Here is a 55,544-nt window from a genome sequence, read left to right as displayed (position 1 = left end):
ACCGCGTGCTCAGTCGGCGAGGTCGACGACCACGGGCGCGTGGTCCGAGGGGGCGCCGGCGAAGACCGAGGGGTCGCGCTCCTCGCGGTCGACGAACGCGCCGGTGACGCGGGCAGCGAGGCTGGGGGAGGAGACGACGAAGTCGATCTTCAGGCCGCGGTCGCGCTCGAAACGCTGGCGGTAGTAGTCCCAGTAGGTGTAGCCCGGCGCGTGGGCGCGGGTGACCTCCTGCCAGCCGTCGTCCGCGAAGGCGGCGAACGCCGCGCGCTCGGCCGGGGTGACGTGGGTGGAGTTCTTGAACTGCGCCGGGTCGAAGACGTCGTCGTCGGTGGGGCAGATGTTCCAGTCGCCGACGAGGGCCGTGGGGGTGTCGAGCCAGGAGCCGGCGGCCTGACGCAGCGCCTCGAGCCAGCGCAGCTTGTAGGCGTAGTGCGGGTCGTCGGGCTTGCGGCCGTTGGGGATGTAGAGGCTCCACACCCGCACGCCGCCGCAGGTGGCTCCCAGGGCTCGGGCCTCGACCACCTCGTTCTCGCCCCAGCCGGGCTGGCCGGGGAAGCCGACCTCGACGTCCTCGATGCCGACGCGGCTGATGAGGGCGACGCCGTTCCACTGGTCGAGGCCGTGGGCGACGACGTCGTAGCCGCGGGCCTGCAGGCCCATCAGCGGCAGCTGCTCCTCGCGCGCCTTCGTCTCCTGGAGGGCGAGGACGTCGACGTCGTGGCGCTCGAGGAAGGCCTCCACGCGGTCGATGCGCGTGCGCAGTGAGTTGACGTTCCAGGTCGCGATCCGCACGCAGCGAGGCTAGGCCATGAGGCCGACGCCCCTCGGCGGGGGCGGGGAGGTGGACGACGGCGCATGAGCACGCGGGCTCACATTCCTGCAGCGAGCAGAGTCTGCGCCTTTCTGAGGCGCGCGATCTCTTGTCGGCACGGGGGTCGAGCGACTTGCATGAGCACACCTACTCGGAGGAAAGGTCTCACCCCATGTCGACTTCCCGGTTCAAGAGGTTCTCGCTCGGCGCTGCCTGCCTGTCGGCCGCCTTCACCGCCGCCGCCGTCAGCGCGTCGGCGGAGACGGCGCCCAGCACGACGTCGTCCGTGCCCAGCTACAGCCAGTTCGAGGCCTCCACCTACCGCGACGTCGACGGTGCCTACGTGGTCAACGGCGACGAGGCGATCGCCAACAAGACCAAGCTGAAGCTCTACTACCAGTCGATGCTCGGCACCACGAAGCAGAAGTCGGGCACCACCGACCTCATCGTCAACCGCGTGAACGGCGTGGACGACAAGTGGTCCTCCACCCAGGTGCGCAACCTGACCTACTGCGTCAGCACCAAGTTCGGCACCCGCCAGGCCGACATCGTCAACGCCATGGCGCAGGGCGCTGCCCTGTGGGAGTCGGCCTCCTCGGCGGTGAACTTCGTCTACGTGTCGTCGCAGAACTCCAACTGCACCGTGTCGAACAGCAACGTGGTCTTCTCCGTCGAGCCGGTGCAGACCACCCAGTACATCGCCCGCGCCTTCTTCCCGAGCTCGCCGAAGAGCCAGCGCAACGTGCTGGTCGACGACTCGATCTGGACCTCGGGCAGCTGGACCCCGGGCAACGTGCTGGGCCACGAGCTGGGCCACGTGCTCGGCTTCCGCCACGAGCACACCCGTCCCGAGTCCGGCACCTGCTTCGAGGACAACAACTGGCGTCCGCTCACCGCCTACGACAGCGCCTCGATCATGCACTACCCCCAGTGCAACGGCACGTCGAGCAACCTGAGCTTCCAGGCCTCCGACGCCACCGGTGTGCGCGCCCTCTACGGCAGCTGATCCACCGCACCAACCACGAGCGCCGTCCGGCTCCCTGCCGGGCGGCGCTCGTTCGTCGTCCACGTGCTGTGTGGGGCGTGGGCGGGGCGGGCCCGGCGGTGATGCGGAGACGCCGCGCCGCCGGGCCTAGACTCGCCCCCCGTGGCACTCACCATCGGCATCGTCGGTCTCCCCAACGCGGGCAAGTCGACGCTCTTCAACGCACTGACCAAGAACGACGTCCTCGCGGCGAACTACCCGTTCGCCACCATCGAGCCGAACGTCGGCGTGGTGGGCGTGCCCGACTCGCGACTGCCGGTGCTCGCCGAGATCTTCGGCTCCGAGCGCGTGCTGCCCGCCACCGTGGAGTTCGTCGACATCGCTGGCATCGTGCGCGGCGCCTCGCAGGGTGAGGGTCTGGGCAACAAGTTCCTCGCCCACATCCGCGAGTCGGCTGCGATCTGCCAGGTCACCCGCGTCTTCCGCGACGACGACGTCACCCACGTGGACGGCGAGGTCAACCCCGCCAACGACATCTCCACCATCCAGACCGAGCTGATCCTCGCCGACCTCGAGACGGTCGAGCGGGCCGTCGTCCGGCTCGAGAAGGAGTCGCGCAAGGTCAAGGAGCTCACTGCCAACCTGGAGGCCGCGAAGGCCGCCAAGGAGGCGCTCGAGGCCGGTACGCCGATCATCGCCACCTCGATCGACCGCTCGCTGCTGCGCGAGCTCTCGCTGCTCACCGCCAAGCCCTTCATCTACGTCTTCAACTGCGACGCCGACGAGCTCGCCGACGAGGAGCTCAAGGCGAAGATGCGCGAGATCGTCGCGCCCGCCGAGGCGATCTTCCTCGACGCCAAGTTCGAGTCCGAGCTGATCGAGCTCGACGAGGAGGAGGCGGTGGAGTTCCTCGCCGAGGCCGGCGTGACCGAGCCCGGCCTCGAGGTGCTCGCCCGGGTCGGCTTCGCGACCCTCGGCCTGCAGACCTACCTCACCGCCGGCCCCAAGGAGACCCGCGCCTGGACGATCCCGCAGGGCGCGACCGCCCCCGAGGCCGCCGGCGTGATCCACACCGACTTCCAGAAGGGGTTCATCAAGGCCGAGATCGTCGGCTTCGACGACCTCGTCGCCGCGGGCTCCATGGCCAAGGCCAAGGAGGCCGGCAAGGTGCGCATGGAGGGCAAGGACTACGTGATGGCCGACGGCGACGTGGTGGAGTTCCGCTTCAACGTCTGACTCCGGTCCAACATATGAGGCCGGTCGCCACGCGACTCGGCCTCGATCTGGCCAGTCCTGATGAGCCGCTCTGATGTGATGGCGGCGTGCGCTCACTCTTCGTCCTTCCCGCTCTGGAACGTCGCGAGGCACTACGGAGGTTGGCAGTCGCCAACGTGAGAACGAAACATCCCGTCGGAGTCAGCGAGCCCGACCAGCACATCATCATCTGGGCCGAGGTCGTCGAGGATCTTCAAGCGTCCGACTTCACCCCCGAAAGACATCGTCGAGATAGAGCGCGTTGCGGGCTTCCGTCCAGGCTGGGGGATCGAGATCGCGATCTCAGGGAGCTTCGAGGACTGGCGCCAGCGTGACCTGAGAACCCTCACGACCTGGCTTCTCTCGGATGGCGGGTGCGCAACCTCCATCGAAGTGGACGAGTTCAAGACGGCAGAACAGTGCCAGGCTCCTATGCCGCGCGGCGCGGGGAGTTCCGCGTGATCTACACGATCCACGAGGACCGGATCGCCGTCCGGGTCATCAGCATCCGTCACCGGCGAGACGCCTACGCGTGACGCGACGCGGTGGGAGCTCAGGGGTTCAAGGTCTGAGCAGCCGGGGCCGGCGTCCTGCGACGCCAGCCCCGGTTGCGATCAGGCGGGCGCGCCGAAGAAGCGCCGCAGTCGCGGCGTCCTGCGGATCACGAACTTGTCGACGCCGAGCACGATCAGCGCGGTGACGCCCCACAGCGGGTAGATCACCATGAGCGCCACGGAGACACCGATGATCGACGCCGTGAAGGCTGGCGTGGCGGGTCGCTTCGGCAGGCCGAGGCCCCCGCTCGGCCGGCGCTTCCACCACATGACGAACGACGAGTAGATCGCGAACAGCAGCAGCACGCAGCTGGCGGTGATCCAGATCTTGTTGATCAGGCCGAACTGGGTGCCCATGTGGGTGACGATGCCCGCCTCGGTGGCGCCCTGCAGCGCGCCGTAGTCGTCCGACGTGCTCACCACGAGGGTCTTCGCGCTGAACTGGTCGAGCACCAGGGTGCGCTCGTTCGAGAGCGTCGAGGGCCAGTAGTTCATCAGCGTGTAGCTGCCGTAGGTGGTCGTGCCGTCCTCGGCGGTCTCGTTGCTGGGCAGGTAGACGGTGTAGCCGGCGTCCATCCCCTCCTCCCTCGCCGCCTTCTCGACGACGTCGAGCCCGGCCGGGGCCGCCATGCGGCCGTCGGCGTCCATCGCGCCCGGCGCCATGCCGTCCATGCCCTCCATCGAGGAGTCGCCCTCGCTGTGGCCCTCGTGGCCGCTGCCGCTGGAAGGCACGGGGGCCTCCTGCATCGCCCACGGGATGAGGGTGCCGTAGCGGTCGAGCTCACCCACGGTGGCGGGCGTGGACGACGCGCCGGCGGCGAACGGGCCGGCGCCCTCGGTGATCTTGCCGGCCGCAGCGCTCCACGTGGGACCCCAGTAGCCCGACCAGGGCAGGCCGGTCACGAGGAACAGCAGGAGTGCACCGACGGCGAGGATGCCGCTCGCAGCGTGCAGGTCGCGCCAGCGAAGCAGCCCCTTCTTGCCCTTGCGGGGCACCAGCAGCGCCTTGCCCTTCTGGGTCTTGCGCGGCCACCACAGGAACAGGCCGGCGATGGTCAGCGCGAGCGTCCAACCGGCGGCGATCTCGAGCACGAGGTCGCCCACCACGTAGTCCTGGATGAACTCACCCGAGTCGGGATCGATCAGGTGCGCCAGCGACGGGAGCTTGATGGTGACGTTCTCGGCGTTGAGGTAGCCGTGCAGACGGTTGGCCAGGCCGACGAGGTCCTGACCGTTGACGTGCGTGCCGGTGACCTCGCCGGTGTAGGGATTCACGAAGACGTCGAGCGTCTTCCCGTCGGCCCGGGGGTACTGGAATGCCGTGGCGTCGCCGCGCTCGAGCGGGGTGACGACGGAGGCCAGCGTGCTGCCCTCGGGTGCGGCTGCATCGGCCGCCTCGCGCTGAGCCTGCAGCGACACGGTCGCCCCCTGCGCGTCGACGCGCATCACGTCGCCATGCATCACGCTCTGGATGGGGTGGCCGTACATGATGACCAGGCCGGTGAGGATCTGCAGCAGCAGGAACGGCACGGCGATGAAGGCCGCGTAGAAGTGGATGCGCCACACGGTGCGCAGCACGCGGGCCGAGCGGGCCCGATCCGACTTCTCGGTGGTGGTGGCGCCGTCGGGTGCGGCGTCGGGTGCATCGATGGGTGCGTCGAGGTTGTCCTCGGGCACGGTGGACGTGCTCATGGGTGGTCTTCTCCTGACAGGCGAGTCACGCGCCGCCGGTCGGCGACGCGGTGAGAGGCGCTCGCCGAGGGCCGTCGCGGCCATCGGCCGCGACGGGGTCAGCGAGTCAGGAGGACGACGGGTGGTCCGCGACGGACCGGGCCGCGGGACCAGATCGGCCGCTGGGGCAGCGGCCGGAGAGCAGTGTCCGCCGGGCGTGGACGACGCACTGGCACCGCGATCGCCCCCGCGGCGCCGAGGCCGAGAAGGGCTGCGGCCGTCAGGCGCTGCACCTGGCTGCCGGCGATGGAGAGCAGGCTCCACAGCGCCTGCTCGCCCACGGCCAGCCAGCAGCCGACGGCCACCGCGGCCACGAGGTGGGCCACGGCCATGCCTGGGCGCTCGAGGAACTCCCCAGGGCCGTGGGTCCACCAGGCCGGGGCGGCGCCCGAGGGCATGGCGGGCATCGACGACGACATCGGTGGGACGGAGGCGGACAACGCGTGACCCGCATGACCCGCGGGGCCGTGACCGGCCAACGTGCCCATCGCCGTGTGCACAGCCAGCTGCCCGCCGACGGTGAGCGCGACCACGCCGCCGCCCGTTCGCTGGACCCCGAGCAGGGCGGCGCAGGCCACCACGCAGACCAGGCCGACGCTGGCGATCTCGAAGGCTCCGGGCAGGGCGCCTCCGGCAGTGCGGTGGGCGAGGGCTCCGGCGGTCAGGACGACGCCGGCGAGCACGAGGGCGCGCGACCAGCGCAGCGCTCCGGTGGCTCGTCGTCCTCGCACGGGAGAATTGTCGCGGATCCCGACTCCCGCCGTGCACATGACCGGTGGCTTCGGGACGTCGATCGCGTCACGTGGGGTCCGCTCCGAGCGTCCGGCCGGGGTCAGTTGATGATCTCCGCGTTGCTCGCGCTGAGCGCGTCGAGTCGGGCGCGCCACGCGTCCAGCTCCTCCGGGGTCAGCCTGGTCCACTCATCGATCTCCTCGAGCACGACGAGGGGATCCCTCGTGCGGTACGACCGCGTCGGATTGCCCGGGAACTTCTTGTCGGTCACGTTCGGGTCGTCCTCGAAGGGGCCTGTCGGGGCCACCCGATAGACGTGTGGGTGCCATCCGCCCCCCGCGAGCAGGACGGCGAGCTCGGCCGCCAGCCCGGCCCCGTCCTTCCGCGAGGTGAAGTAGACGTGGTTCATGAGCACCTCGGGCTGGTAGTTCGACGGCCTCCCTGCGGTGATCTCGTCTCCCGCCGCCAGGGCCGCTTTCGTGCCGTGGAAGAACGGGCCCCGGTCAGCCGGTGGCGACTGCGTCATCAGCGGATCGTCTCATGCGGTGCGGAGTCGACCGGGTCGGCGCGGGCTGTCGGCCAGATGCACGACCTCGCCACCAAGAGCAAAATTGCTTCTCATTCCATACACATGACCACGCATGTCTATAATGAGAAACATGCCAGCCGCCAGTCCCGCTACAGCATCCGAGCAGCAGGCAGATCTCCAGCAGCTCGGTGCGCGATTGCGGGACCGCCGGAAGGCCCTCGGTGTCACGGCGGTCGCCTGTGCCGAGGCCGCCGGGGTCTCCCGCGTCACCCTGCACCGGATCGAGATGGGCAACCCCTCGGTCACGATCGGCGCCTACGTCAATGTGGCTGCCGCACTCGGGCTCCACCTGGTCGTTCCGGTCCTCGATCTGCCGGCGGCGGAGCCCGTGACCATCGCTGTCGGCGACTACCCCGGTCTGCGCTCACTGGCGTGGCAGACCGACGCGGGCACCACGATCACCGAGACCGAGGCCCTGAACCTCTACGAACGCGGCTGGCGACACCTCGACCACGAGACGTTGACCGATCACGAGAAGGCGTTCATCCAGCACCTGGCCGACGCCTACAGCAACGGGCGACTGCTTGTTTAGGCGAGCCCATCACCAGCGGGTCGCTGAGGTGTTGTCGATGCTCGATGCGGCGCAGCTCGCGGAGCACGACTGCTGGTTCGGAGGCGGCACCGCGATCGTCCTGGCGAACGGCGAGTACAGGGAGTCGGTCGACATCGACTTCCTGGTCTCCGATCGGCAGTCCTATCGGAGGTTGCGCGAGATCGTCAGGGATCGGGGGCTCGACGCCCTGGCCACCCGTACCTTGACGGTGGGCCGGGAGCCGTCGATCGACGGGTACGGCATCAGGGCGGCATTGCTCGTCGCAGGGGTCGCCATCAAGTTCGAGATCATCCACGAGGGGCGGATCGATCTCGACGTACCTTCGCCCGGCGATGCAATCTGTGGTCTGCGCACGCTGACGCAAGCCGACCAGGTCGCCACGAAGCTGCTGGCCAACGACGACCGCTGGGCGGACACCTCGACCTTCAGCCGTGACCTGATCGACCTGGCGATGATGAGGCCCGACCCGACCACCCTGCGCGTCGGCGCGCGCAAGGCGGTCGACGCCTACGGGACGACGGTCGGCGAGAGCCTTGAGAAAGCGACGGACCTTCTCCGAGGCCGTCCGCAGCGCCTCGACGAGTGCCTGCGAGCGCTCAAGATCGAGGAGCCCCGCGCCGTCGTGTGGCAGCGCATCCGTGATCTCTCCGCTCGCTGCGCCAAGGTCGAGGATCTGGGTCGGCAGCGCTCGCCCTAGCCTCATCGTTCAGCTGTCCGCGCGCGACGATCGACATGCCTGCCCGTCAGGCTCGCGGCTCGTCGATGACGTCCTCGAAGGTGACGCCGCCGAGTCTCGCGCCTTCCCACCTCGCGCCGGTGAGATCGGTCCTGCCGACGTCGGCCCGGTGGGTGAGGACGCGGGTGAACCTCGCCCCTCGCAGATCGGCCCAGCGGAAGTCGGCGCCTCGGAGGTCGCACCCGGCGAAGTGGGCGTTGCGGAGCGAGGCGCTCTGGAAGTTCGCGCCCCCGAGGTCGCACCTCGTGAAGGAATGGTCGTCGAGCGACCCGTGCCGGAAGTCGGCGCCCGTCAGGTCCAGCCGCTTCGTCATGGCCGGAGCCTAACGACGGCCTCCTCGTCGGGGCAGGCGCTTTCGCGTCAGACCTCTCGCCCGCTGGCCCAACTCGGGATCGGGGGGGGCGATGATCGCGACGTCCAGCACGGCGGGGTGGAGGGGCGAGGGCGTTCTCGATCTCCTGCGGGGAGATGTTCACGCCGTCGACGGTGACGCTGGGCTGCTCAACACGCCAGGCGATGCGGACGACGGATCCTGGCGTGGTGCGTCAGCGCTTCCCGGCGCGCACCAGCCGCTCGAGCAGGTCGACGCCGAGCGGCAGCGCGGCCTCGTCGATGTCGAAGGCGCGGGTGTGGTGGCCGGACGCCAGCGTCGAACCCAGCCCGACGTAGGTGGCCACGCCGCCGTGCGCCTGAACGCGGCGCATGAGCGCGGTCGCGTCGTCGCTCGCGACCGAGGAGCCGGCGCTGGCGGCGATGGTCAGCCCACTCGCCTCCGCGGCCGCGACGACCGCAGCGACGGCGGCGGGGTCCGCCGTGGCCGTGGTGACCGATCCGATGCGCTCGATGTCGACCTCGAGGCCGTGCATCCGCGCCGCCCCCTCGAGCATCGCCCGGGCGCGCTGCTCGAGATCGGCGTTCACCTCACCGTCGTCGGCGCGCACCTCGAGGAGCATCTCAGCCGTGTCGGGCACGATGTTGCTCGACGTCCCGCCGCTGATGCGCCCCACCGACACCCGGGTGGCGTGCCCGGCCACCCTGGTCAGTCCCTGCAGGGCGAGCGTCGCCGACGCCGCGCCCAGCAGCGCGTTGCGCCCCTCCTGCGGGTCGAGGGCGGCATGCGCGGCCCGGCCCCGGAAGACCGCACGGATCTTGGAGTTGGCCAGCAGTCCGTCGTTGGCCGGTAGCACCGCGCCCGTGGGCAGGTCCAGGCCGAGGTGGAGGGCCACGAGGAGGTCGACGTCGTCCAACAGCCCGGACGCAGCCACGGCCGCGCCGCCGCGACCTCCCTCCTCGGCGGGCTGGAACACCAGCGACACCCGGCCCGCGGGCGGGTCGGCGCTGAGGCGTTCGGCCAGCTCCATCGCGATGCCCACGTGCCCGTCGTGACCGCAGGCGTGCATCACGCCCGGACGACGTGAGGCGAACCCGGCGGCGACGGGAGGATGCGCGGCGTCCTCGGTCTCGGCGATCGGCAGCGCGTCGATGTCGGCGCGCACCGCCACGTGCCGTCCGCCCGACCCGAGCGTGGCGACCACGGCCGTGTGCCCGCCCCGCATGGCGGGGAGGAATCGCGGGTCGCCTCCGTCGTCCACGGCTCGGGCGTAGGTGGCCTCGAGCTCGTCGGCGTCGGGCACGCCGAGACGTGCCTGCGGCGGCATCGCGGCCGGGCCGGTGACCACCTGCCAGCCGAGGTCGGTGAGCCGACCGGCGATGCGACTGGCCGTGCGGAACTCGGTGAACCCGACCTCCGGGTGGGCATGCAGGTCGCGGCGCCAGGTGACGGCCGTCGAGGGCACACGCTGCTCGGGGGCGCTCACAGGCGCACCGGGGCGCCGGGGCCGGTCGGGATGCCGAGGGCGTAGAACACGATCAGGATGATCACCCAGAACACCGCGACGGGCAGCACGAACAGCGACATGCGGGCGAAGACCTTGCCGATGTCGAAGTCGGGGTCGTAGCGGCGCGCGTTGTCCTGCAGCACGTAGAGGTAAGGGTTGAGCGGCGACACGGGGTTCGCGATGGAGTCGCCGATGCGATACGTGGCCTGGATGGTGGCCGGGTGCAGGCCGAGGCCGACGAAGATCGGCACGAACACCGGCGAGAGCACCGCCCACAGCGACGATCCGGAGAACACGACCAGCCCGAGCAGCGAGGTCACCAGCAGCGCGAGGAGCAGCGCTCCGAGACCGCCCACGTCGGCGTCGCGGAGCACGCCCGCGCCCTCGACGGCGATCCAGTCGCCCACCCCACTCCAGGCGAACATCGCGATGAACTGGCCGGCCGAGAAGGCGACGACGATGAAGAAGCGCATGTCGAGCACCGACTCGGCCATCAGCCGAGGCACGTCGTCGGCGGTGGTGATGGTGCCGGCCGCCCGGCCGTAGGCGATGCCGGCCACGAGGAAGGCGATCGTCACCAGCGGCACGATGCCGTCGAAGAAGGGCGAGTCGATGAGGGCGCCGCCCTCGCCCTGGAGGGGGCCGCCCGGCACCAGCCAGGCCGCCACGACGACCGCGAGGTACGCCAGCAGGGCGATGCCCGCGAGGCGGAGGGCCCGGCGCTGCTGCGCGGAGACGGCGGCGAGGTCCTCGGTGTCCTCGCCGTCGTCGACGCCGGGGCGCGCGTCGGGGTCGTAGGGGGCCAGCCCCGGCTCGACCCAGCGCACGAGCACCGCGGCGACCACGACCGGCAGGACGAGCCCCGCGGCGGCCTGGAACCAGTAGTTCATCAGCACCGAGGTGCTTGCGTCGGTGCCCGCGGGCACCGCGGCCGTCGTGAGCGCCGAGAGGTTGGCGTCGAGCGCGCCGATGAGCAGCCCCGAACCGTAGCCCGCCGAGAGACCCGCGAACGCGCCGAGCATGCCCGCCACCGGGTGGCGTCCGACGGCGCGGAACGCCAGCGCGGCCAGCGGCGGCAGCACGATGAATCCGGCATCGCCCATCACGTGCCCCTGGCCGGCGACGAAGCACACGGCGAGCGGCATCCAGCGGGCCGGCACCCGCGACAGGGAGGCCGCCACGGCCGTGCGGAGCAGGCCGGTGCGCTCGGCCACGCCGACGCCGAGCAGCACCGTGAGCACGACCCCGAGCGGCGGGAAGCCGATGAAGTTGGGCACCAGCGTGGTGAGCAGGTGCTGGAGGCCCTCGATCGAGAGGATGTTGCGCACGACGGTGGGTTTCTCGGCGCCCGGCAGCTGCACGGTGACGTCGTTGGCCGCGAGCACGGCCGACAGCACGCCCGTCGCGAGCAGGAGGTACCAGAAGAGGTAGAAGGGGTGCGGCACGAGCCGCCCCACCCGCTCGATCGTGCCGAAGACCCGGCCGGGTGCTCGGGTCTGGCGCGTGTGCGTCATCGCGCGCCCGGTCCGCCGAGGTCGCCGCCCCCCGCGCGCGGCGGCGGGATGGCGCCGTCCTTCGCCAGCACGGGGATGTCGACGGAGACGGTGTCGGGGTAGATCAACCCGCTCCCGGTGTTGAGGACGACGACCTCCTCCTCGCCGCTCAACCAACCGGCCTCCCGCAGCCGCCCCACGGCGGCGAAGCAGGCCGCCCCCTCGGGGCAGATCCAGGTGCCCTCCTCGCGGGCCAGCGTGTGCTCCGCGGCGAGCAGCTCGTCGTCGTCCACGGCGACGGCGGTGCCGCCGGTGTCGTAGACGGCGTCGAGCACGAGGAAGTCGCCCAGAGCCTTGGGCACCGTGATCCCGAACGCGACGGTGCGCGGTTCGGCGGGCGCCACGCTCTCGCGAGCGCCCCGCTCGAAGGCGTCGACGATGGGGGCGCACCCCGAGGACTGCACGGCCACCAGGCGCGGCAGGTCGCCGGTAACCCAGCCGAGCTGCTGGAGCTCGCGCATGGCCTTGTGGATCGCGATGATCCCGACGCCGCCGCCGGTGGGGTAGAGCAGCACGTCGGGGAAGCGCCAGCCGAGCTGCTCGGCGATCTCGTAGCCCATCGTCTTCTTGCCCTCGATGCGATAGGGCTCCTTGAGGGTGGAGGTCTCCTGGTAGCCGGGCCGGTCGGCCACGGCCGCGGCGACCAGGCGGCCGGCGTCCCCGATGAGACCGTCGACGAGGAACAGCTCCGCGCCCGCGACCACGCACTCGCGGCGGGTTATCTCCGGCGCATCGACCGGCATGGCCACGAGGGCGCCGAGACCGGCCCGGGCGGCGTAGGCGGCCCACGCGGCACCGGCGTTGCCATTGGTGGGCATCGCGACCCCGCGCACGCCGAGCTCGGCCGCGCGCGAGACGCCGACGGCAGCACCGCGGGCCTTGAAGGCTCCGGTGGGCACGAGGCCCTCGTCCTTCATCAGCAGGCGGGGGACGCCGAGACGGGCGCCCGCGCGCGGCATCGGCAGCAGCGGGGTCATGCCCTCGCCGAGGGTGACGACGTGCGCGGGGTCCCGCACCGGCAGCACCTCGTGGTAGCGCCACAGGTCGGGCGGCCGGGAGGCGATGTCGGCCGGCGTGACCGCCTCGGCGACCCGTTCGAGGTCGTAGCGCGCCAGCAACGGCGCGCCGACCGGCGAGGTGACCTGGACGACGTCCGCGTCGTGCCGGGTGCCCTCGCGCGAGCACTCGAGGTGGCTGAGGTGGGAGAAGGGCGAGTGGGTCGTCGGCGGCAAGGAGGTTCCCGAGATAGACATCCTTTCCTTACTAGCATTGTCGTGTTCGTCGGCGGGCCGGTGGGTCGGTCGGGTTCGGTGACTCCGGGGGCGTGCGCGCTCGGAGGGCGAGGCCCTAGCCTGAGCGGTCAGCGCTCCGCACCCTGGGAGGACCCCCGTGCTGACCCTCGACGCCTTCGACCTGGACGAGCTGGCCTCCGCGCTCGCCGAGCAGGACTCCTTCGACCACCACTGGCTGCTCAACACGGCCACCGGTGCACTCGAGTACTGGTCGCTCGACGACGGTGGCGACACCGAGGACGAGATCGCCGGGCCGGACCTGGTCGAGATCGAGCCGATCCCCTCCCGCGAGTGGCACGCCGACATGGCCGACTACGCCGATCGGGTGAGCGACGTCGGCATGCGGCGACTGCTCGCCGCCGCGCTCGAGAGCCCGGGACCCTTCCGCCGCTTCCGCGACGCACTCTGGGGCACGCCCCACGAGACGGCCTGGAATGACTGGCGCGACGTCCGCTCGCGTCGGCGGGCGGTGCAGTGGCTGATCGATGAGGAGCTCGTGGACGCCGAGTCGGCGCGCGCCTACATCGCCCAGCACCCTGATCCGGCTGTGCCCTGATCCGGCTGCGCCCTGATCCGGCCGTTCCTGATCCGGCCGTGCCCGACTGGGCGTACGAAACTGGCGCTGGTCGGCTGAAACTTCATACGACCAGCGCCAGTTTCACCGGCCGGCCGGTGAAACTGCCCCCGGCGGCCGTCAGGCGGCGATGCGCGCGTGCATCTCCCAGACGAGGATCTCGGCGGCCTCGGTGGCGGTGACCTTCTGGCCACCGGTGGCGGTGAAGCGCACGGCGTCGCCGGTGGCGAGCGGGCCGGCGCCCTCGAGGGTGACCGAGCCGACGGGGACGAACAGGTGCAGGAACGGCGCCTCGGGCAGCTCGACGCTCTGGCCGGCCTCGAGGCGGGCGACCTTCAGAGCGGCGTACTTGTTCTTGATGCGGATGGCGGTGTCGTCGGCATGCTCGGCCATGCCGGAGGCGACCGGCACCAGGCCCTCGCTGAGGCGCGCGTGATCGATCTCGAGCTGCTCGTAGCCGGGCGTGATGCCCTGCTCGTCGGGCACGACCCACATCTGCACGAAGTGCACGGGCTCCTCGTGGGGCTGGCCCGAGAGGCGCCAGGAGTCGTTCTTCTCCGAGTGCAGGATGCCGGTGCCGGCGCTCATCCGCTGGGCCAGGCCGGGGTAGATGATCCCGTTGTGGCCCTCGGAGTCCTGGTGCACGAGCGAGCCGCGCAGCACCCAGGTGACGATCTCCATGTCGCGGTGCGGGTGGGTGTCGAAGCCGGTGCCGGCGTCGACGATGTCGTCGTTGTTCACGAGCAGCAGGCCGTGGTGGGTGTTGCGGGGGTCGTGGTGGCCGCCGAAGGAGAAGGAGTGCTTGGAGTCGAGCCAGCCGTAGTTCGAGGCGAAGCGGTCGGCGCTGCGGCGGATGTCGATGGTCGGGCTCATGGCGTTCATCGTGACTCCCTGCTGGTGAGGTGCCGGGTGCTCGCGGTGGCGGGCCCGGCGCGGCGCCGGTCGGCGTGGCGTCGTCCTCAATGTAGTTGACGTGTCATCTATTCCGCAAGCAGCTGCTCGCGCAGGATGTCGCCGTGGCCGGCGTGACGCGCCAGCTCCGCGATGAGGTGCACGTGGATCTCGCGCAGGGTGATGGTGGCGCCGTTCCAGGTGAAGACCTCGTCGAGGTCGGGGTGCTCGGCCGCGATCGCGCGGGAGCGCTCGCAGGCAGCCAGGTGGGCGGTGCGCACGGAGTCGACGGTCGCGGCGTCGTCCAGGGTGAAGGACTCCTCGACCGTCGCCGGGATGCTGAGGGCCGAGCGGCGCACGCCCGCCACGCGGTGGTGGAACCACACCCGCTCGACGAAGGTCGCGTGGGCGACGAGGCCGAGCAGGGTGGTCAGCGAGGGGACGAGCCGGGCCCGCGCCTGGGCCTCGCCGAGGTCGTCGAGGAGGGCGGTGATCTCCGCGCGCTGGATGTCGAGCCACCGCTCGAGGGCGGCGCGTTCGGCGGGGCGTTCGGCTTGGCGGCCGCTTGGTTCGGGGTGCGTCACCCGCCCGAGGCTAGGCGCTGCGCACGGTCGTGGACGACGCCCGCTCGGCGTGGTTGAGCCACAGCACGAGGCTCAGCGCGCCGATCGAGCCCGTGGCGAGCAGCAGCACCAGCCAGGGCCAGCGGGTGGCGCCGAGGGCGCGCAGCCGCCGCTGTGCCAGCGCCCAGACGAGGGTGGCCATGATGAGCAGGTCGAGCCAGATCTGGGTCTCCCAGGGGGTGCCGACGTGCTCCTGCCAGAGGTCGAGCGGCCCGTCGACGACGGCGTAGATCGACCAGGCGGTGAAGGCGGCGAGGGGGAGGGCCGGCAGCCACCAGGCGCCGACGCGCTCGCCCGGGGCGAGCAGGATCGCGACGCAGGCGCCGACGGCCACGACGGCGCCGGCGAGGGAGACGATCTCGGTGAACTCTGCGGTGGTCATGGCCCCAGCCTGCGAGAGCCAGGTCGTCGTCTCAACTACCTGTCAGGTAGTTGTCACCGCGCCCCGGAGGCGCTTCGATCGCCGGGTGAGCCTGACGACGACGACCCCGTCCGACCCGGTCAGGGGTGTCGGTGAGCTCGTCGCGCTCCTGCGCGAGGCCCGTGCCCGGCGGCGGATCAGCCAGCTCGACCTGTCCCTCGAGCTCGGGATCAGCCAGCGCCACCTGTCCTTCGTCGAGCTGGGCCGTGCTCGGCCGAGTCGTGACCTGCTGCTGCGCTGGCTCGGCCAGCTCGACGTGCCACTGCCGGAGCGCAACCGCGCCCTCGTGGCCGCCGGTCACGCGCCGGCCTACGACGACAGTCCGCTCGGGGCGCCGGAGCTCGCCGAGCAGCGGGCGGCCCTCGCCCATCTGCTCGCCTCCCACGACCCCTGGCCGGCGTTCGTCATCGATGCCGCGTGGAACCTGGTGGCGGCGAACGCGGGCGCGGCGCGGCTGTTCGCCGTCCTCGGGGTGGAGGTGGCGGAGGAGGCGAACCTGCTCGACCTCGCGCTCGGCCCGTTGGCCGGGCTGATCGTGAACCTCCCGGAGGTCGCGGCCTCGCTGCTCGAGCAGCTGCGGGCCGAAGCCGTGCACGAGCCGAGCCTGCGCGAGCGGCTGGCGCTGGTGGAGGCCGCGGTGGCCGATCTTCCTGCGCCGACCGGGCCTCGTTTCCCGCCCACGCTCGTGACCCGTTACGCGAGCACGGCGGGTGAGCTGGCGTTCCTCAGCATGTTCACCACGTTCGGCACCCCGCACAGCGTCACGCTGGCCTCGCTGCGCGCCGAGCTGATGTTCCCCGCGGACGACGCCACGCGCGCCGTCCTCGCGGCCGAACCCTCGCCTCAGTCGAGCGGTTCGTAGTCGGACCCGCTGGCCCACTGGCTGCGGTCGATCGCGGTGAGCATGTGGTCGATGATGGCCGTGGCGACCTCGTCGGGGACCTTCTGCAGCGGGCCCTCGAGCAGCAGCATCGACATGCCGTGCACCGCGGCCCAGCACGCGAACTCCGCGCCCGCTCGGGCATCGGGGGAGAGGTAGCCGACGCGCACGAGGTCGTCGAGGCAGTCGTTGAGCTGGCCGAACGGGCCCGCGTGCTCGCTGTCGGCCAGGTCCATCGCCGGCGCCGACTCGAGGGAGGGGTAGCCGGCGAACGCGACGCGGAACAGGCCGCGCTCGCGGCGAGCGAAGTCGATGTAGCCGCGGCCGAGCTCGCGCAGCCGCAGGCGGGCGCGCCGGACGGGGTCCGGGTCGCTCACGGCGGCCAGCCGGGCGGCCCCGGACTCGGTGAGCGCGGTCATGCCGACGTCCGCGATGGCGGCGAGCAGCTCGTCGCGGTCGCTGAAGTGGCGGTAGGCGGCGTTGTGGCTCACGCCCACGCGGCGGGCGAGATCGCGCAGCGCGACGCCGTCGGGTCCGAGCTCGCGCACGGCGTCCACGCCCGCCTCGACGAGGGCGGTGCGCAGGTTGCCGTGGTGGTAGCTCGTGCCGGCCGACGCGGTGCTCACGGAAGGAACCCTAACCCGTTCGGGCGGGAATGTTGACACCGGTAACGCGCATCGGCCATGCTCGTGCCCTCGGATGTTGACACCGCCAACACTTGGAATCGCATCCCACCGCGGTCCGCCCGCCGACCGCAGTCCTCCCGATGACCCTGCACGCCCCGAACGGAGTCCGCCGATGTCCCGTCCCGCCAGCCCGAGGGTGGTCCGCAAGCCGCTCGTGCTCCTCACCGTCTGCCTCGCGGCGCTCAGCATCAACCTCGACACCACGATCGTGAACGTCGCGATCCCCGAGCTCGGCACCGAGCTCGAGGCCGGAACCCGCCAGTTGCTGTGGATCGTCGACGGCTACAACCTCGCCTTCGCCGCGCTCGTGCTAGCGATGGGCAGCCTCTCCGACCGCTTCGGACGACGCCCGGCGCTCGTGCTGGGCCTCGTCGGCTTCGCCGCGGCGAGCGGCATCGCCGCACTGGCCACCTCGGCCGGCCAGCTGGTGCTGCTGCGCTTCGTGATGGGCTTCTTCGCTGCGCTGATCTTCCCGACGACGCTGTCGATCATCTCCAACACCTTCACCGAGCGCCGCGAGCGCGCTGCGGCCCTGGGGGCCTGGGGTGCGGCCACCGGCCTCGGCGTCGCGCTCGGCCCGGTCACCGGGGGCTGGCTGCTCGAGCACTTCACCTGGCACGCGGTGTTCTGGGCGCTCACCCCCGTCGCCCTGCTCGCCACCGCGATGACGCTGGCCTTCGTGCCGGAGTCGCGCGACCCCTCGGTGCCGCGCCTCGACTTCGCCGGCCTCGGCATCTCGGTCGCCGCCCTCGGTCTGCTGACCTACACCATCATCGAGGGCCCCGAGCACGGCTGGTCGAGCCCGGAGACGCTGCTCGGCTTCGCCGGTGCCGCCGCCCTGATCGCGGTGTTCGTGGTGGTCGAGCGCCGTGTGGCCCACCCCATGCTCGACGTCACCCTCTTCGCCGACCCCCGATTCAGTGCCGCATCGGGCGCCGTCACCGTGGCCTTCTTCGCGCTCTTCGGCTTCATCTTCCTCATCACGCAGTTCTTCCAGTTCGTGCGCGAGTACTCGCCGCTCGACGCCGGCGCCCGCACGATCCCGGTGGCGCTCTCGATCGCCATCGCCTCGGTCGTGGGCGGGTTCATCGCCCCGAAGCTCGGCAGCAAGATCGTCGTGACGGCCGGGCTGACGCTGCTCGGCTCGTCGTTCCTGTGGATCTCGACCAGCGGCGTCGACGTCGACTACCCCAGCACGATCGTGCCCCAGATGGTGCTCATGGGTCTGGGCCTCGGTCTGGTCAGCACCACGGCGACGGAGTCGATCCTCCAGGTGCTGCCGCCGGCCCGCGCCGGCGTCGGCGCGGCGGTCAACGACGCCACCCGCGAGCTGGGCGGCACGCTGGGTGTCGCCGTGATCGGCTCGGTGTTCTCCAGCGTCTACGCCGACCGCCTCGCCGAGCTGCTCTCCGGCCGGCTCCCTGCCGAGCAGCTGGCCTCGGCGCAGGAGAGCGTCGCCGTCGCCTCCGGCATCGGGCGCCAGGTCGCCGAGGTGCAGGACGCCGTGGGTCTGGCCTTCATGGACGGCCTCTCCGTGGGCTGCATCGTCATCGGCTCGCTGTGCCTGCTCGGTGCGCTCGGAGCGCTGCTGGCGCTGCCGGGCCGGGGCTACGCGGCGCCGGCGTCCGTCGTCCACGAGGACGACGGGGAGGCCGCGCTCGCGACCGCCTGACCGCCGTCCTCGGCCCACCGGTCCGGGCCGACTGCTTCAGTAGGCGGTGCGGTCGTCGTCGGCGAGCCAGGTGTCGAAGGGGGTGGGGGCGGTGGGGAGGGGGAGGTGGTCGATGCGGACCTCCCACTGCTCGCGCGGGGTGGCGAAGAGGTCGTAGAAGGCGAGGTCGTCGAAGCCGCCGCGGGCGGCGTCGTGGCGGTCGGCGGCGAAGACGACCCGGTCGACACGGGCCCAGAGCGCGGCCGAGAGGCACAGCGGGCACGGCTCGCAACTGGTGTAGAGCACGCAGCCCGCGAGGCTGAAGTCGCCGACCGCCTGGCAGGCGCCGCGGATCGCCATCACCTCGGCGTGGGCGGTGGGGTCGAGGTCGCGGGTGACGCGGTTCTGGCCCTCGGCGAGCAGCTCGTCGCCGCGCACGATCACGGCACCGAAGGGGCCGCCGCCGGCCCCGACGTTGGCGGTGGCGAGGTCGACGGCGTGCTGCAACCAGCGGGCATCGACACCGGCGGAGTGGTGGGCGGGGGCGGATGCGGTCATTCGACTTCTCCCAGTCGTTCGTAGGTCTCGCTGATCGCCCGCACGCGAGCGGTGCCGCGGCGCCGTGCGGCCGACAGCACGGCGTCGGCGAGCACGCTCACCAGCGCCATGGGGGCGGCGTAGCTGTCGAAGGCGAGCTCGTGGGTGAGCGGGCACTCGAGCCAGTGCTCGGCCCCCGCCGCGTGGACGACGGCCGTCGGGTCGCCCACCAGCACGACCCGCGCGCCGGTGGCGCGGGCGGCGTCCAGGAAGTCTCCGAGGTGCGCGGGGCGGCGGCGGAAGCCGATCACGACCACCGCGTCGCCGCGGCCCAGGCCGACGAGCTCCTCGCCGGTGGTCTGGCCCGGCACCGGCGCCAGGCGGACGTCGTCGCGGGCCTGGGCGAGCTGCTCGCGCAGGTGCAGCGCCACGGGATAGCTGTTGCGCCAGCCGACCACCAGCACCCGCGAGGCGCGGGCCAGGAGGGTGGCGACCTCGGCCACGGCCGGGTGCTCGACGGCGCGCAGGATCGCCGCCTGCTCGTGAGCGGCGAGCGCCGCGGGGTCGGGGCGGCCGTCGCTGCGCCGCGGCTCGCCGCTGCCGCCAGGGCCGCGCAGGCCGCGCAGGTGGTCGCGCACCTGGTCGAAGTCCTCGAAGCCGAGGCTGCGGAACAGTCGGCTCATGGTGGCCCGCGAGACGCCCGCCATCGCCGCCAGCTCGGCGGCACGGTAGGTGGCGAGGTCGTCGAGGTGCTCGAGCAGGGTCGCCGCAGCACGACGCTCCTGCGGCGTGAGGTCGGCGTGCCGGGCCGCGATGCGCTGGTCGATGCGCTGCTCGCCCTCGGACGGGGCCGCCGGCGGCCCGACCCGTGCCACGGCCTCGCTCATCGCCGGGCTCCGGCGTGGGCCTCGGCCACCGCCAGCACGGCGTGCTCGAAGGCGTCGAGGCCGAGCGCCACGTCGTCCTCGCGCACGCCCTCGTCGGGGTGGTGGCTGATGCCGTCGTGGCAGCGCAGGAAGAGCATGCCGATGTCGGTGATGTCGGCGATCGCCATGGCGTCGTGGCCGGCGGGGCTCCACAGCCCGAGCGGGTCGGGGTGGTCGGTGGCGCGGATGCCGGCGACCACGGCGTCCTGCAGCCAGGGCGCGCAGGGGGCGGCGGGAGCGACATGGGTGTCGACGACGTCGAGGCGCAGGCGGCGGGCGTCGCAGATCGCGCGCATCTCGGTGAGGATCTTCTGCCAGGCGCCGTCGCGTGCGGCGTCGGTGGTGGCACGCAGGTCGAGGCTGAGGTCGGCGCGCCCGGGCACGATGTTCACCCCGCCCGGCTGCACCGCGATGCGCCCCACCGTGCCCAATGCACCGGCGTCGCGGGCGATCCGCTCGACGGCCACGACGATCTCACTCGCCCCGACCAGCGCGTCTCGGCGTCGCTCGTAGGGGGTGCCGCCGGCGTGGCGGGCCTCGCCCGTGATGGAGATGCGGAAGCGGCGGGCGGCCGCGATCGTGGTGACGAAGCCCAGCGCGTGGTCGGCCGCCTCGAGCCGTGGGCCCTGCTCGATGTGGGCCTCGAGGTAGCCCACCAGCTCGTCCGGACGACGCGCCGCATCGCCGACGCGGCGCGGGTCGAGCCCGAAGTCGAGGAAGGCCTGGTGCAGGCTGACGCCCTCCCGGTCGCGCAGGTCCCACCAGTCGTCGTTCCAGCTGCCGGCGACCGCACGACTGCCCATGAGAGCCGTGCCGAAGCGCGCCCCCTCCTCGTCGCTGAAGCCGATCACCTCGAGCGCGAAGGGGAGGGGGGCGAGCTCGCCGGCGTCGATGCGCGCTCCCAGGCGCTCGGCGACGGCCACGGCCATCACCACGCCGAGCATGCCGTCGAAGCTGCCGGCGTCCGGCACGGTGTCGAGGTGGGAGCCCAGCAGCAGCGCCGGCAGTCCGGGGGCGGCGCCCTCGCGTCGTCCGCAGATGTTGCCGGCGGCGTCCTGCCACACGCGCAGTCCGGCGCGGCGCATCCAGCCGGCCACGGGGGCGTTGGCGGCGCGGTGCTGCGGGGTGAGGTGGGTGCGCTCGAGATGGGTGGGGGAGGCGGTGAAGGCGTCGAGCTCGCTGCAGCGCAGCATCACCTCGGCGGCGCTCGTCATGCGGCCGCTCGTGCGTAGACGGCGAGCGCGGCCGCCGTGCCCTCGCCCGAGGGCACGGGCACTCCGGCGGTGCGCAGGGCCTGCTCGAGCGCGGCCAGGGTGACGAGGACGGCGTCCTTGCGGGCGTTGTAGCCCATCGTGCCGACGCGCCACACCCGCCCGTGGAGCGGGCCGAAGGACGTGCCGATCTCGATGCCGTAGTCCTCCAGCAGCCGGGTGCGCACGGCGTCGCCTCCGGCCGCGCCGAGCCGCTCGGGGATCTCGACGGCCACGACGTTGGTCATCTTGTGGGTCTGGTCGCCGAAGAGCGCGAGGCCGGTGGCGGCCAGGCCCGCGGCCATCGCGTCGCCGTGCAGCCGGTGCCGGGCGACGACGTTCTCGACGCCCTCCTCCAGCAGCAGGCGCGCGCACTCGCGGGCCGCGTAGAGCATCGAGGTGGCCTCGGTGTGGTGGTTGAGACGCCGCGGGCCCCAGTAGTCCATGACCATCGCGAGGTCGAAGTAGTTGCTGGCGATCACCGAGCCGGTGCGCACGTCGTCCTCGTCGTCGTCGCGGGCGTCGCGGATGCCGGCCTCGACGCGCTTGCGCGAGCGGATGAGCGCCGCCGCCTCGTCGCTGACGGAGATGGGTGCCGCACCCGACGGGCCGCCCAGGCACTTCTGCAGGCCGGCGGTGACCACCGAGACGCCCCAGGCGTCGGTCTCGAACGGGTTGCCGCCGAGGGAGGCGGTGCAGTCGACGTAGAGCAGCACGCCCTGCTCGCGGCAGATGCGGCCGATGTCGTCGAGCGGCTGGCAGATCGTGGTGGAGGTGTCGCCCTGCACGCACGCCACGAGCTTCGGGCGCACCCGCACGATCGCCTCCTCGACCATCTCGGGCGGCACGGCCTGGCCCCATGGCACCTCGACGGTGTGCACCTCGGCGCCGCAGCGGCTCGCGATCTCGGTGAGCAGGTGCCCGAAGCGGCCGAACACCGGCACGAGCACGCGATCGCCCGGCTCCAGCAGCGACACCAGCGCCGCCTCGATCCCGGCTCGAGCGGTGCCGTCGACCACGAAGGTCTGCTCGTTCGCGGTGGCGAACACGCCGCGGTAGAGCGCCATCGTCTCGTTCATCGTCGCGGTCATGAACGGGTCGTACTGCCCCACCAGCTGGGTGCCCATCGCCCGCAGCACGCGCGGGTCGCAGGTGATGGGGCCGGGCCCCATCAGCAGGCGCGGCGGCGGGGCGATCTCGCTGGTCATCGGTGCTCCTGGGTGCTGACGGGACGTGTGAGCAGGCGGCCCGACGGTCGCGATCCGCCGGGGGAGTCGAGGTCGAGCTGCCGGCCGGCGAGGACGGTGTGGGTGACCCGCGCGTCGTAGCGCCGACCGTCGTAGGCGCTGATCGGGTTGCGGTGGGCGAGGCGGGCGGCGTCCACCTCGAAGGGAGCGGCCTCGTCGAGCACGATGAGGTCGGCGGTCGCGCCCGCCTCGATGCGGCCGCGATCGACCAGCCCGACGAGGCCGGCGGTGCCGCGCGACATCCACCGGCTCACCTCGGCGAGGCCGACACCCCGCCGCCCCGCCTCGTGGACGACGGCCGCGAACCCCACCTGCAGCCCCGCGACGCCGCCCCACGCCTGCTGCAGGTCGCCGTCGCCGGCGAGCTTCACCTCGGCGGTGGCCGGCGAGTGGTCGCTCACGACCACGTCGATGAGGCCGCTGCGCAGGGCGTCCCACAGCGCGTCGCGATTGCCGCGGTCGCGGATCGGCGGGCAGCACTTGAACGCGGGTGAGGCGTCGGGCACCTCCTCGGCGGTGAGGCACAGGTAGTGCGGGCAGGTCTCCACCGTGATCGGCAGCCCCTCCTCGCGGGCGGCGGCGAGCAGGTCGAGGGCGCGTGCGCTGGAGAGGTGCAGCACGTGGGTGCGGCAGCCGGTGCTGCGCGCGACGTCGATCACCCGCGCGATGGCGGCGGTCTCGGCGGCGTCGGGGCGACTGAGCAGGAAGTCGGCGTAGGCGCGGCTGGGGCGCTGGGGTGCGGCGGCGAGCACGTCGGGGTCCTCGGCGTGCACGATCAGCAGCCCGCCGTCCCGGGCGGAGCCGGCGGGGGAGGGGAGCGCGGCGATGGCCTTCGCGGCCGCCGCGAACTCCTCGGGCGCCAGCGGCGGGAACTCCTCGACCCCCGAGGGCGACAGGAAGCACTTGAAGCCGAACACGCCGGCCTCCCACAGCCCCGGCAGGTCGGCGAGGTTGCCCGGGACGGCGCCGCCCCAGAAGCCGACGTCCACCTGCACCTGCGGCACGGCGGCGGCGCGCTTGAGGTCGAGCGCAGCGGCGTCGGTGGTGGGCGGCAGCGAGTTGAGCGGCATGTCGATGATCGTCGTGACGCCGCCGAGCGCCGCGGCCCGGGTGGCGGTGGCGAAGCCCTCCCACTCGGTGCGCCCGGGCTCGTTGACGTGCACGTGGGTGTCGACCACCCCCGGCAGGACGACGGCCGTGTCGGGCACGTCGAGCACCTCGCCGCCCGCGACGCCGCCGGCGAGGCCGCCCGCGAGGCCGCCGGCGTCGAGCGGCTGCACGGCCGTGATCCGCCCGTCGGCCAGGTGGACGACGGCGGGCACGAGGGCGTCGTCCACGAGCACGCGGCGGGCGCGGACGGCCGCGATCGCGGTGCTCACGCGAGGGTCCCGGGCAGACCTACCCAGGCCTGCGGCACCGGCTCGCCGCTGCGCGCGACGCTGGCCGAGATGAGGCCGTAGGGGCGGTCGGCCGCTACGAACACCTCGCCGGGGTTGTCGAGCCCGAAGGGCGCGAGGTCGACGAGGACGTGGTGCGTGTTGGGGCAGCTGAGCCGGATCTCCTCGACCTCGGGGCAGGCGTCGAGGGCCGCGGTCGCCATGGCGTGGATGGTCTGCTGCAGCGCCAGGCTGTGGGTGGTGGCGAAGGCGTCGGTGAGCGCGGCCGTGATCGTGGCGTGCACGTCGTCCCAGGGGAGGTCGGTGGCGCCGGGGGCGTAGCGCCAGGTGGCGCTCACGCTCGTGGCGAGGATGCGGTCGTCGGTCTCGCCCAGGGTCGTGTAGCGATCGCGCGGGAAGCCGTGGAACTCGCTGCCCGTGCTCTTGAGCACGACGAGGTCGCGCAACCCGGCGAGCACGTGGGTCTGCTCGCCCCAGGTCTGCACCCAGGCCGTGCGCACCCCCGCACCGCCCCGCACGAACGAGTGGCCGTTCGCGGGCAGGCGCTCCCAGCCGTAGGACTCCGCGTGCAGCCAGGTGCCGCTGACCCACGGCTGCGCGCGCCAGTGCTCGGCCAGCACGAGCAGGAAGGCCTCCGGGCCCGCCACGCCGTGCTCGCGGGCGAGCGCGAACACCGTGTTCTTCTGGGTGTCGGTGGCGTGCACGTGGGCGTTGTCGCCCTCGGTGTAGGCGATCTCGAAGTCGCCGCGCAGCTGGGTGGTGACGTTGAGGTCGCGCAGCGTGTGGCGCCCGCCCTCGCCACGATCCACCGTGACGAGGCGGCACTCGGCCTTGCCGTGCTGCAGGTCGGAGAGCACGTAGTCGCTCATGGGGGCTCCTCAGCTGCCGCGGTAGGTCGTGTAGGAGTAGGGCCCGAGCAGCAGCGCCACGTGGTAGTGCTCCTGCGTGGCGTCAGGGCCGTCGTCGACCGTGAATGCCACGGTGATCTCGGGGTGCAGGTGGTCGCGGCCCTGCGCGTCGAACCACGCCCCGGTGGCGAAGACGAGCCGGTGGACGCCGCCCGCCAGCTGCTCGGCGAAGCGCACCCGCCCGTCGTCGTCGGTGGTGGCGCTCACCGCGATCCCGTCGCCCTCGAGCACCACGTCGAGACCCGCCGCCGGTCGGCCGAGCACCGAGTCGAGCACGTGCGTCGACAGGGTGCTCATGCCATCGCCCCGGTGTCGATGCCGACGAGCTCGCCCAGGCGGAGCAGCGCGATCTCGGCCAGCTGCTCGCGGGTGACCTCGAGCTCGGTGACCGGATCGTTGGCCAACCGCTGCTCCAGCAGGTCCAGCAGCTCCGCGCCGGAGCGACCCTTGGCGCGCACCAGGTAGATGCGACCGAAGCGCTCCTCGTAGCGCGCGTTGCCCTCGGCCAGGCGCCGCGCCAGGTCGGCGTCGCCGGCATCCACCCCGGCCTGCTCGCGACGCGAGTGGGCCGACGACGCGCCCTCCCCGCGCGGTCGTTCGCCGATGCGCGGGTGGTCGGCCAGGGCGGCCTCCACCTGCTCCGGCGACCAGGCGGCGGCGAGCGCGCGGGCGTCGTCCACGAGGGCGGTGGGGGAGCCGTAGGGGCGGGCGCCCGCCAGCCGTTCCGCCCAGTCGTCGACGGCGGCGCAGGCCAGCAGCGCGGCGCGCGCCTCCGCGTCGTCCAGCGCGTTGAAGTCCTCGATGTGCACCGATCCTCGCTTCCCTCGTCGCTGAAACTAGAGCCTCCATGTGAAGGCGGCGCGAAACAATCGTTTCAGCGGCGTTTCGGCGTTTCGGCGGCTCGCGCGGATCCGGACCGGTCGGCATCGGCCCGGACCGGTGTCGCAGTCAGCCTCCGAAGTCGGCCTTGCGGATGCGCGCGTGCGCGCCCTTGACGCGGTCGACGACCTGGGAGATGTCGATGTCGGTGGCGGCGCTGAGGTAGGCGTACGCCAGGTGCGGCGCCATGCCGTAGCGCGCGCCGAGCAGGGCGATCGCGTTGCGCACGCAGTTCGCCACCGCGACGTCGAGGTCGGGGTCGAGGCCGGTGGGCACCAGGTGCTCAGCGGTCTCGACCAGCGGCCCGGCGAGCTCGCCGAAGTGCGCCAGCGCGTCCTCATGGGCGATCACCTCGAAGCGCACGGTCGCGCGCAGCGAGGCCTCCAGCGCGGTGAGCGCCACCTCGCCGTCACCCTGCGCGAAGTGCGGGTCGCCCACGTAGGCCAGCGCGCCGTCGACCTGCACCGGCAGGTAGAGCGTCGAGCCGACGGTGAGCAGGTTGATGTCGATGTTGCCGCCGAACGCGCCGGGCGGCACCGAGTGCGGCCGCTCCGGCTCGGCGGTGGCCACGCCCATGATGCCGAGGAACGGGGCGATCGGGAACGACACGGTCGGCGGGGCGTCGTCCACGAGGGGGAGGAGGGCGCGGCTGCCGGTCTCGTCCAGCCGGGTGAACACCGACACCGTGCGACCGTCGAGCGGATACTCGCCCGGCAGCGCTCCACGACCGTGCCGGTTGGAGATGACGCCGTACGGCACCCGGGGCAACGCCTCGACCACGTGGACGGCGAGCAGGTCGCCGCGGCGCGCCCCCTCGACCCGCACCGGCCGCGACACCACGTGCGGGCCGTCGAGCTCGGCGTCGCGCTCGATCGCGGACGCCGCCAGCGTGATCGCGTCGGCGAGCACGCCGTCGCCGTCGACACCGTGGCGGGCGAAGAAGGCGAGCGGGTCACGACCCTGGTCCTCCAGGATCCCCTCGTGGCTCACGGTGTCGAAGGTAACCTCGGCGCCCGGGTCGACGCTCAGCACGGGTGCGTCGCCCGCGCACGGCAACCGGCCCCACAGCACGGTGTCGGGCTCCACCGGCAGGTAGGACGACGAGCGGATCGGCCCGGAGTTCGGCTGCAGCACCACGCGCCGCAGGCTAGGGCGCGGATGTCTCGTCGATGTTTCGTGCCGCTGCCGCGCCCGGTGGCTCCTCGATCAGACCGCCGGCGCCGTGAAGCCGACGTGATCCTCGTGCAGGGCTCCCGGATTGGCCCGCCACCACCGCACCGCCTCGCGCACCGCCGGCGCGGCGGTGGCGTCGGGCATGAGGTCCATCCGGCGGTGCATGCCCAGGCACGTGACGGCGGCCGGCGCCATCCCCGGGATGTCGCTCACGGCTGCGGTGGCCACGCGGGTGGCGAGCGCCTCCTCGAGCGGACGGCGCGTCTGCGCCAGGGCGGCCATCACCGCCATCTGGGCGGCAGGTCGCCGCTCCTCCAGCGCGGCCGCGAAGAGGTCAGCGTCGTCGGTGGCTCCGGCCAGGCGCGCGGTGAGCGACCAGGCCGCGCAGGCGACCTCCGGGGCCTCGTGGGTGGTGTGCCCCAGGGTGGCTGCCGCGACGGCCCGCGAGTAGGGGCTGGCGATGATGAGGCCCGTGGCGATGATGCGCCGGTCGCGGTGCACGTGGAAGAGGGCCTCGCGCAGCAGTTGGCGCAGCATCAGGTCAGGGTCATGGCTCTGGCGGTCGAGCGCGGCCTCGGCCTGGGTCGCGATGCGGTCGCTGATCTGGCGCGCGGTGGAGGCGGACACGAGCTCGCGAGTCTCTCGGGCGCGCAGGAGCCTCGCCTGCTCCGAGCGACTGGTCACCGCCTGCAGCGCCCGGGTGAAGTGCTCCTCGGGCAGCCGGCAGGTGAGGTCCAGCGTCACGGTGGTGAGCGTGCTGCGGGCCGACGTGCGATGCGTGCGCAACAGGTCGACCACGAAGGGCTGCACGCTGTCAGGATCCGGCTCCTCGGTGTCGCCAAGGGGATCGCGTCGTCCGAGCCAGGTGGACGACGCGGCTCGGGACGCCGCCGCGCGCACCTGCGCGTCCTGGTTCTGCACCATGTGCACCAGCAGGTCGCCCGCGCCGGTGCCGAGGAGCCCGAGCGCCGGGAGCACCCGTGCGGTCAGCTGAGCCCCCGGCTCGAGGGCGAACCGGGCGATGCCCGCGCTGAGGTGCGGCTGGGCGATCGGCAGGCGCAGCATCGAGATCGCTGCCTCGCAGCGGCGCAGGTACGCCAGGCCGATCGAGCGCGCCAGCTCGCTGACGAGCAGGTCCGCCATCGAGCGCCACGACCGCACCGGCAGGTACACGTGCTCGAAGGACGACAGCAGCTCGGAGAGCTGGAGCCATTCCGCCCCGGTCATGGAATGGCGCTGCACCTGGTCGAGCAGGCCGTCCAGCTCGGCGGCGGTGTGCACGGCCGTCGACGGGCGCAGCTCGAGCCGGTCCGGGAGGTGGCCGCCCCGGTAGAGCAGTCGGCGGGCCGCGGTGAGCAGCATGTGCGGCACGCCTGCGGCGCACTCGTAGGCCCCCACGAGGTGCGGCGGCAGCGGCTCGAGCCCCGATTCCCAGCGCGAGATCCGGCTGGAGTCGGCCCGGATGCCGGCCGCACGGAGCTTCTCGACGAAGTCGACGCGGTTGGGGGTCGCGCCCATCACGCGCGCGGTGGTCAACAGCCAGGCCAGACGCTTCTGACCGTCGAGCGCGGTGTCGGTGGCTGCGACGTCGTCGAAGGGGAGTCGCTGGGGGCGACCGCGGGGTCGCTGGCCTCGGTCTGGCACGTCGGGAGCTCCGAGATGAAAGGGGTACCACCAGTGACCCGCACTGGCCTGACGGGTCGATGTGCGCGCTGTGCACCGACCTCGGAGCGAGGCCGGTGTCCCCACCTGCGCGGTCTCGACGAAGCGCAGCCTGCCTGCGTGAACGAGACGTGAACAGATTGGTTCACAAAGTTGCAGGAATTGAAACAAACGAACCCCGTCTCCGCCATTTCCCCGGCTGCCGGCGGGGCGGGATAAGTGGGATCCGCTGCTGCTCCTGAAAGAAAACTGAGATGTGGCCTCGGTCACGGGCAGTGTTCGCCCGGCGTCGGGCTCCAGGGCCGGCGCTCGGCTCCCTCAGGTGGGGAGCGCGCCTCGGGCAGCGCTGTGCGAGGTGTGTGGGGATATCGAAAGGAACATCGATGAACAGCAGCGGCATCAAGCGCGGACTGGCGGTCTCGGCCGTCGCCGCCATGGCGGCAGTGGGACTCCCGCTCTCGGCGAACGCCACCACCGTGGTCGACCAGTTCGACGCCGACTTCAGCGGCCCGGCGGTCACCCTCTACTCGCAGGCCCTCACGTCGGTCGTCACGACCCGCAACGACGGCTCCAACACCACCGTGCGCCTGCAGGCCGGCGCCACGAGCGACATCAGCAGCGTGCGCTTCGAGTACTCCGCCGACGGTGGTGCGACCTGGAACTTCATCGGTGCCCCCGGCCGCAACGACAGCGGCACCTTCAGCCTCGAGTGGGCCCCGCCGGCCACCCTCGTCAACTCGGTGACCGCGCAGGTGCGCGCCATCGGCGAGGTCGGCAACTCCACCGTCGACGACGCCAAGCCGATCCTCGTGCAGGACGCCAACGGCCTGAGCTCGGCCGTCTCGATCACCGACGCCGACGAGCTCGGCGTCTACCGCTCGCGCATCAACGGCGAGGCCAGCGTCATCGTGTCGGGCACCGCCACCGCCAACAGCCTCCCCGGCGTCTCCCGCCTCGACACCGAGGGCGACCCGGTGTCCCTGCCGGCCGGTGCCGTGAAGACCGGCGCCCCGAGCACCGGCATCGACAGCTGGTCGGCCCTGGTCGACATCAACCCCTACCAGTTCGACACCGTCGACCAGGCCGTCTTCAACGCCACCAACGGCTCCGACGACACCGAGGCCGTCACCCTCTACCGCCAGGTGCTCACCAAGGTCGAGGCGAAGGTCGGCTCGCTCCCCTCGACGCCGAGCCAGACCAGCGACGTCACCGTGACCGTCACCGACCAGCGTGGCAAGCCCGTCGGTGGCGCCTTCGTGATCAACAGCCTCGGCACCCAGGCCCAGATCACCGACGCGCGCGGCCAGGCCACCTTCAGTCAGTCGGTCAACAACGGCAACGTGCAGTACATCGCCAAGGAGATCAACACCTCCAAGGCGTACCAGCCCGAGCTCGGCGACAAGCAGACCGCCGACGTCCTGGTCGGGCTGGCCCAGGCCAGCAAGCTCGTGGCCGCCTCGGCCGACGGTGCCGCCTTCGACCGAGACGAGTTCGCCAACGGCGACCTGACCATCGAGGTGCAGGACCAGGGCGGCGACCCGTTCACGGCCACCGGCCAGACCCTCAGCTTCAACTGGGTCATCACCCCCTTCGACGGCTCGGCGGCCATCACCACCCCCACGCAGACGATCACCGACCCCGCCACGGAGTCGATCGCGCTGCCGAGCTCGAAGTCGGGCACCTACGACCTCTTCGCCTCGCTGAGCGACAGCGGCACCAACAACCCGATCGCCAAGTCGAAGATCGGCTCCTACAAGGTGGGCGAGGCGGCGGTGACCTTCTCGCAGGGTCCGATCTCGGCCGCACCGGGCACCACCGTCGACATCGCCGGCAAGCTGCTGCTCGAGGACGGCACCCCGCTCGCCGGTCGCACCATCGACCTGGCGTACGCCCAGGGTGACGAGTTCGACGCCCAGGGTGGGCAGACCGTGGCCGACGCGGCCCTCGCGAGCCCCACCGCGGTGAAGACCGGCGCCGACGGCGGGTTCACCGCCAAGGTGCGCGACTTCGCCGAGACGCCGCCGCGCGTCGAGGTCGGTGGCGTGCTCACAGCCACCTCGGCCTCGACCGGCGCCGTCGAGACCCAGCGTGTCGACTTCACCACCGACGCGGCGCCCGCCGACGCCAAGGTCACCGTCGACCCCAGCTCGACCACCGGCAAGGCCGGTCGCGCCGTTAGCTCGACGATCACCGTCACCAGCGCCACCGGCACCCCGCTGCCCGGCGTCACGGTCGCGCTGTCGCTCGACCACGGCCAGTTCGTGGCCGGCGCCAAGGCCCCCGCGGCCGGCGCCTTCGACCCCACCCCGAACGCCATCGGCGCCACCATCACCCGCACCACGGACACGAAGGGCGAGATCACCGTCGACTCCACGGTGCTGCGCGACGCCGGCTTCGACGACGACGGGCTGCAGAAGGCGACCCTCACGGCGAAGGCGGGCACGGTGTCCGGCACCTCGACGGTCGAGTTCAGCAGCCGCGACGCCGAGAACCTGAGCAGCGTGGCCCTCGTGCCGACGTCCTCGCCCACGGGTCCGGTGCGTCTCGGCGAGTCGGTCAGCTACGAGGTCGTGGCCAAGGACCAGTTCGGCAACCGGACCTCCACCACGGGCGACAGCGTCGAGATCCAGAACGTCACCACCGACAACGTGGTCGACACGACCGACGCCGACTTCGACGACACCGACGGCGACGTCGCGCTCGACTCGAACAAGGCGGGCACCGTGGTGTTCCGCGCGGTCGTGCCGGACGGCGCCGACAAGTTCGACGCCAAGCTCGTCTCGCAGTCGATCGACGTCACCTCCGAGCCGGTCTCGATCGAGTTCTACGCCGCCCAGCCGACGACGTTCACCATCAGCGGGCCGACCGGTTCGCTCCAGCCGGGTGACGCGGCGACCGTGACGGTCAAGGTCGTCGACCAGAAGGGCAACCCGGTGAGCGGGCTCGAGGTGCAGTTCGTGCGCGACGGCGACCCGTCGCAGCGTTCGATCTTCACCGGCCCGAGCGGCGAGGCGACCTACGTCTTCAACCGCACCACCGAGGGCACCGAGAAGGTCACCGCCGTCGTCCGCGACAACAGCCAGACCGTGCTCAAGCAGCTGTCGACCACGATCGTCTACAAGGCCGAGGCCCCGGCGCAGCAGCCCGTGTCGGCCCGGGTGATCGGCTACAGCAAGGGTTCGCTCGACGTCATCGCCATCAACGCCCAGAGCGACGCTGCGGGCGCGGTCGTCAACGTCTACAAGGTGGTCGGCGGCAAGCTCGTGCGCCAGAAGGCGGGCAAGCTCAACGCCAGCGGCGACACCACGGTCTCCGTGGCCGACACCAACGGCTCGAGCCGCCTGACCGGTTACAAGGTCATCGTGTCCCCGACCTCGAAGACGCTGAAGTTCACCAGCGCCCAGATCAACGTCAAGTGACCGAGTGACGAGGGACTGACGCTCGGGCAGCCCCCCCAGCGACCGATCCGGGAGCGCGTCTCCCGGGTCGGTCGCCGTCGGTGCACCGGCTCGCCCAACGAGCGGCGGGGCCTCCGAGACCCTTCGCACGGAGCCGGTGAGGCGCCATCGGCGGCAGCACCATGAAGGGCGCGACCCGGGCCAGGAGCCATTTCGCTGCGGGACCTGACCCGGGTCGCGTCCCCGATTCCACCACAGTCGCCCGATCAGGAGCGGCATCCGACCTCAGGCCGGGTGCCGCTCCTCGTCGTCTCCGGCAGTTCCGTCCACTCCGTCCGCTCCGGGCGCCGTGGCTCAGGCGGGCAGGCCGGAGCGGCGCATCGCGTAGACCCAGCGCCGTCGCGGGTGCTCGGACACCGACCACAGCGACTGCGTCTGCGGCCACCACACGACGTCCTCGGGGCCGATGGGGGTGGCGCGGCGGTGCTCGCGGAAGCTGCCGGGCGTGCCGACGTACACCGAGCCCCGTGTCGCCGGCCCGCGCGAGCGGGTGACGTAGCAGGTGCCCTCGACCACGACGACGCCCTGCATGCGCGCCTCGCCTCGATCGTCGATCTCGGCGGCCGACCGGCCGCTGTCGCCCACTGCCGGCAGCAGTGTGGTGGCGTCGAGAGGGAAACGGGCCACGCGGCGGCTCTGCTGCGGGCTGCCGTACTCACCGACCACCAGGGCCGGCTCGCGGCCCGAGCGGTCGAGGCTGAGGAACGAGAAGCGCAGCCGGTCCTCCTTGCGCGGCGCGTGCCCGCGATGGGTCGAGCGCGCAGGCAGCACGTAGCGGTGGCCGAAGGTCGGCACCGCGGCATCCGCGCCCGACGAGAGGCTCTCGGGCACCAGCAGCAGGTCGTCGACGTCGAAGCTCACGAACCCGCGGGCGGTGGCCGCGACGTGCAGGTGCCGCCCGTGCCACACCAGCCCGCCCGCGTGCACCTTCACAGGCTTCACCTCGAGGCCCTGCTCGGTGAGCACCGGCTCGACCAGCAGCACGTGCGCGTAGCGGCGATGCTCCAGGTCGACCACGCTCACGCGGGCGCCCTCGCCGTTCTTGGAGTACCAGGACGTCACGAGCACGTCGTGGCCGTGGACGTCGGCGAAGCCGGTGAGGGCCGAGGTGGTGATGCCCTGCGGCCACCAGGTGCGATCGCGTCGGTCGAGGGCCTCCCAGGTGAAGGCCGCGGTGACCTTGCGGCCCAGCAGGCGCGGAGTGGGAGCGAAGGTGCGGCGCAGGCGGCGGCCGTCGTCCACGAGGCGGGCGGCGAGGCCGTGGACGCCGATGCGCCCGCCACCGCGCGCCTGCACCAGCTCGCGCAGGGCGTCGATCGCCGCCGCGTCGTGGTCGGTCCGCTCCAGCTCGATGCCTGCGTGCTGCCCCGCCATGGCCGCCACGGTAGCCAGGCGAGGGGGAGGGCCACGACCCGGCACAATGACGCCGTGCGCGGGATCTTCTTCGAGGAGGACCACGCCAGGGCGGCCGCCCTGGCGCTGGTGCAGGCGGGTTTCGCCGCCGAGGTCGTGCGCGAGCGGCTCGCCGGCGAGGACGACGACGAGGACCACCCCTGGGCGGTGCTGACCGACGCTCCCGAGATCCAGCTCGAGATGCTCGTGGAGACCTACGACGGGTGGCTCGATCCGGACGACCCTGCGCCGCCGCCCGTGCGCCCGACCATCCTCCCGCCCCTGCCCGGGCGCCCGCGCGGCACCGGCGACTGAGCACCCGGCTGGCGGTGTCGGTGGCGCCACTAGGCTCGCCAGCATGAGCGATCAGCCGTCCCGCCGTCTGCTGCTGGTGCACGCCCACCCCGACGACGAGTCGATCGGCCAGGGCGCCACGATGGCCAAGTACGTCGACGAGGGCGTGGGCGTCACCCTCGTCACCTGCACCGCCGGCGAGATGGGCGAGATCCTCGTCCCCGAGCTCGAGCACCTCGCCGCCGACAAGGAGGACGGCCTCGGCGAGCACCGCCGCGGCGAGCTCGCCGACGCGATGGCGGCGCTCGGCGTCACCGACCACCGCTTCCTCGGCGGCTTCGGACGCTTCCGCGACTCCGGCATGAAGTGGCACGAGCAGGGCTATGCGATCCCCGCCGACGACGTGAGCCCGAACGCCTTCTGGAACGCCGACCTCACCGAGGCGGCCACCCTCCTGGTCGAGGTGATCCGCGAGGTCCGCCCGCAGGTGCTCGTGACCTACGACGAGTTCGGCGGCTACGGCCACCCCGACCACATCCAGGCCCACCGGGTGGCGATGTACGCCGCCGTGCTGGCCGCCGCGCCGTCGTACCGGCGCGACCTCGGTGAGGCCTGGGAGATCGACAAGATCTACTGGGGCGCCATCTCCGAGACCCGTATCCGCCAGGGCCTGCGCTCCCTGCGCGCCGCGGGGGACACGACGACCTTCGAGGGCATGGATCCCGACGGCCCGCTGCCCCCGATGTTCCGCCCCGACGAGGACATCAGCTGCGAGGTCGACGCCAGCAGCCACATCGACCGCAAGATGGCCGCGCTGCGCGCCCACGCCACCCAGATCACCGCCGAGCACGGCTTCTTCGCGCTCTCCAACAACATGGGCTCCCAGGCGCTCGGCACCGAGCAGTACCGCCTGGTCAAGGGCACGCCCGGGCCGCTCGGCGAGCACGGCTGGGAGACCGACCTCTTCGCCGGTCTGTCGGTCTGAGCCGCGCCGACAGGCCCGTACCCGTGAGCCCGACCGGATCCGAGGCGGCGCCCGTGCGTCGTCCACGCGTCGCCCGCATCGTCGGAGGGCTCGCGCTGGCGGTGCTCGGCGTCGCCGTCGGTGTGAGCAGCGTGGCGGTGCATGCCCTCGCGTGGGGCCTGCCGCTGGGCATCGCCACGGTGGCCGCGGTGCTCGTCGCGCTGCCGGCCGGTCTCTCCGGGCGGTTCGCCTTCGCCGTGGGCTGGGTGGGCGTGCTCGTGGTGGCGATGGTCAGGCGCCCCGAGGGCGACTTCCTCATCGCCAGCGACCTGCTCGGCTACCTGCTGCTGGCGCAGGGGCTCGTCGTCCTCGCGGTCGGCACGGCGGGCGTGGTGCCGCGCCGCGGCGCTCGCTCTCGCGGCGAGGGCGTCGAACCCGACGCTGCCCGTGGGAGCGGCGACGCCGGCGACGTCGGAGGCGTTACTTAAGATTCTCGGGTGAGCATCTTCGACCCCGACCCCAGCGGCCAGACGGTCGACGACCGACCCGAGCGGGCCGGCGGCCGCGTGGTCGTGGTGCTCGTGGTCGTGCTGGTGCTCCTCGTGGCCGGCGGCTACGCCGCAGCGCGCGTGGTCGCAGGAGACCGGGTGCCGCGCGGTGCCTCCATCTCGGGGGTCGAGGTCGGCGGCCTCACGCGGGCGGCCGCCATCGAGAAGCTGCGTGACGCCTTCGAGCCGCGCATCGCCCGCTCCATCGACGTCTCGGTGCGCCACTCCACCGACGGCGCCACCGAGGCCGGCACGAAGGGCACCGACCAGGTCGCGGCCGACGACCTCGGTCTGCGCGTCGACTACGCCGCCTCCGTGGACGACGCCGGCGCCCGCGCGAGCTGGGCGCCCGGCCGCCAGTGGGACTTCTTCACCGGTGGCCGCGACGTCGACGCGGTGGTCGACATCGACGAGCAGCGGCTCGACGCCACCCTCGACGAGCTCGCCTCTGGCCTCGGCACGCCGCCGCGTGACGGCCAGATCCGCTTCACCGCCGACGGCGTCGAGACCGTCGCCCCGGCGGCCGGCGAGGAGATCGACCGCGAGGCCGCGAAGGAGGCGCTCACCGAGGCCTTCCTGCAGCGCGAGGCGTCCGTCGTCCTCGAGGTGGAGCCGGCGCAGCCCGACATCGACGCCTCCGACCTCAGCGAGGCCGAGGAGAACTTCGCCAACCCCGCGATGTCGGCGCCCGTCACGCTGGTGTTCGGCAAGAGCCAGGTGCGCCTCGAGCCGGCGCGCTTCGCCTCCGCGCTGTCGATGAAGGCCCAGAACGGCGCGCTCGTGCCGCAGGTCGACACCACCAGGCTCACCGCTTTGGTCAAGCGCGCCACCACCGACGGTGCACCGGTCGACGCCACCGTGCGCGTCGTCGGCGGCAAGCCGCAGGTCGTGCCGGCCAAGCCCGGCGTCTCGTTCGAGCCCGAGCAGGTGGCCGCGGTGTTCACCGGGCTGCTCACCAAGCCCGAGGGCCAGCGCCGCGCGAGCGTCACCGCGAAGGTGGTCGAGGCCGACTTCACCACCGCGGACGCCCGCAAGCTCAAGATCGTCGAGCGCGTCTCGCGCTTCCAGACCTTCTACCCCCACGCCGACTACCGCAACGTCAACCTCGGCCGCGCCGCCGAGATCATCGACGGCACCCTGCTCAAGCCCGGCGAGACCTTCTCGCTCAACGGCATCGTGGGCGAGCGCACGAAGGCCAACGGCTTCACTGAGGGCTACATCATCAGCGACGGCATCCTGCGCAAGGACCTCGGCGGCGGCGTCTCGCAGATGGCCACCACCGTCTTCAACGCGATGTTCTTCGCCGGCCTCCAAGACGTCGAGCACAAGCCGCACTCCTTCTACATCGACCGCTACCCGGTGGGCCGCGAGGCCACGGTGGCGTGGCCCAGCGTCGACCTGCGCTTCCGCAACAACACGCCCTACGGCGTCCTCGTGAAGGCGGCCGTCGACCCGAGCTCGCCGGGCGGCCAGGGCACGGTGACCGTGTCGATGTACTCCACGAAGATCTGGGACATCGACTCGGCCACTTCGCAGCGCTACGCCTTCGTGCCGCCGCGCACCCGCACCCTCACGACGCCCGACTGCGAGGCCTTCACCGGCTACTCCGGCTTCCAGGTCGACGTCACCCGCATCTTCCGCAAGGTCGGCTCCTCGGCGGTGGCCAAGCGCGAGAGGTTCCACACCGTCTACACCCCGGCCGACAGCGTGCGCTGCGCGAAGCCGGGCGCTCCAGCGCCGGCGGGCACCGGCACCGACTGAACCGTCTCGTGGCAGGGCGTCGCGGGCACGGCGCGGCGTTGCTAGGGTGGAACACGTTCTAGTTTCGCCCCGTGTCGCTCCCGCGGCCGCCCGACCGGAGACGCCCATGACCGCCACCCCCGTCATCGAGGGCTGGTTCACCACCGGCGCGGAGCCGCACCTCCTCGCCACCCGCTGCGCGCAGTGCAGCAACCTGGTGTTCCCGCCCGTCCCCGTGGACGACGCCCGCGCACCGCTCTTCTGCCGCAACCCCGCGTGCGACGGCACCGAGCACACCACCGTGCCGCTGAGCCGCCGCGGCACGGTGTGGAGCTACACCGACGCGCAGTACCAGCCGCCCGCGCCCTACTTGCCGGCGAGCGATCCCTATCGCCCCTTCGCGCTGGCGGCGGTCGAGCTGGCCGACGGCATCGTCGTCCTCGGGCAAGTGGCCGAGGGCTACGGCACGAGCGACCTGCGGGTGGGCGCCGAGGTCGAGCTCGTCGTCGAGACGCTGCACGCCGACGACTCGGGCGACCGGCTGATCTACCGCTGGAAGCCGGTCGCCGCCGACGGAGGCGAGCGATGAGCGCGCGTGGATCGGTGGTGGTGGCCGGTGCCGGCATGCACCCGTGGGGCAAGTGGGGCCGCAACTTCACCGAGTACGGCGTGCACGCGGCACGCGCTGCGATGGCCGACGCCGGGGTGGCGTGGAGCGACGTCGACCTGGTGGTGGGCGGTGAGACCGTGCGCAACGGCTACGCCGGCTACGTGGCGGGCTCGACCTTCGCCCAGGCGCTCGGCTGGAACGGCGCTCGCATCGCCACCTCGTACGCCGCCTGCGCCACCGGTGCCCAAGCCATCGACACCGCGCGCGCCCGCATCCTCGCCGGGCTGAGCGAGGTGGCGCTCGTGGTGGGCGCCGACACCACGCCCAAGGGCTTCCTCGCCCCCAACGCCGGCGAGCGCTGGGAGGACCCCGACTGGCTGCGCTTCCGCCTGCTCGGCATGACCAACCCCGCCTACTTCGCCCTCTACGCCCGCCGCCGGATGGACCTCTACGGCGCCACGAGCGAGGACTTCGCGCAGGTGAAGGTGAAGAACGCCCGCCACGGCCTCGCCAATCCCAACGCCCGCTACCGCAAGGAGGTCGCGGTGGAGGACGTGCTGGCCTCCGCGGTGGTCTCCGACCCCCTGCACCTGCTCGACATCTGCGCGACCTCCGACGGCGCGGCGGCCGTCGTCCTCGTGGGGGAGGAGTACGCCCAGCGCCACGGTCTCGTCGACCCTGTGCGGGTGGCGGCGGTCTCGACCGTCACGCCGACCTTCCCGAACACCGTGATCGACATGCCGCTGCTGGCCACCGACTGCTCGGCGGCCACCGGCACGCCGGAGCGCACCTTTAAGGAGTCGATCGCCCACGCCGCCTACGAGGAAGCCGGCATCGCCCCCGAGGACGTCGACGTGGCCGAGGTCTACGACCTGTCCACCGCCCTCGAGCTCGACTGGATCGAGGACCTCGCGCTCTGCGGCCGCGGCGAGGCCGAGGCCCTGCTACGTGCTGGCGAGACCACTATCGGCGGCCGCATCCCGGTGAACCCGTCGGGCGGGCTGGCCTGCTTCGGTGAGGCCGTGCCGGCCCAGGCGATCGCGCAGGTCTGCGAGCTCACCTGGCAGCTGCGCGGTCAGGCCACGGGGCGCCAGGTCGAGGGCGCCCGGGTGGGCATCACCGCCAACCAGGGGCTGTTCGGGCACGGGTCGTCGGTGCTGCTGGTGCGCTGAGCGCTCAGCGCATGAGCAGCACCGGTGCCCGCGCGTCTGGAAAGGTGGGCCCATGAACGCCGTCACGATCGACGACCTGCCCGACTCCTGGACGGCGCGCCCGCCCGAGCCCGGCGACGTCGCCGAGGTGACGCGGTTGCTCGCCGCGCACCAGGAGGCGGCCAAGGGATCGGGCAGCGCCGAGGAGGCGGCGGTCGAGGCCGTGCTCGTGGGCCCCGGCTCGTGGACGCGCCGCCAGGCGCTCGTGCACGACGCCGACGAGCGCCTGCTCGCCTGGCTCTCGGTGCACGACCGCGCCGCCGGGCGCACCCTCATCGAGGTCACCGTCGACCCGGCGCTCGACGACACCCGGGCCGATCGGTTGGCTGAGGCGCTGTTCGCCGCCGCCCGCGTGCAGGCCGACGACATCGCCCGCATGCGCGAGCTCCCCTCGACCCTGCTCGACTCCGGTGCCTACGCCGACGACCCCCGCCAGCAGCGCTGGCTCGCGGCGGCCGGCTACGAGCACACCCGCACCTGGCTGCAGATGTCGCGCCCCGTCGACCCGGAGGAGAAGGCCAGCCTGCCGGGGCCGCGCGAGGGCGTCGTCGTCCGCCCGGTGGAGCGCCACGAGGACGGCCTGCCACTCGCCGCCGACCTGCAGGCGGTGCACCAGGTGCTCGAGGAGTCCTTCCAGGACCACTTCAGCTCCTACCGCGAGAGCTTCCCCGAGTTCGTGATGCGTCTGCGCGAGGACCCCGGCCACCGCTGGGACCACTGGTGGCTGGCCACCGTCGAGGGCGGCGAGGCCGGCGACGAGCCGCTGCTGGCCGGGGCGGTGGTGTCGTCGGTGCTCACGCCGAGCGCGCCGGGCGGTGCCGAGGGCAGCTACGTCGACTACATCGGCGTCCACCGCCGGGCGCGCGGGCGCGGGGTGGCCAAGGCGCTGCTGCACCAGGTGATCGCCGACGCCGCCGAGCGGGGTCGCGACCGCGTGGGCCTCGAGGTGGACGCCGACAGCCCCACCGGCGCCGACGGCCTTTACACCTCCCTCGGGTGGACGACGAGCTACCGCACGCAGAGCTGGCACCTCACCACCTGAGGCCCGCCGCGGCGCCGGGGTTGCGCCGTCAGGGCTCGAGCCGCAGCAGCTGGTGCTCGCCGCTGAGGCCCTTGAGCTCGACGACGTCGACCTCGCTCATCCGCAGCCGCCCCGGCGCGCCGATGGCCTCGCGCACGGAGGAGGTCAGGAGGATCTCGCCGCCGCCGGCGAGGTCGGCCACCCGGGCGGCCATCGCGACGTTGCGTCCGAAGTAGTCGCCGTCGCGGGCCACCACCTGGCCGCTGTGGATGCCGATGCGCACCTGGATGGGGCCGTGGCGGCGCAGGGTGCCGTCGCGGGAGAGGTCGCGCTGGATGGCGAGTGCGGCGTAGCAGGCGGCCTCGGGGTCGCGGAAGGCCACCATGAAGCCGTCGCCGGCGGTCTTGACCACCTGGCCGCGGTGCTTCTCGATCTGCGCGCGCAGCAGCCGGTCGTGCACGGCGAGCACCTTGACCCAGCGGCGGTCCCCGAGGCGGTCGTTGAGCCGCGTGGAGTCCTCGATGTCGGAGAAGAACAGGGTGACCGTGCCGTCGGGGGAGGCCATGTTGAGGATGTCGGCGCGGGCCTCGTCGCTCGCCCAGGCCTGCAGGTCCTCCACCGTCGAGGCGATGAGGCCGCTGATGCCGTGCGAGCGCACCTTCACCGCGCGCCGCAGCAGGCCGCGCACGGCACGTTCGGCGGACGACGTGCCGAGGGTCGGGCGCAGGGCCGTGTCGAGGTCGGACTCCAGCTGCTCGATGCGCCGCTGCTGCTCGGCCAGACGCTCCTGCAGCAGCGCCCGGTCGCGCGCGAAGGCCACCACGAGCACGGTGAGCACCAGGATCGCCGCGCAGGCGAGGGCCAGGAGCACCACCAGGAGCGTCACGTCGTCAATGTAGTGAGCGGTCATGGGCCCGCGCGGGCGTTGGCCCGCGGCAGTAGCGTGAGATACGTGACGAACGCTGCTGCTTCCCACGCCCCTGCCGCTCCCGCTATCGCCACCGTCGGAGAGCTGCGCGCCTCCGGTCACGAGCAGCGGACGCTGCGCGAGGAGCTGCGCACCAACCTCCTCGCCCGCCTGGCCGCCGGCGAGGACCCCTGGCCCGGCCTCCACGGCCTGGAGGACACCGTCATCCCGCAGCTCGAGCGGGCGCTGATCGCCGGCCACGACGTCGTCCTGCTGGGGGAGCGGGGCCAGGGCAAGACCCGCCTGCTGCGCACCCTCATCGGGCTGCTCGACGAGTGGTCGCCGGTGATCGAGGGTTCCGAGCTCGGCGAGCACCCCTACGAGCCCATCACCGTGGCGTCCATCCGTCGCGCCGCCGAGCTGGGCGACGACCTGCCGATCGCCTGGCGCCACCGCAGCGAGCGGTATGCCGAGAAGCTCGCCACGCCCGACACCTCGGTGGCCGACCTCATCGGCGACGTCGACCCGATGAAGGTGGCCGAGGGCCGCTCGCTGGGGGACCCCGAGACGATCCACTTCGGGCTCATCCCGCGCAGCCACCGCGGCATCGTCGCGATCAACGAGCTGCCCGACCTCGCCGAGCGCATCCAGGTGGCGATGCTCAACGTGATGGAGGAGCGCGACATCCAGATCCGCGGCTACGTGCTGCGGCTCCCGCTCGACGTGCTCGTGGTGGCCAGCGCCAACCCGGAGGACTACACCAACCGCGGGCGCATCATCACCCCGCTCAAGGACCGCTTCGGTGCCGAGATCCGCACGCACTACCCGCGTGAGCTCGCCGCGGAGGTCGCGGTGATCCGCCAGGAGGCCGACCTGCTCGCCGAGCACGTCGACGTGCCCGACTTCCTCGTCGAGATCCTCGCCCGCTTCACGCGCAACCTGCGCTCCTCCAGCGCCGTCGACCAGCGATCGGGTGTCTCGGCCCGCTTCGCCATCGCCGGCGCCGAGACCATCGCCGCCGCGGCCCTGCGCCGCGCCACCATCCTCGGCGAGGACCGCGCCGTCGCCCGCGTGGTCGACCTCGAGACGGCCGTGGAGGTGCTCGGCGGCAAGATCGAGTTCGAGTCCGGCGAGGAGGGCCGCGAGGACGAGATCCTCACCCACCTCCTGCGCACCGCCACCGCCGAGACCGTGCGCGAGCGCTTCCGCGGCCTCGACCTCGCCCTCCTCGTGGACGCCGTCGAGGGCGGCGCCACCGTCACCACCGGTGGATCGGTGGGCGCTCGCGACGTCCTCACCGGCCTGCCGGTGCTGGGGGAGTCCGACCTCTACGACCGCATCAGCGAGCGCGTCAACGGCGAGGGCGGCGGCCGCACGGACGGCGAGCAGGCCGCCGCGATCGAGCTGGCCCTCGAGGGCCTCTTCCTGGCCCGCAAGATCGGCAAGGACACCCAGGTCAGCGACCGAGGCACCGAGACCGTCTATGGCTGAGCCGATCGCAGGGGGCGGATCGACCGGGGCGAGCCGCTACCGCCGCTACGACGGCGGCGACCCCCTCGCGCCGCCCGTCGACATCGCCGAGGCGCTCGACGCCATCGGCGAGGACGTCATGGCCGGCTACAGCCCCGAGCGCGCCATGCGCGAGTTCCTGCGCCGCGGCGGGCAGGACCAGGCTGGCCTCGACGACCTCGCTCGGCGGGTGGCCGAGCGGCGGCGCGAGCTGCTGCAGAAGAACAACCTCGACGGCACGCTCAACGAGGTGCGTGAGCTGCTGGAGAAGGCCGTGCTCGAGGAGCGCAAGCAGCTCGCCCGCGACGCCATGATGGACGACGGCGAGCGCGCCTTCCGCGAGATGCGGATGCAGAACCTGCCCGACTCCCCGGCCGCCGCCGTCACCGAGCTCGGCGACTACGACTGGACCTCGCGTGAGGCCCGCGAGGCCTTCGAGCAGATCAAGGACCTGCTCGGGCGCGAGCTGCTCGACCAGCGCGTCGCCGGCATGAAGCAGGCGCTGGAGAACGCGACCGACGAGGACCGGGCCGCGATCAACGAGATGCTCTCCGACCTCAACGACCTGCTCGAGAAGCACGCGGCCGGCGACGACACGCAGCAGGACTTCGACGACTTCATGGCCAAGCACGGCCAGCACTTCCCCGAGAACCCGCAGAACATCGACGAGCTGCTCGACGCCATGGCGCAGCGCGCGGCCGCAGCCCAGCGGATGCTGAACTCGATGAGTGCCGAGCAGCGCGCCGAGCTCATGCAGCTCTCGGCGCAGGCCTTCGGCTCGCCCGCGCTCATGGAGCAGCTCGACCGGCTCGACATGAACCTCATGAACCTGCGCCCGGGCGAGGACTGGGACGGCTCGGAGAACTTCGGCGAGGGCGGCCAGGGCATGGGGCTGGGCGACGGCACCGGGGTGCTGCAGGACATCGCCGACCTCGACGCCCTCGCCGAGCAGCTCGCGCAGAGCTACGGCGGTGCCCGCCTCGACGACATCGACCTCGACAAGCTGGCTCAGCAGCTCGGCCCGGAGGCGGCGGTAGACGCGCGCACCCTGCAGGAGCTGGAGAAGGCGCTGCGCGACTCCGGTGCGATGGAGCGCGGCTTCGACGGCGAGCTGCGGCTCACCCCCAAGGCGATGCGCCAGCTGGGCAAGGCGCTGCTGCGCGACGTCGCACAGAAGCTCTCGGGCCGCCAGGGCCAGCGCGACCTGCGCCAGGCCGGTGCCGCCGGCGACCTCTCCGGCGCCACCCGCTCGTGGGAGTTCGGCGACACCGAGCCGTGGGACCTCCCGCGCACCATCCTCAACGGCGTCACCCGCCGCTCGGCCGGAGGCGACGACCGTCTGCTGGCCATCGACGACGTCGAGGTCGCCGAGACCGAGGCTCGCACGCAGGCCGCGGTGGCGCTGTGCGTCGACACCTCGTTCTCGATGGCGATGGACGGCCGCTGGGTGCCGATGAAGCAGACGGCGCTGGCGCTGCACACCCTCATCGGCTCGCGCTTCCGGGGCGACGACCTCGAGCTCATCGGCTTCGGTCGCCACGCGCAGACCATGCGCATCGAGGAGCTCACCGCCCTCGACGCCCGCTGGGCCAAGGGCACCAACCTCCACCACGCGCTGCTGCTGGCCAACCGGCACTTCCGCAAGCACCCGAACGCCCAGCCGGTGCTGCTCATCGTCACCGACGGCGAGCCCACCTCTCACCTGGAGTCGAGCGGCGAGGTGTACTTCAACTACCCGCCGCACCCGGCCACCATCGCGCTGGCCGTGCGCGAGCTCGACAACGCGCGGCGACTCGGCGCGCAGACCACCTTCTTCCGCCTCGGCGAGGACCCCGGTCTGGCCCGGTTCATCGACTCGATGGCCCGTCGCGTCGACGGCTCCGTCATCGCCCCCGAGGCCGGCGACCTCGGAGCCGCCGTCGTCGGGTCCTACCTCGGCTCGCGTCGCGGCGGCCGTCCCGGGGCCGGCGGCTCCTACGGCGACTTCTTCGGCTCGCGCGGATTCTGGGCGGGCTGAGATGACCTACCGACTCCGACAGCCCCGCGGTGGACGACGCGCGGGCGCCGTCCACGCCGTCCACGCCGTCGTCGCCCCGATCGCCTCGGTCGTGGGTGTGCTCGCACTGAGTGCCTGCTCGCAGCAGGGCGGGCTGAGCCCGGCCGTTCTCGAGCAGGGGCAGTCCACGCCCGTGACGCTGGCGCAGGAGCAGGCCGACGGCGTCGTCGACGGTGTGCTCCACACGATCGCCGACGACCTCGGCGCCGAGTTCGACTCCGCCGGGCGCACCTACGTGGCCTGCAGCGGTGCCGACGCGACACCCGGTGGCGTGGTCGTGCGCACCGTCGTCACCCTCTCCACCGACGCCGCGGCTGGCGCCGGTGCCGGCGAGCAGGTGCGTGGCGCACTCGACGAGGACGGCTGGGACGTGCCCGGCGGTGCGTCGTCGGCGAAGGTCGTGGCCACCAAGGACGACCAGACCCTCTCCGTGGCCTCTGAGGGCGGCAGCGTGTCGGCCACCCTCGACAGCGCCTGCATCACGACCTCCACGAACGAGGCCCTCGCCCTGCAGCAGCGGGCCACCGAGCCGGTCGCCTGGCGGTGAACGGCCTAGGCTGGGCTGCGTGAGCATCCCCGTCGACCCCGCCGACCTGCACACCGCCCTCGCCGACTTCGACAGCGGCTACCTGCTGAGCACGGCGTCGGCGCGGATCAAGGTCGTCACCGTCGACCCCGTGGTGGACGACGCCGGGCGCCTGCGCATCACCGGGCCCGGCCGCGGCACCCTCGCCAACCTCGCCGAGAACCCCGTCGTCACCGTCGTGTTCGCGCCGCGCGAGCGCTACGGCTACACGCTGCTCGTCGACGGCACCGCCGAGGTCGAGGGCGAGGACGTCGTCGTCCACGCCACCGCTGGGGTGCTCCACCGTCCGGCTTCGCACGCCGAGGCCCAGGGAGGCAGCGTCGCTGCCGACGGGTGCGGCCACGACTGCGCGCCGGTCACCTCCGACGGCGACTAGCCGCCGCGCGCCGGGCTCAGCCGGCCACCGGCTCCTTCGGCGGGTGGAACCCGGGGAGGTACTCCTCCATGAGGTCGCGGAAGGGTGCGCGCGCCTCGAGCTGGCTGAGGACGCCGATCGCGCCGAGCCACGTGCGGTGGATGAGCACGTAGGAGGGCGGCAGGTTGAGCTTGATGGCCACCGAGTACGACGGGTCCTTCGGGTTGTTGACCCGCTGGAACTGCTCGCGCATCCAGGCCCGGCTGAACTGGAAGCTCGGCTCGATGGAGCAGTCGACGAAGGGGGAGAGGTAGTCCATGACGAGCTGGGGCTCGATCTTGATCCGGTCCTTCACGAAGCCCTCCTCGCGCAGGCCGGCCACCAAGCCCTCGGCGTCGCGGGCGGCGCACAGCGTGATGAGGCGGCCCATCGGCTCCGGCAGGCCGGGCTGCGGCAGGCGGGCGACCGAGCCGTAGTCGAGCACGCCGAGCTTGCCGGGCTCGCCGTTCGGGCCGGGCAGGATGCGGAAGTTGCCGGGGTGCGGGTCGGCGTGCAGCAGGCCGGTCATCGCGGGGCCGGCGAACAGGAAGCGGGCGTAGATCTCGCCGTAGTGGTCGCGCTCGGCCTGCGTGCCGTCGGCGATGATCCGCGCCAGCGACCCCTCGGAGTCGAGCCACTCGGTGATGAGCACGCGAGGGCCGACGGCCACCACGTCGGGGACGACGATGGAGTCGTGGTCGCGGAACTTCTCGGCGTAGGTGCGCTGCGCCTCGGCCTCGAGCTCGTAGTCGAGCTCCTCGAGGGCGCGGGCCTGCACCTCCTCGATGAGGGGCTTGATGTCGACGCCCGGGATGAGCGGGCCGATCGCGCGCGCGGCGCGGGAGAGGGTCTTGAGGTCGGCCTCGATCGCCTGGCCCGCCTCGGGGTACTGCACCTTGACCGCCACGAGGCGCTCGGTGCCGTCGTCCGCGCGCCAGCGGCCCTGGTGCACCTGGCCGATGGACGCCGCAGCCGTGGGGGCGCCGTCGAGCCACACCAGCTTCTCGGGCCAGGTGGCGCCGAGGTCCTCGGTGAGCAGGCGGCGCACGGTGGCGGTGGGCATCGGGGGCGCGGAGTCCTGCAGCTTGGTGAGCTGCTCGCGGTAGGGCGCTGCCATCTCCTCGGGCAGCGCCGACTCCAGCACCGACAGCGCCTGGCCGAACTTCATGGCGCCGCCCTTGAGCTCGCCGAGGGTCTTGAACAGCTGCTCGGCGGTGCGCTGCTGGATCTCGCTCATCACCGCCTCGGCGGGCGCTCCGCCCAGACGCTTGCCGAGTCCGACCGCCTGACGTCCGGCGTAGCCGAGGGGGAGGGCGGCCAGGCGGGCCGCGCGGCGTCCGGCCTTGCTGGGGAGGTCAGCCATGTCCTCCAGTGTCGCCGATCGCTCCAACCGCCGCGAGGGGCCGCTGGTCCGCTGCCTCCCGGGGTGCCGAGGGCTCGGGACGCGTGCGGCGGGGTACCGGCGCGCCATGGACGATGAGAACCGACTGACCGCGATCCAGGCCGTCGCCGACCGGGTCACCTCCTGGCAGGACGGCGCCACCGAGGGCACCGTGCTCGACGAGCTGCGCAACGGTGCCGGTGAGGTGGGGGTGGAGATGTCGGACGACGAGCTCACCCGTCTCGTCGCTGCCATCGAGGAGCGTCACGCCGCCGTCGACGTGCGCGAGGTGCTGGCCGGCTGACCGCCGATCCGCTCGTCGGGGTGTTCGCCGCTCAGAAGGCGGGCACCTCGTCGAACCCGATGCCCCGCAGTCCGGTCGCCTTGCACCGCGCCCGAGGCGTGAGGATCGGTAGCGACACGTTGCCCTCGGCGGACCCCGACTGGTTGACCGCGACGATGAAGCGGTCGGCACGGCCCAGCCGACCGGCTCGGACCTCGGCGGCCCCCGAGTTCCAGTCGGCCGTCCCCTGCGGGGGGTAGGCGACGAGCGTGTTGTCGGGAGCGTAGGCGGCCGCCTGGGTCGTGAGCGTCTCGTCGCGCCCGCTCGTGGCGTACTCGGAGTCGCGCAGCCCCGTGCCGTAGACGACGTCGGTGCAGCGCCGGTCGAGGGCCCACATCGTCAGCGCCTGCCGCGCGCCGTAGCTGTACAGCGAGCGGGGGAACGCCTGCTCGTTGACCGTGAGAGTGACGCCGCTGGCCGATCCGATGCTGGTGGCGAACGGCTGCCGGCTGAGGTCCAGCCACTGGTAGACGTCGACCGGGCGCGTCGCGCTCGCCGCCGTGCCCACGACCGCGCGCACCGCGGACGTGCCGCCGGTCGCGAAGCGCACACGGGCCGACCACGCGCCCTTGGTCGACGCCTTCGCGGTGGCGATCGTCGTCCACGAGGTGCCGCGACGCTGCTGCACCTTCACGGCCGCGCTCTTCGGAGCGGTTCCCTTGACGACCACGGTGGTGCCGGCGTCCACCGAGGCGGGGAGCGCCGCGAGGGTGACCGTTGCGCGCCGTTGCGGCGTGCCGGTGGCCGAGGCGGGGCCAGCGAGCGCGACGGTGAGGGTGACGAGCAGCGTGGCGGCGACGACGCGGATCGCTGCGGTGCGGGGGACGTCCATGGGGGCTCCTCGGGGGCGGGCCGAGACGGGGGTCCGGCGAGCCTGACCCATCACCGCCGCTGCGCGCAGCGATTTCACCGATCAGGACGCCCCGACGGCGGAGCGGTGAGCGCCCTCAGGGCACGCGTGCAGGGGAGAGGGGTGCCAGCGCGGCGGCCCGGCACCGGATGCGGGCCGAGACCACCGTCATCGAGAGCGTGGCAGCTGCGGCCCGACTGCCGCTGATGGCGCCGTCGGCGATGATCCGCGTGGTCAGGTTCAACCGATCGGCCGCGGCCAGCCCGGTCTGGGTCCACGTCGACACCCGGTTCTGCTTCCAGTCGGCAGCGAAGGCCGGCCCTACCACCGCGAGGCCGCCGTCGGGTCGCAGCCCGTAGACCTTCGACGCGCCGAGCTCAGTGCCGGTGGCCCGGGCGCGTTCGCTGTCCAGCAGCCCGATCGAGTAACGCAGGTCGGTGCACCGGCGGTCCAGCGCCCAGTACGTGCTGGCGGCGTTCGAGGCGTCGGTGAGGCTCAGTGCGGCCGGATAGCGGCGACCGCCCACGACCACCGGCCCCACGCGCGAGCGCTGCGCTCTCGTGACGAAGGGCTGCGCGCTCAGGCGCAGCCACTGGTACACGTCGACCGCTCGGATCCCGCTGGGCCGACCCGCCGCGACCGCGCGCACCCGCACCGTGCCACCGCTCGTGAAGCGCACCGTCGCCTTCCACGTCCCCCGGGACGACGCGCGGCTGGTGCCCAGCGTCGTCCACGTGGTGCTGCGGCGGGCCTGGAGTGTGACGACCGCCCCTCGCGGCGCCGTGCCGCTCAGACGCACGTCGGCGCCGGAGTCGACCGAGCCCGGCAGGGCAGCCAGCGTGGGTGCTGCCGCGACGCGCGCCGGCGCGGCGGTGGCTGCGGCGGTGCTCGCGACGATGGCGGTGAGGGCGACGGCGAGCGCGGCGATGCGGTGGCGTCGGGGGCGAGGCGGGGGCACGGTCATGGGGGCTCCTCGGTCCGGAGGGCACCAGCATGCCGTGGCTGGCCCGCCCGCGGCGACACCACGGCCGAGCAGCGGGCCCGGTCGGAGGACCTGCCCGAGCAGCGGAGCAGGGGCTGATGACCGAGAAGACGGAGGACGGCGGCGGCCGGGGGGCCACCGCCGTCCTCGACGAGCGCGAGCCTCAGACCGTCTCGGGGAAGGGGATCCCGGTGTTGGCGTGGCAGCGGTAGCCGTGCGGCACCTTCTTGAGGTACTGCTGGTGGTGCGGCTCGGCGTAGTAGTAGGCGCCGGCCGGGGCGATCTCGGTGGTGATCTCGCCGTAGCCGCGGCGGGCGATCTCGTCGCCGTAGACCTTGGTGAGTTCGCGGGCGGTCTGCTCCTGCTCGGGGGAGTGGTAGTAGATCGCGGAGCGGTACTGGGTGCCGATGTCGTTGCCCTGGCGCATGCCCTGGGTGGGGTCGTGCACCACGAAGAACTGCTTGACGAGGTCGGCGTAGCTGACTTGGGCGGGGTCGAACACGATGCGCACGGCCTCGGTGTGGCCGGTGCGACCCGAGCAGACCTCCTCGTAGGTGGGGTTCGGGGTGAAGCCGCCGGCGTAACCCACGGAGGTCGACCACACGCCGGGGACCTGCCAGTAGATCTCCTCCGCACCCCAGAAGCAGCCGAGGCCGAACTCGGCGACCTCGAGGCCGTCGGGCACCTCGTCGGTGACGATCGGTGCGTCGAGCACCTCGTGCTTGGCCGGCAGCGTGAAGGTGGGGGTCGGGCGGCCGGGCAGGGCCGCAGAGGGGTCGATCATCTCTGACTTGCGGCGGGAGAACATGCCTCCATCATCGCTCGGCAGGCAAGGGCTGCCTCACTCGGCCGGGTGCGCCGGGGGCGGGCGGCACGAGTAACGTCGCCCGGGTGAGCGACCACGACCTCGAGCACGACCACGAGCACGACCTGTCGGACGCCGGCTTCGAGACCCGCGCCATCCACGCCGGGTACCGGCCGGACCCCACCACGGGCGCGGTGATCCCGCCGATCTACGCCACCTCCACCTACGCCCAGGACGGCGTGGGCGGGCTGCGCAACGGCTACGAGTACAGCCGCTCGGCGAACCCCACGCGCACCGCGCTCGAGAGCACCCTCGCCGCGCTCGAGGGCGGCGCCCACGGCTTCGCGTTCGCCTCCGGCCTCGCGGCCGAGGACACCCTGATCCGCGCGCTGTGCCGCCCGGGCGACCACGTCGTCCTACCGAACGACGCCTACGGCGGCACCTTCCGGCTCTTCGACAAGGTGGCGCGCAACTGGGGCCTCGAGCACAGCCCCGCCCCGGTCACCGACGTGGACGCCGTGCGCGCCGCGATCCGCCCCGGAGCGACGAAGCTGGTGTGGCTCGAGACCCCCACCAACCCGCTGCTGTCGGTGGGTGACATCGAGGCGATCGCCGCCGTGGCCCACGAGGTGGGGGCCCGGCTCGTGGTCGACAACACGTTCGCCTCCTCCTACCTGCAGCAGCCGCTGAGCCTCGGCGCCGACATCGTCGTCCACTCGACCACCAAGTACGCCGGCGGTCACTCCGACGTCGTTGGCGGCGCCCTCGTCGTGGACGACGCCGAGCTCGCCGAGGCCATCGGGTTCCACCAGAACTCCATCGGCGGCGTCGCCGGGCCCTTCGACTCCTGGCTGGTGCTGCGCGGGCTCAAGACCCTCGCGCTGCGCATGGAGCGCCACAGCGACAACGCCGAGCGCGTCGCGGCGTTCCTGCTCGAACACCCGGCGGTGAGCGAGGTGATCTACCCCGGTCTGCCCGAGCACCCCGGCCACGCGGTCGCGGCCAAGCAGATGCGCCGCTTCGGCGGCATGGTGTCGTTCCGCGTCGCGGGCGGGGAGGAGCAGGCGCTGGCGGTGTGCGCCGGCACCCGCGTCTTCACCCTGGGCGAATCGCTCGGCGGGGTCGAGAGCCTCATCGAGCACCCCGGTCGGATGACCCACGCCAGCGTGGCGGGCACCGAGCTCGAGGTGCCCGCCGACCTCGTGCGCCTCAGCGTCGGCATCGAGAGCATCGACGACCTCCTCGCCGACCTCGATCGCTCACTCGGGTGAGCCGCCGCCCGGCGCACGCGACTAGCCTGACGTCGTGACGAGCGACGGAACGCCCGAGCAGCAGCCCTCCGAGAAGGAACCTGCCGCCGACGGCACTCCGGAGGAACAGGCCCGCCTGCGCCGGCGCCGACTGCTGCGGGGGCACGCCGTCGAGGACCCGTCCGAGGAGACCTCCGAGGAGCGCGAGCGGCGCCTGCGCGACGAGACGCTGCTGCGGCGCTTCGCCCAGCAGTGGGCCTCGGTGCGCGAGGAGCGCCACCAGCCGCTCACCGTGGGTGGCGGCCCCACCAACTTCCGCCGCGCCGAGGTGCCCTTCGGTCTCGACCTCGCCGCCAGCTGGTCGTGGCGCCTGCTGCTCATCGCGGCGGCGGGCTACGGCGTCCTGTGGTTGGTCGGCTACTTCGCGGTGGTCACCATCCCGCTCGCGGTGGCGCTGCTCGTGGGCGCCCTCGCCTCGCCGTTCGTGCGCGGCCTCGTGCGCTTCGGCGTGCCCCGCGGTCTGGCCGCCCTCGTGGTGGTGGTCACCGGCTTCGCCGTGGTGGGCCTGCTGCTCACCTTCGCCGGGCAGCAGGTCGCCTCGGGTGCCACCGACCTGGCCGATTCGACGGTGAAGGGCCTGCAGGAGATCCGCGACTGGTTGAAGAACGGGCCGCTGCAGGCCAGCGACTCGCAGATCAACGACTACATCAAGCAGGCGCAGGACCTGATCACCGAGAACTCCCGCGACGGGGAGTTCCTCACCCGTGTCACCGAGTTCGGCGCGGCGCTCGGCCACGTCGTGGCCGGCTTCTTCATCTCCCTCTTCGCCACCTACTTCTTCCTCGCCGACGGCGACCGCATCTGGGCGTGGATCGTGCGCCTGGCCCCGCGCGCCGCTCGCGAGCGGGTCGACAGCTCGGGTCGCGTCGCCTGGATCTCGCTCGTGCAGTTCGTGCGCGCCACCGTCGTGGTGGCCCTCGTGGACGCGACGGGCATCGCGATCGGCGCCGCCGTCCTCGACGTGCCGTTCGTGCTGGCCATCGGCGTCCTGGTGTTCCTGGGAGCGTTCGTCCCGGTGATCGGTGCGACGATCGCGGGCAGCGTGGCGGTGCTGGTCGCACTCGTCGACCAGGGGCCGGTGACGGCGCTGCTGATGGGCGCGGTGGTCATCGGCATCCAGCAGCTCGAGGGTCACGTGCTGCAGCCGTTCCTGCTCGGCCGGTGGGTGGCGATCCACCCCCTCGGCGTGATCATGGCCATCGCCGCCGGCGTGCTCGTGGCCGGCGTGATCGGGGCTCTGGTGGCCGTGCCGATCGCCGCGGCCGCCAATGCGGTCGTGCTGCACCTGGCGGACCTGGCCGAGCCGCCCGTCCCGGCGGGGACGGACGGCTCGGAGGAGGGGGTCGAACCCCAGCCGGCGTGAGCCGGCGCAGTTCTCGGTGGACGGCTCAGCCGGTGAAGGGCTCAGCCCGTGAAAGGCTTGGCGTCGAGGATGACGACCGTCTGCGTGCGGCCGTTGACCTCGTACGACACCGTCTCGCCGCGGCTGCGGCCGTTGATGGCCTGGCCGAGCGGCGACTGGGGCGAGTAGACGGTGAGGCCCTCGGGCTCGATCTCGCGGGCGCCGAGCAGGAAGCTCTCGGCCTCGTCGTCGTCATCGCCCTCGAACTTGTAGGTGACGACCATGCCGGGCTCGACGATGCCGTCGTCGGGAGGGGTCTCGCCGATCTCGGCGCGGCGGAGCATGTCCTCGAGCTGGGCGATCTTCGCCTCGTTCTTGCCCTGCTCCTCGCGCGCGGCGTGGTAGCCGCCGTTCTCCTTGAGGTCGCCCTCGTCGCGCGCGGCGCTGATCTCGGCGACGATCTCGGCACGGCGGGGGCCCTTGAGGTGCTCCAGCTCCGCCTGGAGCTTGTCGTAGGCCTCCTGCGTCAACCACACGGTGCTGTCGCCGGGCTGGTCGGTCTGGGTCATCTCGAGCAACTCCTGTACTGCGTTCGTCGTCCATGGTCGCGGTGGTCGGGCACACCTGCCTCGCGGCGACCGGCGGGGCCGGAGGCTGGCGAGGGCGCGGGCCCACCGCGCTCGTCGGGCGCCCGCTCGGGGCGCAGGGAATGTTCGATGCTAGCGGGCTCGTGCCCGGTACCCGTCCTCGGCACGCTCAGCGGCAGTGCCGGGCCCGGCCGGGCCTGGCGGGAGGATGGCCGGGGGAGGGCCGGGTCAGCGGAAGCGGGGCTGGCCGTCGGCCTTGCAGCCGATCCACTCCACGGTCGTCGCGCGACGCTCGGTGCGCACCTCGATCGTGTAGACCTTGCGCTGCCCCGCCTCGGGTGCGAAGGCGGTCTCGCCGACGACCGCCTTGTCGGCCGACAGCGCCCGCAGCGAGCAGGTCAGGCCGGTGAGACCGGCGTCGGCGTCGATGCGTACCCGGGTGCTCGCGCGGTAGTCGTCGAGGATCGAGTAGCCGATCTCCTCCGAGGAGACCTCCGGGTCGGAGTGGAAGACCGTGGCCCACGCCAACCACCCGAGGAAGAGGGCGGAGACGGCGACGCCCGCGACCACGGGGAGCGTGCGTCGTCCACGGCGCTGTAGGCCGTAGCGCTGGTCGAGCCGATCGGACGACGCCTCGGCGTGCGGGTCCGGATCGGCAGGTCGGGCGGGTCCGGTGGTCACCCCTTCATGGTGGCATGTCGGTCTTACCTACGATGGTGCGCATGGCCACCTCGCACCCTCCGGCGACCGACCGCCCCGACCGCTCGGGGCTGCGGCTGATGCACGTGCACGCCCACCCCGACGACGAGTCGAGCAAGGGCGCGGCGTCCACCGCGAGGTACGTGGCCGAGGGCGCCGCGGTGCGGGTGGTCACCTGCACCGGCGGGGAGCGTGGATCGATCCTCAACCCGCGCATGGACCGGCCCGACATCCTGGCCAACATCAGCGAGGTCCGGCGCCAGGAGATGGACCGCGCCCGCGACATCCTCGGCATCACCCAGACCTGGCTCGGCTTCGTCGACTCCGGCTGGCCCGAGGGCGACCCCAAGCCGCCGCTGCCCGAGGGGTGCTTCGCCCTCGAGGCGCTGGAGGAGGCCACCGAGCGGCTGGTGCGCGAGGTGCGCGAGTTCCGCCCGCACGTGATGACCACCTACGACGAACGCGGCGGCTACCCCCACCCTGACCACATCCGCTGCCACGAGGTGTCGGTGGCGGCCTTCGAGGCGGCCGGCGACCCCGAGCGCTTCCCCGACGCCGGCGAGCCCTGGCAGCCGCGCAAGCTGTACTACCACCACTCCTTCAACCGTCCCCGCATGCAGGCGCTGCACGACGCGATGGTCGAGCACGGCCTGGAGTCGCCCTGGGAGCAGCGCCTCAAGGACTGGGAGCCCGAGCCCGAGTGGGACGCTCGCATCACCACGCGGGTGCCGTGCGGCGACTACTTCGGCGTGCGCGACCAGGCGCTGCTGGCCCACGCCACGCAGATCGACCCTGACGGCTTCTGGTTCGCCGTGCCGCGCGAGCTGCAGGAGCGGGTCTGGCCCACCGAGGACTTCGAGCTCGTGGTCAGCTTCGTGCCCTACGCCGTGCCCGAGGACGACCTGTTCGCGGGCATCGACCCCGACGCTGACCTCGAGCTCGGTGAGCCGGTGGAGGTGTCGCAGGCCTGAACGCCGCCCGGGCCGGGTGCCGTCGGGTGCCGTCGGGTGCTGCCGGGTGCTGCCGGGTGCTGCCGGGTGACCCCGGTGCTGTCGGGTGGGGCGTGTGCTGGTGGGTGGGGCCGACGCGCCTGCCACACTGGAGGGTATGCACGGTCTCACCGCCCACGTCGTCACCTCCCTGCTGCCGCTCGTCGCGGGCGGTCAGGACGGCCAGGCGCCGCCGGACGACGAGGTGGTCGCCGGGTGGACCGGGTTCGCCGTCTTCATCTCGCTGGTGATCGCCGTCGGCGTGCTCGGCTGGAGTCTCGGTCGCCAGCTCAAGCGCGCCGAGCGGGCCAAGGCCGAGGGCGTGTACGGCGACGCTCCCGAGGAGAAGGTCCTCCCGGACGACGGCCCCGGCACCGATGTGCCCGAGAGCCCCGAGGTCGCCGAGCACTCGCGCCGCTCCGGCGACCCCGGCGCGGAGTAGCGGCGCTGGCCGGGCAGCCACCGATGGCGGGCGTCACCTCCTCGGGCAGGGGCGGGCAGGGGCTCTCGAGGTGATCGGGCTCGACCAGCTGCTGGGCTTCGGACTGGCGGCGCTGGTGGTCATCGTCATCCCGGGCCCGAGCGTGGTCTTCGTCATCGGACGCGCCCTGTCGTACGGCCAGCGGGTGGCGCTGGCGAGCGTCGTCGGCAACACCGGCGGCCTGTTCGTCGTGATGGCCCTCGTCTGCGCTGGCCTCGGCGCCCTGGTCGCCCGCTCGGACCTGATCTTCCTCAGCGTCAAGCTGGTCGGTGCCGCCTACCTGGTCTGGCTCGGCGTCCAGGCGTGGCGCCACCGCGGCGCGCTGGTGATGAGCGAGGACGCCGGTGCCCCGCTCACCGTCGCCACCGCGGTGCGCCAGGGCTTCGTCGTCGGGGTCAGCAACCCCAAGGGCTTCGTCATCTTCGCGGCGATGCTCCCGCCCTTCGTCGACCGCACCGGCTCCACCCCGGTGCCGCTGCAGATGCTGCAGCTCGGCGCAGTGGCCGTCGTCCTCGGACTGGTGTGCGACGGCACCTGGGCCGCCGTCGCGGGCCGCGCCCGCGACTGGTTCGTGGCCTCCGAGAGCCGCGGCCGCGCGCTCGGCGCCGTCGGCGGCACCTCGATGATCGCCCTCGGAGTCGCGATGGCGCTCTCGGGTGGCGTGCACTGACGGCTCAGCGTCCGGCGAGTTTCCGGGGTCGGGGGTTGCGGTGTGGCGCCAAACCGCAAGCTTTGGCGGGCGTTTGGTGCGG

At 72.6% G+C, this 55,544-nt stretch carries 57 protein-coding genes (1 of these 57 running past the window's edge); 26 read left to right on the top strand and 31 right to left on the bottom strand.

The genetic code is table 11. The features are described 5' to 3' along the window. Positions 1 to 2 carry a 2-nt sliver of a hypothetical protein gene (locus ACERUN_RS16345; RefSeq protein WP_370291102.1) on the bottom strand. Its footprint begins 574 nt before the window's first position, so a 2-nt sliver of its 576-nt coding sequence is all that appears in the window; the start codon is cut by the window's left edge — 2 of its three bases fall inside, at positions 1 to 2; the stop codon falls past the left edge of the window. 7 nt (positions 3 to 9) lie between these two features. After that, entirely contained in the window at positions 10 to 792 is a 783-nt protein-coding gene (locus ACERUN_RS16340; RefSeq protein ID WP_370291101.1) for an exodeoxyribonuclease III, read from the bottom strand. 191 nt (positions 793 to 983) lie between these two features. Here ACERUN_RS16340 and ACERUN_RS16335 point away from each other — a divergent pair, with 191 nt between their 5' ends. From ACERUN_RS16335 to ACERUN_RS16325, 3 genes are all read left to right on the top strand, one after another. After that, on the top strand, positions 984 to 1,817 hold the full coding sequence (locus tag ACERUN_RS16335) for a M57 family metalloprotease (protein ID WP_370291099.1): 834 nt from the start codon (positions 984 to 986) through the stop codon (positions 1,815 to 1,817). Positions 1,818 to 1,958: 141 nt separating this feature from the next. After that, positions 1,959 to 3,032 carry a redox-regulated ATPase YchF gene (ychF, locus tag ACERUN_RS16330; protein ID WP_370291098.1) on the top strand — a complete coding sequence of 358 codons (1,074 nt, stop codon included), beginning with the start codon at positions 1,959 to 1,961 and terminating at the stop codon, positions 3,030 to 3,032. A 392-nt stretch (positions 3,033 to 3,424) separates the two neighbouring features. Further along, a complete protein-coding gene (locus ACERUN_RS16325; RefSeq protein ID WP_370291097.1) occupies positions 3,425 to 3,586 on the top strand; it encodes a type II toxin-antitoxin system RelE/ParE family toxin in 162 nt (53 codons plus the stop codon). Between the two features lie 78 nt (positions 3,587 to 3,664). On the opposite strand, the gene ACERUN_RS16320 is transcribed toward ACERUN_RS16325, so the two are convergent. The 3 genes from ACERUN_RS16320 to arr all read right to left on the bottom strand — a co-directional run bounded on the left by ACERUN_RS16320 (position 3,665) and on the right by arr (position 6,593). Next, positions 3,665 to 5,296 carry a PepSY-associated TM helix domain-containing protein gene (locus ACERUN_RS16320; protein WP_370291096.1) on the bottom strand — a complete coding sequence of 544 codons (1,632 nt, stop codon included), beginning with the start codon at positions 5,294 to 5,296 and terminating at the stop codon, positions 3,665 to 3,667. A 98-nt stretch (positions 5,297 to 5,394) separates the two neighbouring features. Beyond that, a complete protein-coding gene (locus ACERUN_RS16315; protein ID WP_370291095.1) occupies positions 5,395 to 6,066 on the bottom strand; it encodes a hypothetical protein in 672 nt (223 codons plus the stop codon). Between the two features lie 101 nt (positions 6,067 to 6,167). After that, positions 6,168 to 6,593 (bottom strand): NAD(+)--rifampin ADP-ribosyltransferase, encoded by a 426-nt coding sequence (gene arr / locus ACERUN_RS16310; protein ID WP_370291094.1) that lies wholly within the window; start codon positions 6,591 to 6,593, stop codon positions 6,168 to 6,170. A 133-nt stretch (positions 6,594 to 6,726) separates the two neighbouring features. Here arr and ACERUN_RS16305 point away from each other — a divergent pair, with 133 nt between their 5' ends. Further along, positions 6,727 to 7,188, top strand: coding sequence for a helix-turn-helix domain-containing protein (locus tag ACERUN_RS16305; RefSeq protein ID WP_370291093.1), 462 nt, complete (start codon positions 6,727 to 6,729; stop codon positions 7,186 to 7,188). A 37-nt stretch (positions 7,189 to 7,225) separates the two neighbouring features. Further along, entirely contained in the window at positions 7,226 to 7,906 is a 681-nt protein-coding gene (locus ACERUN_RS16300; RefSeq protein WP_370291092.1) for a nucleotidyl transferase AbiEii/AbiGii toxin family protein, read from the top strand. Between the two features lie 46 nt (positions 7,907 to 7,952). Here ACERUN_RS16300 and ACERUN_RS16295 read toward each other — a convergent pair whose 3' ends face one another. The 4 genes from ACERUN_RS16295 to ACERUN_RS16280 all read right to left on the bottom strand — a co-directional run bounded on the left by ACERUN_RS16295 (position 7,953) and on the right by ACERUN_RS16280 (position 12,589). Continuing rightward, positions 7,953 to 8,258, bottom strand: a complete 306-nt coding sequence (locus ACERUN_RS16295; RefSeq protein WP_370291091.1) for a pentapeptide repeat-containing protein — start codon at positions 8,256 to 8,258, stop codon at positions 7,953 to 7,955. A gap of 232 nt (positions 8,259 to 8,490) precedes the next feature. Next, positions 8,491 to 9,762 (bottom strand): amidohydrolase, encoded by a 1,272-nt coding sequence (locus ACERUN_RS16290; protein ID WP_370291090.1) that lies wholly within the window; start codon positions 9,760 to 9,762, stop codon positions 8,491 to 8,493. Further along, complete coding sequence (locus tag ACERUN_RS16285) at positions 9,759 to 11,297, bottom strand: AbgT family transporter (protein ID WP_370291089.1); 1,539 nt, start codon at positions 11,295 to 11,297, stop codon at positions 9,759 to 9,761. Before ACERUN_RS16285 ends, ACERUN_RS16290 begins: the two co-directional genes overlap by 4 nt. Continuing rightward, positions 11,294 to 12,589 (bottom strand): threonine synthase, encoded by a 1,296-nt coding sequence (locus tag ACERUN_RS16280; protein ID WP_370291088.1) that lies wholly within the window; start codon positions 12,587 to 12,589, stop codon positions 11,294 to 11,296. The genes ACERUN_RS16285 and ACERUN_RS16280 overlap by 4 nt, the downstream gene beginning before the upstream one ends. 136 nt (positions 12,590 to 12,725) lie before the next feature. On the opposite strand from ACERUN_RS16280, the gene ACERUN_RS16275 reads away from it, so the two are divergent. Continuing rightward, positions 12,726 to 13,184, top strand: coding sequence for a UPF0158 family protein (locus ACERUN_RS16275; RefSeq protein WP_370291087.1), 459 nt, complete (start codon positions 12,726 to 12,728; stop codon positions 13,182 to 13,184). A gap of 138 nt (positions 13,185 to 13,322) precedes the next feature. Here ACERUN_RS16275 and ACERUN_RS16270 read toward each other — a convergent pair whose 3' ends face one another. The 3 genes from ACERUN_RS16270 to ACERUN_RS16260 form a co-directional block, all read right to left on the bottom strand. Beyond that, complete coding sequence (locus ACERUN_RS16270; RefSeq protein WP_370291085.1) at positions 13,323 to 14,075, bottom strand: pirin family protein; 753 nt, start codon at positions 14,073 to 14,075, stop codon at positions 13,323 to 13,325. Positions 14,076 to 14,182: 107 nt separating this feature from the next. Further along, positions 14,183 to 14,677, bottom strand: a complete 495-nt coding sequence (locus ACERUN_RS16265; protein ID WP_370291084.1) for a DinB family protein — start codon at positions 14,675 to 14,677, stop codon at positions 14,183 to 14,185. A gap of 10 nt (positions 14,678 to 14,687) precedes the next feature. Further along, positions 14,688 to 15,098, bottom strand: a complete 411-nt coding sequence (locus tag ACERUN_RS16260; RefSeq protein ID WP_370291082.1) for a hypothetical protein — start codon at positions 15,096 to 15,098, stop codon at positions 14,688 to 14,690. 85 nt (positions 15,099 to 15,183) lie between these two features. On the opposite strand from ACERUN_RS16260, the gene ACERUN_RS16255 reads away from it, so the two are divergent. Then, a complete protein-coding gene (locus ACERUN_RS16255; protein WP_370291081.1) occupies positions 15,184 to 15,999 on the top strand; it encodes a helix-turn-helix transcriptional regulator in 816 nt (271 codons plus the stop codon). On the opposite strand, the gene ACERUN_RS16250 is transcribed toward ACERUN_RS16255, so the two are convergent. Then, positions 15,981 to 16,643 (bottom strand): TetR/AcrR family transcriptional regulator, encoded by a 663-nt coding sequence (locus ACERUN_RS16250; RefSeq protein WP_370291080.1) that lies wholly within the window; start codon positions 16,641 to 16,643, stop codon positions 15,981 to 15,983. The genes ACERUN_RS16255 and ACERUN_RS16250 overlap by 19 nt on opposite strands. Positions 16,644 to 16,815: 172 nt before the next feature. Here ACERUN_RS16250 and ACERUN_RS16245 point away from each other — a divergent pair, with 172 nt between their 5' ends. Then, on the top strand, positions 16,816 to 18,375 hold the full coding sequence (locus tag ACERUN_RS16245; protein WP_370291079.1) for an MFS transporter: 1,560 nt from the start codon (positions 16,816 to 16,818) through the stop codon (positions 18,373 to 18,375). A 36-nt stretch (positions 18,376 to 18,411) separates the two neighbouring features. Here ACERUN_RS16245 and ACERUN_RS16240 read toward each other — a convergent pair whose 3' ends face one another. The 10 genes from ACERUN_RS16240 to ACERUN_RS16195 form a co-directional block, all read right to left on the bottom strand. Beyond that, entirely contained in the window at positions 18,412 to 18,912 is a 501-nt protein-coding gene (locus ACERUN_RS16240; RefSeq protein ID WP_370291078.1) for a nucleoside deaminase, read from the bottom strand. Next, entirely contained in the window at positions 18,909 to 19,778 is an 870-nt protein-coding gene (locus tag ACERUN_RS16235; protein WP_370291077.1) for a MurR/RpiR family transcriptional regulator, read from the bottom strand. The genes ACERUN_RS16240 and ACERUN_RS16235 overlap by 4 nt, the downstream gene beginning before the upstream one ends. Further along, positions 19,775 to 21,031, bottom strand: coding sequence for an allantoate amidohydrolase (locus tag ACERUN_RS16230; RefSeq protein ID WP_370291076.1), 1,257 nt, complete (start codon positions 21,029 to 21,031; stop codon positions 19,775 to 19,777). The genes ACERUN_RS16235 and ACERUN_RS16230 overlap by 4 nt, the downstream gene beginning before the upstream one ends. Beyond that, on the bottom strand, positions 21,028 to 22,275 hold the full coding sequence (locus ACERUN_RS16225; protein WP_370291075.1) for an alanine--glyoxylate aminotransferase family protein: 1,248 nt from the start codon (positions 22,273 to 22,275) through the stop codon (positions 21,028 to 21,030). Before ACERUN_RS16225 ends, ACERUN_RS16230 begins: the two co-directional genes overlap by 4 nt. Then, positions 22,272 to 23,693 (bottom strand): allantoinase AllB, encoded by a 1,422-nt coding sequence (gene allB / locus ACERUN_RS16220; protein ID WP_370291074.1) that lies wholly within the window; start codon positions 23,691 to 23,693, stop codon positions 22,272 to 22,274. Before allB ends, ACERUN_RS16225 begins: the two co-directional genes overlap by 4 nt. Then, positions 23,690 to 24,580, bottom strand: coding sequence for a factor-independent urate hydroxylase (pucL, locus tag ACERUN_RS16215; RefSeq protein WP_370291073.1), 891 nt, complete (start codon positions 24,578 to 24,580; stop codon positions 23,690 to 23,692). The genes allB and pucL overlap by 4 nt, the downstream gene beginning before the upstream one ends. 9 nt (positions 24,581 to 24,589) lie before the next feature. Beyond that, complete coding sequence (uraH, locus tag ACERUN_RS16210; RefSeq protein WP_370291072.1) at positions 24,590 to 24,916, bottom strand: hydroxyisourate hydrolase; 327 nt, start codon at positions 24,914 to 24,916, stop codon at positions 24,590 to 24,592. Continuing rightward, positions 24,913 to 25,428: a 2-oxo-4-hydroxy-4-carboxy-5-ureidoimidazoline decarboxylase gene (gene uraD / locus ACERUN_RS16205; RefSeq protein WP_370291071.1), complete on the bottom strand. Its 516-nt coding sequence runs from the start codon at positions 25,426 to 25,428 to the stop codon at positions 24,913 to 24,915. The genes uraH and uraD overlap by 4 nt, the downstream gene beginning before the upstream one ends. A 139-nt stretch (positions 25,429 to 25,567) precedes the next feature. Beyond that, the gene (locus ACERUN_RS16200; protein ID WP_370291070.1) at positions 25,568 to 26,635 is read right to left on the bottom strand and encodes an acetamidase/formamidase family protein; all 1,068 of its coding nucleotides are present in this window, start codon (positions 26,633 to 26,635) and stop codon (positions 25,568 to 25,570) included. A 69-nt stretch (positions 26,636 to 26,704) separates the two neighbouring features. After that, a complete protein-coding gene (locus tag ACERUN_RS16195; protein WP_370291069.1) occupies positions 26,705 to 28,315 on the bottom strand; it encodes a hypothetical protein in 1,611 nt (536 codons plus the stop codon). Positions 28,316 to 28,716: 401 nt separating this feature from the next. Between ACERUN_RS16195 and ACERUN_RS16190 the strand changes: the two genes are divergently transcribed. Beyond that, a complete protein-coding gene (locus ACERUN_RS16190) occupies positions 28,717 to 31,752 on the top strand; it encodes an Ig-like domain-containing protein (RefSeq protein WP_370291068.1) in 3,036 nt (1,011 codons plus the stop codon). Positions 31,753 to 32,085: 333 nt separating this feature from the next. Here the strand turns inward: ACERUN_RS16190 and ACERUN_RS16185 are convergent, their stop codons facing one another. After that, positions 32,086 to 33,165 carry a hypothetical protein gene (locus ACERUN_RS16185; protein WP_370291067.1) on the bottom strand — a complete coding sequence of 360 codons (1,080 nt, stop codon included), beginning with the start codon at positions 33,163 to 33,165 and terminating at the stop codon, positions 32,086 to 32,088. 54 nt (positions 33,166 to 33,219) lie between these two features. On the opposite strand from ACERUN_RS16185, the gene ACERUN_RS16180 reads away from it, so the two are divergent. The 7 genes from ACERUN_RS16180 (at position 33,220) to ACERUN_RS16150 (ending at position 39,592) form a co-directional block, all read left to right on the top strand. Continuing rightward, a complete protein-coding gene (locus tag ACERUN_RS16180; protein WP_370291066.1) occupies positions 33,220 to 33,498 on the top strand; it encodes a hypothetical protein in 279 nt (92 codons plus the stop codon). Positions 33,499 to 33,541: 43 nt separating this feature from the next. Next, on the top strand, positions 33,542 to 34,462 hold the full coding sequence (mshB, locus tag ACERUN_RS16175) for an N-acetyl-1-D-myo-inositol-2-amino-2-deoxy-alpha-D-glucopyranoside deacetylase (RefSeq protein WP_370291065.1): 921 nt from the start codon (positions 33,542 to 33,544) through the stop codon (positions 34,460 to 34,462). A gap of 23 nt (positions 34,463 to 34,485) precedes the next feature. Continuing rightward, positions 34,486 to 34,929, top strand: coding sequence for a DUF6113 family protein (locus ACERUN_RS16170; protein ID WP_370291064.1), 444 nt, complete (start codon positions 34,486 to 34,488; stop codon positions 34,927 to 34,929). 9 nt (positions 34,930 to 34,938) lie between these two features. Then, the gene (locus ACERUN_RS16165) at positions 34,939 to 36,750 is read left to right on the top strand and encodes a VanW family protein (protein ID WP_370291063.1); all 1,812 of its coding nucleotides are present in this window, start codon (positions 34,939 to 34,941) and stop codon (positions 36,748 to 36,750) included. A gap of 106 nt (positions 36,751 to 36,856) precedes the next feature. Further along, positions 36,857 to 37,318 (top strand): Zn-ribbon domain-containing OB-fold protein, encoded by a 462-nt coding sequence (locus ACERUN_RS16160; protein WP_370291062.1) that lies wholly within the window; start codon positions 36,857 to 36,859, stop codon positions 37,316 to 37,318. Next, complete coding sequence (locus tag ACERUN_RS16155; protein WP_370291060.1) at positions 37,315 to 38,511, top strand: lipid-transfer protein; 1,197 nt, start codon at positions 37,315 to 37,317, stop codon at positions 38,509 to 38,511. Before ACERUN_RS16160 ends, ACERUN_RS16155 begins: the two co-directional genes overlap by 4 nt. 52 nt (positions 38,512 to 38,563) lie before the next feature. Next, on the top strand, positions 38,564 to 39,592 hold the full coding sequence (locus ACERUN_RS16150; RefSeq protein WP_370291059.1) for a GNAT family N-acetyltransferase: 1,029 nt from the start codon (positions 38,564 to 38,566) through the stop codon (positions 39,590 to 39,592). Between the two features lie 28 nt (positions 39,593 to 39,620). Here ACERUN_RS16150 and ACERUN_RS16145 read toward each other — a convergent pair whose 3' ends face one another. Further along, positions 39,621 to 40,457 carry an adenylate/guanylate cyclase domain-containing protein gene (locus ACERUN_RS16145; protein WP_370291058.1) on the bottom strand — a complete coding sequence of 279 codons (837 nt, stop codon included), beginning with the start codon at positions 40,455 to 40,457 and terminating at the stop codon, positions 39,621 to 39,623. Positions 40,458 to 40,523: 66 nt separating this feature from the next. Here ACERUN_RS16145 and ACERUN_RS16140 point away from each other — a divergent pair, with 66 nt between their 5' ends. From ACERUN_RS16140 to ACERUN_RS16125, 4 genes are read left to right on the top strand one after another with little or no spacing between them, the layout of a single operon-like run. Continuing rightward, positions 40,524 to 41,969 (top strand): magnesium chelatase, encoded by a 1,446-nt coding sequence (locus tag ACERUN_RS16140; RefSeq protein ID WP_370291057.1) that lies wholly within the window; start codon positions 40,524 to 40,526, stop codon positions 41,967 to 41,969. Beyond that, entirely contained in the window at positions 41,962 to 44,004 is a 2,043-nt protein-coding gene (locus tag ACERUN_RS16135; protein ID WP_370291056.1) for a VWA domain-containing protein, read from the top strand. Before ACERUN_RS16140 ends, ACERUN_RS16135 begins: the two co-directional genes overlap by 8 nt. 1 nt (position 44,005) lies before the next feature. Next, the gene (locus tag ACERUN_RS16130; protein WP_370291055.1) at positions 44,006 to 44,590 is read left to right on the top strand and encodes a hypothetical protein; all 585 of its coding nucleotides are present in this window, start codon (positions 44,006 to 44,008) and stop codon (positions 44,588 to 44,590) included. 19 nt (positions 44,591 to 44,609) lie between these two features. After that, positions 44,610 to 45,005: a pyridoxamine 5'-phosphate oxidase gene (locus tag ACERUN_RS16125; RefSeq protein ID WP_370291054.1), complete on the top strand. Its 396-nt coding sequence runs from the start codon at positions 44,610 to 44,612 to the stop codon at positions 45,003 to 45,005. 16 nt (positions 45,006 to 45,021) lie between these two features. Here the strand turns inward: ACERUN_RS16125 and ACERUN_RS16120 are convergent, their stop codons facing one another. Next, a complete protein-coding gene (locus tag ACERUN_RS16120; RefSeq protein WP_370291053.1) occupies positions 45,022 to 46,386 on the bottom strand; it encodes an ABC1 kinase family protein in 1,365 nt (454 codons plus the stop codon). A 106-nt stretch (positions 46,387 to 46,492) separates the two neighbouring features. Here ACERUN_RS16120 and ACERUN_RS16115 point away from each other — a divergent pair, with 106 nt between their 5' ends. Next, positions 46,493 to 46,708 (top strand): hypothetical protein, encoded by a 216-nt coding sequence (locus ACERUN_RS16115; protein ID WP_370291052.1) that lies wholly within the window; start codon positions 46,493 to 46,495, stop codon positions 46,706 to 46,708. Between the two features lie 31 nt (positions 46,709 to 46,739). On the opposite strand, the gene ACERUN_RS16110 is transcribed toward ACERUN_RS16115, so the two are convergent. From ACERUN_RS16110 to msrA, 3 genes are all read right to left on the bottom strand, one after another. After that, on the bottom strand, positions 46,740 to 47,579 hold the full coding sequence (locus tag ACERUN_RS16110) for a hypothetical protein (protein ID WP_370291051.1): 840 nt from the start codon (positions 47,577 to 47,579) through the stop codon (positions 46,740 to 46,742). A gap of 115 nt (positions 47,580 to 47,694) precedes the next feature. Then, positions 47,695 to 48,561, bottom strand: a complete 867-nt coding sequence (locus ACERUN_RS16105) for a hypothetical protein (protein WP_370291050.1) — start codon at positions 48,559 to 48,561, stop codon at positions 47,695 to 47,697. Between the two features lie 181 nt (positions 48,562 to 48,742). After that, positions 48,743 to 49,387 (bottom strand): peptide-methionine (S)-S-oxide reductase MsrA, encoded by a 645-nt coding sequence (gene msrA, locus ACERUN_RS16100; RefSeq protein WP_370291049.1) that lies wholly within the window; start codon positions 49,385 to 49,387, stop codon positions 48,743 to 48,745. A gap of 83 nt (positions 49,388 to 49,470) precedes the next feature. On the opposite strand from msrA, the gene ACERUN_RS16095 reads away from it, so the two are divergent. Both ACERUN_RS16095 and ACERUN_RS16090 read left to right on the top strand, forming a co-directional pair. Beyond that, a complete protein-coding gene (locus ACERUN_RS16095; protein WP_370291048.1) occupies positions 49,471 to 50,655 on the top strand; it encodes a cystathionine gamma-synthase in 1,185 nt (394 codons plus the stop codon). A gap of 34 nt (positions 50,656 to 50,689) precedes the next feature. Further along, complete coding sequence (locus tag ACERUN_RS16090) at positions 50,690 to 52,057, top strand: AI-2E family transporter (protein WP_370291047.1); 1,368 nt, start codon at positions 50,690 to 50,692, stop codon at positions 52,055 to 52,057. A 41-nt stretch (positions 52,058 to 52,098) separates the two neighbouring features. Here the strand turns inward: ACERUN_RS16090 and greA are convergent, their stop codons facing one another. Together greA and ACERUN_RS16080 are read right to left on the bottom strand one after the other, a co-directional pair. Then, on the bottom strand, positions 52,099 to 52,605 hold the full coding sequence (gene greA / locus ACERUN_RS16085; protein ID WP_370291046.1) for a transcription elongation factor GreA: 507 nt from the start codon (positions 52,603 to 52,605) through the stop codon (positions 52,099 to 52,101). Between the two features lie 246 nt (positions 52,606 to 52,851). After that, entirely contained in the window at positions 52,852 to 53,304 is a 453-nt protein-coding gene (locus ACERUN_RS16080) for a DUF4307 domain-containing protein (protein ID WP_370291045.1), read from the bottom strand. Between the two features lie 41 nt (positions 53,305 to 53,345). Between ACERUN_RS16080 and mca the strand changes: the two genes are divergently transcribed. From mca to ACERUN_RS16065, 3 genes are all read left to right on the top strand, one after another. Further along, on the top strand, positions 53,346 to 54,293 hold the full coding sequence (mca, locus tag ACERUN_RS16075; protein WP_370291044.1) for a mycothiol conjugate amidase Mca: 948 nt from the start codon (positions 53,346 to 53,348) through the stop codon (positions 54,291 to 54,293). A 136-nt stretch (positions 54,294 to 54,429) separates the two neighbouring features. After that, on the top strand, positions 54,430 to 54,753 hold the full coding sequence (locus tag ACERUN_RS16070; protein WP_370291043.1) for a hypothetical protein: 324 nt from the start codon (positions 54,430 to 54,432) through the stop codon (positions 54,751 to 54,753). 70 nt (positions 54,754 to 54,823) lie between these two features. Beyond that, a complete protein-coding gene (locus ACERUN_RS16065; RefSeq protein WP_370291042.1) occupies positions 54,824 to 55,462 on the top strand; it encodes a LysE family translocator in 639 nt (212 codons plus the stop codon). Positions 55,463 to 55,544: the final 82 nt, after the last annotated feature.

It is taken from the genome of Nocardioides sp. (genome assembly GCF_964229035.1).
Taxonomy (GTDB): domain Bacteria; phylum Actinomycetota; class Actinomycetes; order Propionibacteriales; family Nocardioidaceae; genus Nocardioides.
This window is presented reverse-complemented; position numbering and strand designations above follow the sequence as displayed.

Bases quoted from the DNA above. Each gene is read 5' to 3' on its own strand.
- ACERUN_RS16335 (WP_370291099.1), top strand. From the start codon at position 984: ATGTCGACTTCCCGGTTCAAGAGGTTCTCGCTCGGCGCTGCCTGCCTG.
- ACERUN_RS16320 (WP_370291096.1), bottom strand. From the start codon at position 5,296: ATGAGCACGTCCACCGTGCCCGAGGACAACCTCGACGCACCCATCGAT.
- arr (WP_370291094.1), bottom strand. From the start codon at position 6,593: ATGACGCAGTCGCCACCGGCTGACCGGGGCCCGTTCTTCCACGGCACG.
- ACERUN_RS16305 (WP_370291093.1), top strand. From the start codon at position 6,727: ATGCCAGCCGCCAGTCCCGCTACAGCATCCGAGCAGCAGGCAGATCTC.
- ACERUN_RS16300 (WP_370291092.1), top strand. From the start codon at position 7,226: ATGCTCGATGCGGCGCAGCTCGCGGAGCACGACTGCTGGTTCGGAGGC.
- ACERUN_RS16295 (WP_370291091.1), bottom strand. From the start codon at position 8,258: ATGACGAAGCGGCTGGACCTGACGGGCGCCGACTTCCGGCACGGGTCG.
- ACERUN_RS16285 (WP_370291089.1), bottom strand. From the start codon at position 11,297: ATGACGCACACGCGCCAGACCCGAGCACCCGGCCGGGTCTTCGGCACG.
- ACERUN_RS16280 (WP_370291088.1), bottom strand. From the start codon at position 12,589: ATGTCTATCTCGGGAACCTCCTTGCCGCCGACGACCCACTCGCCCTTC.
- ACERUN_RS16270 (WP_370291085.1), bottom strand. From the start codon at position 14,075: ATGAGCCCGACCATCGACATCCGCCGCAGCGCCGACCGCTTCGCCTCG.
- ACERUN_RS16260 (WP_370291082.1), bottom strand. From the start codon at position 15,098: ATGACCACCGCAGAGTTCACCGAGATCGTCTCCCTCGCCGGCGCCGTC.
- ACERUN_RS16245 (WP_370291079.1), top strand. From the start codon at position 16,816: ATGTCCCGTCCCGCCAGCCCGAGGGTGGTCCGCAAGCCGCTCGTGCTC.
- ACERUN_RS16240 (WP_370291078.1), bottom strand. From the start codon at position 18,912: ATGACCGCATCCGCCCCCGCCCACCACTCCGCCGGTGTCGATGCCCGC.
- ACERUN_RS16235 (WP_370291077.1), bottom strand. From the start codon at position 19,778: ATGAGCGAGGCCGTGGCACGGGTCGGGCCGCCGGCGGCCCCGTCCGAG.
- ACERUN_RS16230 (WP_370291076.1), bottom strand. From the start codon at position 21,031: ATGACGAGCGCCGCCGAGGTGATGCTGCGCTGCAGCGAGCTCGACGCC.
- ACERUN_RS16225 (WP_370291075.1), bottom strand. From the start codon at position 22,275: ATGACCAGCGAGATCGCCCCGCCGCCGCGCCTGCTGATGGGGCCCGGC.
- pucL (WP_370291073.1), bottom strand. From the start codon at position 24,580: ATGAGCGACTACGTGCTCTCCGACCTGCAGCACGGCAAGGCCGAGTGC.
- uraH (WP_370291072.1), bottom strand. From the start codon at position 24,916: ATGAGCACCCTGTCGACGCACGTGCTCGACTCGGTGCTCGGCCGACCG.
- ACERUN_RS16190 (WP_370291068.1), top strand. From the start codon at position 28,717: ATGAACAGCAGCGGCATCAAGCGCGGACTGGCGGTCTCGGCCGTCGCC.
- ACERUN_RS16185 (WP_370291067.1), bottom strand. From the start codon at position 33,165: ATGGCGGGGCAGCACGCAGGCATCGAGCTGGAGCGGACCGACCACGAC.
- mshB (WP_370291065.1), top strand. From the start codon at position 33,542: ATGAGCGATCAGCCGTCCCGCCGTCTGCTGCTGGTGCACGCCCACCCC.
- ACERUN_RS16160 (WP_370291062.1), top strand. From the start codon at position 36,857: ATGACCGCCACCCCCGTCATCGAGGGCTGGTTCACCACCGGCGCGGAG.
- ACERUN_RS16155 (WP_370291060.1), top strand. From the start codon at position 37,315: ATGAGCGCGCGTGGATCGGTGGTGGTGGCCGGTGCCGGCATGCACCCG.
- ACERUN_RS16150 (WP_370291059.1), top strand. From the start codon at position 38,564: ATGAACGCCGTCACGATCGACGACCTGCCCGACTCCTGGACGGCGCGC.
- ACERUN_RS16135 (WP_370291056.1), top strand. From the start codon at position 41,962: ATGGCTGAGCCGATCGCAGGGGGCGGATCGACCGGGGCGAGCCGCTAC.
- ACERUN_RS16130 (WP_370291055.1), top strand. From the start codon at position 44,006: ATGACCTACCGACTCCGACAGCCCCGCGGTGGACGACGCGCGGGCGCC.
- ACERUN_RS16120 (WP_370291053.1), bottom strand. From the start codon at position 46,386: ATGGCTGACCTCCCCAGCAAGGCCGGACGCCGCGCGGCCCGCCTGGCC.
- ACERUN_RS16115 (WP_370291052.1), top strand. From the start codon at position 46,493: ATGGACGATGAGAACCGACTGACCGCGATCCAGGCCGTCGCCGACCGG.
- ACERUN_RS16110 (WP_370291051.1), bottom strand. From the start codon at position 47,579: ATGGACGTCCCCCGCACCGCAGCGATCCGCGTCGTCGCCGCCACGCTG.
- ACERUN_RS16105 (WP_370291050.1), bottom strand. From the start codon at position 48,561: ATGACCGTGCCCCCGCCTCGCCCCCGACGCCACCGCATCGCCGCGCTC.
- msrA (WP_370291049.1), bottom strand. From the start codon at position 49,387: ATGTTCTCCCGCCGCAAGTCAGAGATGATCGACCCCTCTGCGGCCCTG.
- greA (WP_370291046.1), bottom strand. From the start codon at position 52,605: ATGACCCAGACCGACCAGCCCGGCGACAGCACCGTGTGGTTGACGCAG.
- mca (WP_370291044.1), top strand. From the start codon at position 53,346: ATGGCCACCTCGCACCCTCCGGCGACCGACCGCCCCGACCGCTCGGGG.
- ACERUN_RS16070 (WP_370291043.1), top strand. From the start codon at position 54,430: ATGCACGGTCTCACCGCCCACGTCGTCACCTCCCTGCTGCCGCTCGTC.